General features: G+C 64.8%; 49 protein-coding genes and 1 riboswitch (1 of these 50 running past the window's edge). Of the genes, 32 read left to right on the top strand and 17 right to left on the bottom strand.

All coding sequences use genetic code 11. The annotated features are described in order from the left end of the window. The first annotated feature begins 98 nt into the window (after positions 1 to 98). The 4 genes from rpsD to F8R15_RS09955 all read left to right on the top strand — a co-directional run bounded on the left by rpsD (position 99) and on the right by F8R15_RS09955 (position 3,726). Positions 99 to 719 (top strand): 30S ribosomal protein S4, encoded by a 621-nt coding sequence (rpsD, locus tag F8R15_RS09970; RefSeq protein WP_078540514.1) that lies wholly within the window; start codon positions 99 to 101, stop codon positions 717 to 719. A 363-nt stretch (positions 720 to 1,082) separates the two neighbouring features. Next, positions 1,083 to 2,183 (top strand): histidinol-phosphate transaminase, encoded by a 1,101-nt coding sequence (gene hisC, locus F8R15_RS09965; RefSeq protein ID WP_078520975.1) that lies wholly within the window; start codon positions 1,083 to 1,085, stop codon positions 2,181 to 2,183. Further along, positions 2,180 to 3,106 carry a prephenate/arogenate dehydrogenase family protein gene (locus F8R15_RS09960; protein WP_078520974.1) on the top strand — a complete coding sequence of 309 codons (927 nt, stop codon included), beginning with the start codon at positions 2,180 to 2,182 and terminating at the stop codon, positions 3,104 to 3,106. Before hisC ends, F8R15_RS09960 begins: the two co-directional genes overlap by 4 nt. Next, complete coding sequence (locus tag F8R15_RS09955) at positions 3,103 to 3,726, top strand: extensin family protein (protein ID WP_152844461.1); 624 nt, start codon at positions 3,103 to 3,105, stop codon at positions 3,724 to 3,726. Before F8R15_RS09960 ends, F8R15_RS09955 begins: the two co-directional genes overlap by 4 nt. Positions 3,727 to 3,729: 3 nt before the next feature. Here F8R15_RS09955 and F8R15_RS09950 read toward each other — a convergent pair whose 3' ends face one another. Further along, positions 3,730 to 4,785: a DUF2125 domain-containing protein gene (locus F8R15_RS09950; RefSeq protein ID WP_152844460.1), complete on the bottom strand. Its 1,056-nt coding sequence runs from the start codon at positions 4,783 to 4,785 to the stop codon at positions 3,730 to 3,732. A 47-nt stretch (positions 4,786 to 4,832) separates the two neighbouring features. Between F8R15_RS09950 and F8R15_RS09945 the strand changes: the two genes are divergently transcribed. The 3 genes from F8R15_RS09945 (at position 4,833) to F8R15_RS09935 (ending at position 8,032) form a co-directional block, all read left to right on the top strand. Beyond that, the gene (locus F8R15_RS09945) at positions 4,833 to 5,378 is read left to right on the top strand and encodes a gamma-glutamylcyclotransferase (RefSeq protein WP_152844459.1); all 546 of its coding nucleotides are present in this window, start codon (positions 4,833 to 4,835) and stop codon (positions 5,376 to 5,378) included. A 62-nt stretch (positions 5,379 to 5,440) separates the two neighbouring features. Further along, positions 5,441 to 6,637, top strand: a complete 1,197-nt coding sequence (locus F8R15_RS09940) for a biopolymer transporter ExbB (RefSeq protein ID WP_078520972.1) — start codon at positions 5,441 to 5,443, stop codon at positions 6,635 to 6,637. Positions 6,638 to 6,640: 3 nt separating this feature from the next. After that, positions 6,641 to 8,032: a peptidoglycan -binding protein gene (locus F8R15_RS09935; RefSeq protein ID WP_152844458.1), complete on the top strand. Its 1,392-nt coding sequence runs from the start codon at positions 6,641 to 6,643 to the stop codon at positions 8,030 to 8,032. 183 nt (positions 8,033 to 8,215) lie between these two features. Here the strand turns inward: F8R15_RS09935 and F8R15_RS09930 are convergent, their stop codons facing one another. Then, positions 8,216 to 9,592 carry a dipeptidase gene (locus F8R15_RS09930; protein WP_152844457.1) on the bottom strand — a complete coding sequence of 459 codons (1,377 nt, stop codon included), beginning with the start codon at positions 9,590 to 9,592 and terminating at the stop codon, positions 8,216 to 8,218. Positions 9,593 to 9,814: 222 nt separating this feature from the next. Here F8R15_RS09930 and hemA point away from each other — a divergent pair, with 222 nt between their 5' ends. The 4 genes from hemA (at position 9,815) to F8R15_RS09910 (ending at position 14,484) form a co-directional block, all read left to right on the top strand. Beyond that, a complete protein-coding gene (gene hemA / locus F8R15_RS09925) occupies positions 9,815 to 11,044 on the top strand; it encodes a 5-aminolevulinate synthase (protein ID WP_152844456.1) in 1,230 nt (409 codons plus the stop codon). 108 nt (positions 11,045 to 11,152) lie between these two features. After that, positions 11,153 to 12,424: a helix-turn-helix domain-containing protein gene (locus F8R15_RS09920; RefSeq protein WP_152844455.1), complete on the top strand. Its 1,272-nt coding sequence runs from the start codon at positions 11,153 to 11,155 to the stop codon at positions 12,422 to 12,424. 84 nt (positions 12,425 to 12,508) lie between these two features. Beyond that, complete coding sequence (ispG, locus tag F8R15_RS09915) at positions 12,509 to 13,630, top strand: flavodoxin-dependent (E)-4-hydroxy-3-methylbut-2-enyl-diphosphate synthase (protein ID WP_134332810.1); 1,122 nt, start codon at positions 12,509 to 12,511, stop codon at positions 13,628 to 13,630. A gap of 155 nt (positions 13,631 to 13,785) precedes the next feature. Beyond that, positions 13,786 to 14,484: a DUF1236 domain-containing protein gene (locus tag F8R15_RS09910; RefSeq protein ID WP_152844454.1), complete on the top strand. Its 699-nt coding sequence runs from the start codon at positions 13,786 to 13,788 to the stop codon at positions 14,482 to 14,484. A 190-nt stretch (positions 14,485 to 14,674) separates the two neighbouring features. Here the strand turns inward: F8R15_RS09910 and F8R15_RS09905 are convergent, their stop codons facing one another. The 3 genes from F8R15_RS09905 to F8R15_RS09895 all read right to left on the bottom strand — a co-directional run bounded on the left by F8R15_RS09905 (position 14,675) and on the right by F8R15_RS09895 (position 17,682). After that, on the bottom strand, positions 14,675 to 16,420 hold the full coding sequence (locus F8R15_RS09905) for a methyl-accepting chemotaxis protein (RefSeq protein ID WP_172976200.1): 1,746 nt from the start codon (positions 16,418 to 16,420) through the stop codon (positions 14,675 to 14,677). 10 nt (positions 16,421 to 16,430) lie between these two features. Then, positions 16,431 to 16,727 (bottom strand): hypothetical protein, encoded by a 297-nt coding sequence (locus tag F8R15_RS09900; RefSeq protein WP_078540530.1) that lies wholly within the window; start codon positions 16,725 to 16,727, stop codon positions 16,431 to 16,433. A gap of 184 nt (positions 16,728 to 16,911) precedes the next feature. After that, positions 16,912 to 17,682, bottom strand: coding sequence for a DsbA family protein (locus F8R15_RS09895; protein ID WP_152844452.1), 771 nt, complete (start codon positions 17,680 to 17,682; stop codon positions 16,912 to 16,914). 203 nt (positions 17,683 to 17,885) lie between these two features. On the opposite strand from F8R15_RS09895, the gene F8R15_RS09890 reads away from it, so the two are divergent. The 3 genes from F8R15_RS09890 to F8R15_RS09880 all read left to right on the top strand — a co-directional run bounded on the left by F8R15_RS09890 (position 17,886) and on the right by F8R15_RS09880 (position 23,199). Next, complete coding sequence (locus tag F8R15_RS09890) at positions 17,886 to 19,025, top strand: pyridoxal phosphate-dependent aminotransferase (RefSeq protein WP_075775082.1); 1,140 nt, start codon at positions 17,886 to 17,888, stop codon at positions 19,023 to 19,025. Positions 19,026 to 19,249: 224 nt separating this feature from the next. Continuing rightward, positions 19,250 to 20,464, top strand: a complete 1,215-nt coding sequence (locus tag F8R15_RS09885; RefSeq protein ID WP_253732507.1) for an N-acetylmuramoyl-L-alanine amidase — start codon at positions 19,250 to 19,252, stop codon at positions 20,462 to 20,464. Positions 20,465 to 20,631: 167 nt separating this feature from the next. Beyond that, positions 20,632 to 23,199, top strand: coding sequence for a penicillin-binding protein 1A (locus tag F8R15_RS09880; RefSeq protein WP_078601227.1), 2,568 nt, complete (start codon positions 20,632 to 20,634; stop codon positions 23,197 to 23,199). Positions 23,200 to 23,351: 152 nt separating this feature from the next. Here F8R15_RS09880 and F8R15_RS09875 read toward each other — a convergent pair whose 3' ends face one another. The 3 genes from F8R15_RS09875 to pyrC all read right to left on the bottom strand — a co-directional run bounded on the left by F8R15_RS09875 (position 23,352) and on the right by pyrC (position 26,916). Continuing rightward, positions 23,352 to 24,851, bottom strand: coding sequence for a replicative DNA helicase (locus F8R15_RS09875; RefSeq protein ID WP_078540536.1), 1,500 nt, complete (start codon positions 24,849 to 24,851; stop codon positions 23,352 to 23,354). Between the two features lie 235 nt (positions 24,852 to 25,086). Then, the gene (locus F8R15_RS09870) at positions 25,087 to 25,764 is read right to left on the bottom strand and encodes an orotate phosphoribosyltransferase (RefSeq protein WP_078550681.1); all 678 of its coding nucleotides are present in this window, start codon (positions 25,762 to 25,764) and stop codon (positions 25,087 to 25,089) included. A 108-nt stretch (positions 25,765 to 25,872) separates the two neighbouring features. Then, positions 25,873 to 26,916 carry a dihydroorotase gene (gene pyrC / locus F8R15_RS09865; RefSeq protein WP_152844450.1) on the bottom strand — a complete coding sequence of 348 codons (1,044 nt, stop codon included), beginning with the start codon at positions 26,914 to 26,916 and terminating at the stop codon, positions 25,873 to 25,875. 173 nt (positions 26,917 to 27,089) lie between these two features. Here pyrC and F8R15_RS09860 point away from each other — a divergent pair, with 173 nt between their 5' ends. Continuing rightward, entirely contained in the window at positions 27,090 to 27,302 is a 213-nt protein-coding gene (locus F8R15_RS09860) for a DUF1127 domain-containing protein (protein WP_078540538.1), read from the top strand. 93 nt (positions 27,303 to 27,395) lie between these two features. On the opposite strand, the gene F8R15_RS09855 is transcribed toward F8R15_RS09860, so the two are convergent. The 5 genes from F8R15_RS09855 to infC all read right to left on the bottom strand — a co-directional run bounded on the left by F8R15_RS09855 (position 27,396) and on the right by infC (position 33,847). Further along, positions 27,396 to 28,334: a phosphoadenosine phosphosulfate reductase gene (locus F8R15_RS09855; RefSeq protein WP_152844449.1), complete on the bottom strand. Its 939-nt coding sequence runs from the start codon at positions 28,332 to 28,334 to the stop codon at positions 27,396 to 27,398. 176 nt (positions 28,335 to 28,510) lie between these two features. Continuing rightward, complete coding sequence (locus F8R15_RS09850) at positions 28,511 to 29,554, bottom strand: glycosyltransferase family 2 protein (protein ID WP_152844448.1); 1,044 nt, start codon at positions 29,552 to 29,554, stop codon at positions 28,511 to 28,513. A gap of 44 nt (positions 29,555 to 29,598) precedes the next feature. Beyond that, entirely contained in the window at positions 29,599 to 30,264 is a 666-nt protein-coding gene (locus F8R15_RS09845) for an SDR family oxidoreductase (RefSeq protein WP_152844447.1), read from the bottom strand. A 65-nt stretch (positions 30,265 to 30,329) separates the two neighbouring features. Further along, the gene (locus F8R15_RS09840; protein WP_152844446.1) at positions 30,330 to 32,645 is read right to left on the bottom strand and encodes a glycosyltransferase family 2 protein; all 2,316 of its coding nucleotides are present in this window, start codon (positions 32,643 to 32,645) and stop codon (positions 30,330 to 30,332) included. A 659-nt stretch (positions 32,646 to 33,304) separates the two neighbouring features. After that, positions 33,305 to 33,847 carry a translation initiation factor IF-3 gene (gene infC, locus F8R15_RS09835; protein ID WP_078540547.1) on the bottom strand — a complete coding sequence of 181 codons (543 nt, stop codon included), beginning with the start codon at positions 33,845 to 33,847 and terminating at the stop codon, positions 33,305 to 33,307. Positions 33,848 to 34,081: 234 nt separating this feature from the next. Between infC and F8R15_RS09830 the strand changes: the two genes are divergently transcribed. The 4 genes from F8R15_RS09830 (at position 34,082) to F8R15_RS09815 (ending at position 38,644) form a co-directional block, all read left to right on the top strand. Beyond that, entirely contained in the window at positions 34,082 to 35,065 is a 984-nt protein-coding gene (locus tag F8R15_RS09830; RefSeq protein ID WP_172976188.1) for a hypothetical protein, read from the top strand. A gap of 136 nt (positions 35,066 to 35,201) precedes the next feature. After that, entirely contained in the window at positions 35,202 to 35,882 is a 681-nt protein-coding gene (locus tag F8R15_RS09825; protein WP_152844444.1) for an FAD-binding oxidoreductase, read from the top strand. 144 nt (positions 35,883 to 36,026) lie between these two features. Then, a complete protein-coding gene (gene ctaA, locus F8R15_RS09820; protein WP_152844443.1) occupies positions 36,027 to 37,181 on the top strand; it encodes a heme A synthase in 1,155 nt (384 codons plus the stop codon). Next, on the top strand, positions 37,178 to 38,644 hold the full coding sequence (locus F8R15_RS09815) for a carboxypeptidase M32 (RefSeq protein ID WP_152844442.1): 1,467 nt from the start codon (positions 37,178 to 37,180) through the stop codon (positions 38,642 to 38,644). The genes ctaA and F8R15_RS09815 overlap by 4 nt, the downstream gene beginning before the upstream one ends. An 84-nt stretch (positions 38,645 to 38,728) precedes the next feature. On the opposite strand, the gene F8R15_RS09810 is transcribed toward F8R15_RS09815, so the two are convergent. Further along, complete coding sequence (locus F8R15_RS09810; protein ID WP_078570894.1) at positions 38,729 to 40,582, bottom strand: ABC-F family ATP-binding cassette domain-containing protein; 1,854 nt, start codon at positions 40,580 to 40,582, stop codon at positions 38,729 to 38,731. Positions 40,583 to 40,856: 274 nt separating this feature from the next. Here F8R15_RS09810 and ndk point away from each other — a divergent pair, with 274 nt between their 5' ends. Then, positions 40,857 to 41,279, top strand: coding sequence for a nucleoside-diphosphate kinase (gene ndk, locus F8R15_RS09805; RefSeq protein WP_078520946.1), 423 nt, complete (start codon positions 40,857 to 40,859; stop codon positions 41,277 to 41,279). 1 nt (position 41,280) lies between these two features. Here the strand turns inward: ndk and F8R15_RS09800 are convergent, their stop codons facing one another. Then, complete coding sequence (locus F8R15_RS09800; protein WP_078549956.1) at positions 41,281 to 41,640, bottom strand: TfoX/Sxy family DNA transformation protein; 360 nt, start codon at positions 41,638 to 41,640, stop codon at positions 41,281 to 41,283. A 556-nt stretch (positions 41,641 to 42,196) separates the two neighbouring features. Next, on the bottom strand, positions 42,197 to 42,676 hold the full coding sequence (locus F8R15_RS09795) for an Rrf2 family transcriptional regulator (RefSeq protein ID WP_078520944.1): 480 nt from the start codon (positions 42,674 to 42,676) through the stop codon (positions 42,197 to 42,199). A 324-nt stretch (positions 42,677 to 43,000) separates the two neighbouring features. On the opposite strand from F8R15_RS09795, the gene F8R15_RS09790 reads away from it, so the two are divergent. The 10 genes from F8R15_RS09790 (at position 43,001) to F8R15_RS09745 (ending at position 54,064) form a co-directional block, all read left to right on the top strand. Next, positions 43,001 to 44,011 (top strand): SLAC1 anion channel family protein, encoded by a 1,011-nt coding sequence (locus F8R15_RS09790; protein ID WP_152844441.1) that lies wholly within the window; start codon positions 43,001 to 43,003, stop codon positions 44,009 to 44,011. A gap of 256 nt (positions 44,012 to 44,267) precedes the next feature. Beyond that, the gene (gene speB / locus F8R15_RS09785) at positions 44,268 to 45,239 is read left to right on the top strand and encodes an agmatinase (protein ID WP_152844440.1); all 972 of its coding nucleotides are present in this window, start codon (positions 44,268 to 44,270) and stop codon (positions 45,237 to 45,239) included. Continuing rightward, complete coding sequence (locus tag F8R15_RS09780; protein ID WP_152844439.1) at positions 45,236 to 45,661, top strand: DUF1499 domain-containing protein; 426 nt, start codon at positions 45,236 to 45,238, stop codon at positions 45,659 to 45,661. Before speB ends, F8R15_RS09780 begins: the two co-directional genes overlap by 4 nt. Before the next feature lie 114 nt (positions 45,662 to 45,775). Then, complete coding sequence (locus tag F8R15_RS09775) at positions 45,776 to 46,822, top strand: DUF475 domain-containing protein (RefSeq protein ID WP_152844438.1); 1,047 nt, start codon at positions 45,776 to 45,778, stop codon at positions 46,820 to 46,822. A gap of 29 nt (positions 46,823 to 46,851) precedes the next feature. Beyond that, a riboswitch (cobalamin riboswitch) is annotated at positions 46,852 to 47,046 on the top strand. Positions 47,047 to 47,182: 136 nt separating this feature from the next. Continuing rightward, on the top strand, positions 47,183 to 49,006 hold the full coding sequence (locus F8R15_RS09770) for a TonB-dependent siderophore receptor (RefSeq protein WP_152844437.1): 1,824 nt from the start codon (positions 47,183 to 47,185) through the stop codon (positions 49,004 to 49,006). 103 nt (positions 49,007 to 49,109) lie between these two features. Next, the gene (locus F8R15_RS09765) at positions 49,110 to 49,859 is read left to right on the top strand and encodes an ABC transporter substrate-binding protein (protein ID WP_172976199.1); all 750 of its coding nucleotides are present in this window, start codon (positions 49,110 to 49,112) and stop codon (positions 49,857 to 49,859) included. Beyond that, complete coding sequence (locus F8R15_RS09760; protein WP_152844435.1) at positions 49,856 to 50,839, top strand: iron ABC transporter permease; 984 nt, start codon at positions 49,856 to 49,858, stop codon at positions 50,837 to 50,839. Before F8R15_RS09765 ends, F8R15_RS09760 begins: the two co-directional genes overlap by 4 nt. Next, positions 50,839 to 51,585, top strand: a complete 747-nt coding sequence (locus F8R15_RS09755) for an ABC transporter ATP-binding protein (protein ID WP_078549973.1) — start codon at positions 50,839 to 50,841, stop codon at positions 51,583 to 51,585. The genes F8R15_RS09760 and F8R15_RS09755 overlap by 1 nt, the downstream gene beginning before the upstream one ends. Beyond that, positions 51,585 to 52,376: a cobalamin-binding protein gene (locus F8R15_RS09750; RefSeq protein WP_152844434.1), complete on the top strand. Its 792-nt coding sequence runs from the start codon at positions 51,585 to 51,587 to the stop codon at positions 52,374 to 52,376. Before F8R15_RS09755 ends, F8R15_RS09750 begins: the two co-directional genes overlap by 1 nt. 77 nt (positions 52,377 to 52,453) lie before the next feature. Next, positions 52,454 to 54,064 (top strand): FMN-binding glutamate synthase family protein, encoded by a 1,611-nt coding sequence (locus F8R15_RS09745; protein ID WP_078540564.1) that lies wholly within the window; start codon positions 52,454 to 52,456, stop codon positions 54,062 to 54,064. Between the two features lie 277 nt (positions 54,065 to 54,341). On the opposite strand, the gene F8R15_RS09740 is transcribed toward F8R15_RS09745, so the two are convergent. Continuing rightward, entirely contained in the window at positions 54,342 to 55,232 is an 891-nt protein-coding gene (locus tag F8R15_RS09740; RefSeq protein ID WP_253732506.1) for a serine hydrolase, read from the bottom strand. 154 nt (positions 55,233 to 55,386) lie between these two features. On the opposite strand from F8R15_RS09740, the gene F8R15_RS09735 reads away from it, so the two are divergent. Both F8R15_RS09735 and F8R15_RS09730 read left to right on the top strand, forming a co-directional pair. After that, positions 55,387 to 55,902, top strand: coding sequence for a YeeE/YedE thiosulfate transporter family protein (locus F8R15_RS09735; RefSeq protein WP_078540566.1), 516 nt, complete (start codon positions 55,387 to 55,389; stop codon positions 55,900 to 55,902). Beyond that, a protein-coding gene (locus F8R15_RS09730) for a DUF6691 family protein (RefSeq protein WP_152844432.1) crosses the window boundary here: on the top strand, positions 55,899 to 56,368 show its 5' portion. The gene runs 181 nt beyond the window's last position; the window shows 470 of its 651 coding nt (coding positions 1–470); its start codon is at positions 55,899 to 55,901; its stop codon lies off the right edge, out of view. The genes F8R15_RS09735 and F8R15_RS09730 overlap by 4 nt, the downstream gene beginning before the upstream one ends.

Raw genomic sequence — 56,368 nt, 5'->3', positions numbered from 1 at the left:
TGGTGTTGGTGGACCTCGCAAGAGGAAACCTGTCGCCGGTCGCCGCGAGGCCCGGAGGAGGACAACGCCCTTCGAAACTATAATGAAGGAGATCAGCCGTGACCAAACGCACGTCTGCCAAGTACAAAATCGACCGCCGCATGGGCGAGAACATCTGGGGCCGCGCCAAGTCGCCCGTCAACCGTCGTGAATACGGCCCCGGCCAGCACGGTCAGCGCCGCAAGGGCAAACTGTCCGACTTCGGTATCCAGCTCCGCGCCAAGCAGAAGCTGAAGGGCCATTACGGCGACCTGACCGAGAAGCAGTTCCGCCGCATCTACGCCGAAGCCGAGCGTGTGAAGGGCGACACCGGTGAAAACCTGATCGGTCTGCTCGAGCGCCGCCTCGACGCGCTGGTCTACCGCGCCAAGTTCGTTCCGACCGTCTTCGCTGCGCGCCAGTTCGTGAACCACGGCCACGTGCTCGTGAACGGCAAGAAAGTGAACATCCCCTCCTACCGCCTGAAAGAAGGCGACGTGGTGGAAGTCCGCGAGAAGTCCAAGCAGATGGCTCTGGTTCTCGAAGCCGTTCAGTCGCCCGAGCGCGACGTTCCGGATTACCTCGAAGTCGACCACAACAAACTGACCGCGAAATTCGTGCGCACCCCGGCTCTGTCCGACGTGCCCTTCGCGGTTCAGATGGAACCGAACCTCGTGGTCGAATTCTACGCGAAGAACTGATCTCTCAGTCTTCGCCGATCATTCGGAAAGGCCGTGCCCCCGGGGCGCGGCCTTTTTCTTTTGGGCGATGGGGCGGCGCGATACGAGCCGAGGGCAGGGCCTGACCGCCGGGTGGGCGCGCCCCGTTTCGTGGTCTTCGCTTTATCTCGCGAAATCCGGACAACCTCGATCCGCGCGCTGACGCCACCAAAGCGCCCGCCCGAGGGGGCGGTCGGGCGCTGCCCGGGCCGCTGCGCGGCTGATCCGGGCGGGGATTGCCTCTCACCCGTTGCATCCCTGCCGCGTCTGCTATGCGGGTGATCTTCTCACTAGCCCTGTCGCGCCATGGCGGATAGAACTCGGGCCACGATTCAGGAGTGCACAATGACCACGCATATTCGCCCCCAGCCCGGTATTATGGACATCGAGCTCTATCAGGGCGGCGCCTCCCATGTGGCGGGGCGCACCGATGCCGTCAAACTCAGCTCGAACGAGAACCCGTTCGGCCCCTCTGACAAGGCCAAGGACGCGTTCGCGAAATGCGCCCATTCGATGCATCGCTACCCCCCGACCGACCACGCCAAGCTGCGCACGGCGATCGGCGAGGTGCATAAGCTCGACCCCGACCGGATCATCTGCGGCGTGGGCTCGGACGAGATCATCCACTTCCTGTGCCAGGCCTATGTCGGCGCGCGCGACGAGGTGGTGTTCACCGAGCACGGCTTCCTGATGTATCGCATCTCGACCATGGCCGCGGGCGGCACGCCGATCGAGGTCAAGGAGCGCGACCGCACGACCGATGTCGATGCGATCCTGAGCGCCTGCACCAAGAAGACCAAGCTCGTCTTCCTCGCCAATCCGAACAACCCGACTGGCACGATGATCCAGCTGGCGGAGCTGGAGCGGCTGGCGGCGGGGCTGCCGAAAGGCGCGCTGCTGGTGATCGACGCGGCCTATGCGGAATATGTCGAAGGCTATGACGGCGGGGCGGAGCTGGCGACGCGCCTGCCCAATGTCTTCATGACGCGGACCTTCTCGAAGATCTACGGTCTCGGCGGGCTGCGCGTCGGCTGGGGCTACGGCTCGCGCGAAGTGATCGACGTGCTCAACCGCATCCGTGGGCCGTTCAACCTCTCGACCGCGCAGCAGGAGACTGCAGAGGCCGCCGTGCGCGATCAGGACTGGGTCAACAAATGCCGCGATGACAACACGCGCCTGCGCGCGTGGCTGGCCGAAGCGCTGGCGGAAAAGGGCGTTCCGTCAGATACTTCCACGGCGAACTTCATCCTCGCGCGTCTCGCCTCCGAGCAGGAGGCTGCCGATTGCGATACCTACCTGAAATCCGAAGGGATCATCGTGCGCCGGGTCGCGGGCTATAACCTGCCCAACTGCCTGCGCATCACGGTGGGCGACGAACCGTCGTGCCGTCGCGTGGCGCATCTGATCGGCGTCTTCAAGGCAGGCGGGATCGAGGTGCCCAGATGAGCCAGCTCTACCAGCGGGTCGCGCTGATCGGGCTCGGCCTGATCGCCTCGTCGATGGCCCACGCGATGCGCGAGAAGGGCCTGGCGGGCGAGATCGTCGGTCATGCGCGCTCCGCCGAGACGCGCGACACCGCGCTGGAGATCGGGCTGGTCGATGCCGTCTATGAGACCGCTGCCGAGGCCGTCGCGGGCGCGGATCTGGTGGTGCTCTGCGTGCCGGTCGGCGCGATGGCGAAGATCGCCGAAGAGATCGCGCCGCATCTGGCCCCCGGGGCTACGATCACCGATGTCGGCTCAGTCAAGCGCGCGGTGATCGACGCGGTCGGCCCGCATGTGCCCGAAGGCGTGCATTTCATCCCCGGCCACCCGCTGGCAGGGACGGAGCAGTCCGGCCCGCGCTCGGGCTTTGCGACGCTTTTCGCCAATCGCTGGTGGCTGTTTACGCCGATCGAGGGCACGGACCCCGAGGCGCTGACCCGGCTGAAGTCGCTGGTCGAGGCGATGGGCGCGAATACCGACGAGATGGCGCCCGATCACCATGATCTCGTGCTCTCGGTCGTGTCGCATACACCGCACCTGATTGCCTATACGATGGTCGGTGTGGCGGATCACCTTCGTCGTGTAACCCACGAAGAAGTCATCAAATATTCCGCTACGGGTTTCCGTGATTTCACCCGGATCGCGGCCTCGGACCCGACGATGTGGCGTGACGTCTTCCTGACCAACAAGGAAGCCACGCTCGATATCCTTGGCCGCTTCACCGAAGAGCTGTTCATGTTGCAGCGCGCGATCCGCATGGGCGATGGCGACATGCTGCACGACTACTTCACGCGCACCCGCGCGATCCGCCGCGGCATCATCGAGGCCGGGCAGGATACGGATGCGCCCGATTTCGGGCGCGGTGCGCCGAAGAAAGACGCATGAGCGCCATCGGTCGTAACAAGGCGGTCGCGCTGATTGCCTTGGCAGCGGTGGTCGCGCTTGGGTCCTGCGGGCGCGGCGACGACAGGCGCTCGGCGCGCTATTCCTCGTCGGGTGAGCTTTGCGGCATTGCTGGGTTGGAAGGCGCGCATATCGCGCCGATCGACGGGCCGGGGCGCTGCGGCATCGCCGGTCCGGTTCAGATCACCTCCGTCTCCGGTATCCGTCTGACCTCGCCGGTTCGGGTGAATTGCTCGGCGGCAAAGTCCTTTAAGCGCTGGGTCGATCGCGGGATCAAACCGGCGGTGGGACGGCGCGGCGGCGGGATCGAGGCGATCCGCATCGCAGCCTCCTATTCCTGCCGGAGCCGCAATTCGCAGCCCGGCGCGAAGCTGTCCGAGCATGCCAAGGGCAACGCGATCGACGTCTCGGGCGTGGTCCTGCGCAACGGCAAGACGCTGACCGTGCTGAAGGATTGGCGCAAGGGCCGCGTGATCAAGAAGATGCACAAATCGGCCTGCGGTCCGTTCGGCACCGTGCTCGGCCCGAGATCGGATCGCTTCCATCAGGACCACATCCATGTCGATGTGGCCCGCTATCGAAATGGCACTTACTGTCGTTAACCTTTATTGACGCTGGGCGATCAGTTGCGGTGCGGGGCCGAGCGGCACCGGGCCGAGGTTCATCTGCCCGTCCTTGAAGACAAGCGGCACTTCCAGCGCGCCGTCGGGGTTCTTCGCGGCCAACATTGCGCCGATCCCGGTCACGAGCTTCTCCTGGTCCTTGCCGATCAGCCCCATGCTCTGCGCGATGCCGACCCAATTGCGCCACGTGGCGGAGCGGATCGTCAGTGTGCCGTCGGGATAGCCCGAGGGATCGACGGTCAGGTTGCCCTCGACCGAGACATCGTTGCCGCCCCAGCTCAGCGACAGATCCGTAACCGAGAACGTCATCAGCCCCGGCAGACCCGCTTCCAGCGCGCTTTGGTCGATCGGCTCGCGCGTGCCCATGAGCGCGTCGAAATGGATGCGTGCGATGGTGTCGGGCAGCTTGCCCTTCGGGTCGACCCGCTCGAGCAGATCGGCGGGGAGTTTCAGCGACTTCGCCTCCGCGCCCAGCCGATAGGCGGCGGCGGGCATCACCAGATCGGCGGCTTGCGCCGAGCCGCCAAGCGCGCCCTGTGCCTTGTCCTTGCGCTCGATGGCGAGGCGCAGCTGATCGGCCGAAAGCGCGGGGGACGTTTCGCCCGTGGGCGTCAGCACCGGAGCGGAGATCACGGCGATCGCCCGCTCCAGCGGCAGCGCGGTTGAATAGCCCACCGTCAGCGAGGCGCGCATGTCCTCTTGCGTCAGCTTGTAGCTTTGATCGCCCAGTTGCAGTGACTGGCCTGAGGGCAGGTAGGCGATCACTTTGTTGGGTTCGTATCCGAGTGCGAAGAGTTGCGCGAAGGGCGCGCTCCAGTGCCACAGGCCGCCCTGATCCTTCAGTTCGGGCTTGTCGAAGGTCAGATCGAAGCGCGAGGGGAAGCCCGCCAGAGAGACCGATTGCGCATCGCCCCAGCCTTCCTGCCGGGCCTGCGCGAGCATGTCGCGAGCTCCGTTTTCGATCTTATGCGCGCCGTAAAACCAGTAGCCGCAATAGGCCAGCGTCGCGACCAGCACCAGAATGATCAGTTTGCGCATCTTCGCCTCTTTGCAAATCGGTTGAACCCCATGTAAGCCGTGTTCTCATGCAGGACCAGTGCGACGACAACAGGATCTGGGTCTTCGGCTACGGCTCGCTGATCTGGAACCCCGGCTTCGATTTTGACGAGCGGATGCTCGCCCGTGCGCCGGGTTGGGAGCGCAGCTTTTGCCTGCGCTCACTGGTGCACCGTGGCACGCCCGAAGCGCCGGGGCTGGTGCTGGCGCTCGACGAGGGGCAGGGCGCCTGCGCGGGGCTCGCCTTCGCGGTGAAGCCCGGACAGGAAGACGAGGTCATGGCCTATCTGCGCGAGCGCGAGCTGGTCACCTCGGCCTATCTGGAACGCGAGATCGACGTCGATCTGAATGACGGGCGGCGCGTGCGCGCGGTCACCTATGTGATCGACCGCCATCACGATCAGTATTGCGGCGGGCTTTCCGATGACGAGCAGGCGCGGATCATCGCCAGCGCCACCGGCGGGCGCGGTCCGAACCGCGATTATCTGTTCAATACTGCCCAGCATCTGCACGAATTGGGCATCCCCGATCCCCATCTTGATGCATTGGTGGCACGGCTGCACGACTTGTCGTGATAGCCCTTGGCGAAGGGCTGCACCCTCGCTAGGCTCTGCGCAAACAGGCAAGAGGGGCAATAATGGAAGAGCCGATCCGGCTGGAGCCGCAATTCTCACAACCCGTGCGTCAGGTGATCCTGATGCTTCTGGTGCTCGGCTTGGTCGCTACAGGTGGCTATTTCGCCTATTCGCGCATCTTCCCGATTTTCCTCGCCAATCCCTGGCTGAACGGGGTAATCCTCGCGGTCTTCGTCTTCGGCATCCTCGCCTGTTTCTGGCAGGTTGTGCAGCTGGTGAAGGCGGTGAACTGGATCGAAAGCTTCGCCGCTGACCGTCCCGGTCGTCCGCAGGTGCGCCCGCCGTCGATGCTTGCGCCGCTTGCGTCCCTTCTGGGCTCGCGCGAGGCGCGCCGCGCGGTGTCGTCGTCCTCGGGGCGCTCGATCCTCGAATCCGTCGCGACCCGGATCGACGAGGCGCGCGACATCACCCGCTATATCGCGGGGCTGCTGATCTTTCTTGGCCTTCTCGGGACGTTTTACGGCCTCGCCACCACCGTGCCTGCGGTGGTCGAGACGATCCGCGCACTGGCGCCCAAGGAAGGCGAGAGCGCGATCGGCGTGTTCGACAATCTGATGACGGGTCTGGAGGCGCAGCTGGGCGGCATGGGCACGGCGTTCTCCTCGTCGCTTCTGGGTCTTGCGGGCTCGCTGGTGGTGGGCTTGTTGGAGCTGTTCGCAAGTCACGGTCAGAACCGGTTCTACCGTGAGCTGGAGGAATGGATTTCCTCGATCACGCGGCTCTCTTTTACCGCGCTCGAAGGTGGCGATGGTGAAGGCTCGATGGTGGCGGGCGTCCTAGATCACATGTCCGAACAGATGGACCAGATCCAGACGCTGTTCGTGCGCTCCGATGCCGGTCGCGTGCAGACCGAGGCGCGGATCGCGCATCTGTCGAACGCCATTCACGACCTGTCGGAACGGCTCTCGGCAGAGATGGATGCGCGTCACCGCCAGCAAGGCGCGCTGCAGCAGATGGCCGAGGGGCAGGAGCGGCTGATCGGCGCGCTCGATCACCTCGCGCAACGCACGGCTGAAGGCGCTCCCGAGGCGGAGGCGCTGATGGAGACACGGATGCGGCTGCGCTCGATCGACCAGCAGATGATGCGGATGCTCGAGGAAGTCAGCGCCGGGCGTCAGGAAAGCATGGCCGAGCTGCGCCACGATTTCGCGGGGCTGACGCGCGCGATCCTCGGCTACAAACCGCATCGCGAGGATTAATTCATGGCTCTGGCACGGCGCGGTGGCAATCGGTTCTCGACCAATATCTGGCCGGGTTTCGTAGATGCGATGACGGCGCTTCTTCTGGTCCTGATGTTCGTGCTGTCGATCTTCATGATCGTGCAATCGGTGCTGCGTGACACGCTGAGCACCAAGGAAGGCGAGCTGATTCAGCTGAACGAACAGGTGTCGAACCTCGCCAAGGCGCTGTCGCTGCAACAGACGAAGACGCAGCAACTGACCGGCGAGTTGGAGAATGCGAAGGACAAAGCCGATCAGCAGGACTCGCTGATCTCGACGCTCACCTCGCAGCTCGATGACCGCAAAGCCGCGCTGGCCGATGCCAAGCAGAAGATCACCGAATTCGAGGCTCGCGTCGCGCAATTGGTGGGCGAGCGCAACGCCGCCCAACAGGATGCGAGCGCCAAGGCCGACGAAATCCGGCTAAGCAAGGAAACCATCGCCGATCTGCGCGACAAGCTGACGAAATCGGGCGATGAGGTCGCGGCGATGACGCTGCAATTGGAAGAGGCGCGCAAGCAGGCCGAGGACACGCTGACCAAGCTCGCCGCCGCGCAGACCGCGAAGGACGATCTGGAAAAGCAGCTCGGCAAGCAGCTGTCCGAGGCCGAGAAGCAGGCGGCGCTGAAAGCTACCGCGCAGAAGGCGTTGGCGGATCAGCAGGCGATCTCGGAAGGCGCGCAGAAGAAAGTGGCGCTGCTCAATCAGCAGGTCGCGGCGTTGCGCAGTCAACTCGCGCAACTACAAAACGTGCTCGATGAGGCGCAGCAGAAGGATGCCGCGGCCAAGGTGCAGCTCGACAATCTCGGCCAGCAGCTGAATGCGGCGCTCGCCCGTGCGGCGTCTGAGGAGAAGAAGCGCGCGGACCTGCAGGAGAAGATGCGCAAGGAGGCCGAGGCCAAGGCGAAGGATTTGGAGAACTACCGCTCTGAATTCTTCGGCAAGCTTTCGCAGCTTCTGAAGGGCAAGCAGGGCGTGAAGATCGAAGGCGACCGCTTCGTGTTCTCCTCAGAGGTGCTGTTCGCGCCCGCTTCCGCGACATTGTCTGATGCGGGCCGCGCGCAGATCAAGCAGGTGACCTCGCTGCTCGACCAACTGCGTGGGGAAATCCCGGGCGACATCCCGTGGATCATCCGCGTCGACGGCCATACCGACGACACGCCGCTGTCGGGGCAGGGCGAATTCAAGGATAACTGGGAGCTGAGTCAGGCCCGCGCGCTTTCGGTGGTGAAATACATGGTCGAGAGCCTCGGCTTCCCGCCGCAACGCCTCGCCGCCGCCGGCTTCGCGCAGTTCGACCCGGTGAACACCGCCGACACGCCCGAAGCGCGCGCTCAGAACCGCCGGATCGAGTTGAAGCTGACCGAGCGCTAAGGCGCCGGTCAGCTGAGCTCCGTCCGCCAGTCGAGAAATGCGCCGAGCCGCCGCTCGGCACTGCCCTGCAAGCTGCGGAATGACTGCACCCCGATGACAAATGAAAAGGCTGCCGGGCCAAGCTCCGGCAGCCTTCTGCGTTAATCGCGTCTGCCGAGGGCCGCGAAGCCCCCGGCCGCGTGCTTATTTCGCGATCCGGTCGAGGATGCGCGCCCAGGAGCGGATGCCCTTGTGGAAGCTTTTCACGTCGTATTTCTCGTTCGGCGAGTGGATCGCGTCGTCATCGTTGGCGAAGCCGATCAGCATCGCGTCCATGCCGAGGATCGACTTGAAGTAATAGCCGATCGGGATGGAGCCGCCCATGCCGACGATCACTGCCTCACGGTTCCATTCGTCGCTCAGCGCCTGACGCGCGGCTTCGAATTCGGGACGCGACGTGTCCATCACGGAGGCCGGCGCGCCATCGAGATCGCCGTCCCAGGTGATGCGCGCATCGACGGGCAGGCGTGCCTCGACATGGGCGCGGAGCGCCTTGCGGACGTGGGCGGGGTCCATGTCGCCCACGAGACGGCAGGTGATCTTGCAATGCGCCTCGGCCGGGATCACGGTCTTCGAGCCCGCGCCTTGGTAGCCGCCCCAGAGACCGTTGATCTCCAGCGTCGGGCGTGCCCATTGCTGCTCCAGCGCCGAATAGCCTTCCTCGCCATGCGGCACGGTCATGCCCGCGTGCTGAAGGTATTCCTTCTCGTCGAAGCCGCAGGTCTTCCACGCCTCCAACTGCTCGGCCGGAACTTCGTGGACGCCCTCGTAGAAGCCTTCGACCGCGACGCGACCCTGATCGTCATGGAAGCTCGCGATGATCTTGGAAATCTCGCGCATCGGGTTCAGGGCGGGGCCGCCGTAATGGCCCGAATGCAGGTCGATGCGCGGGCCGTGGAGGGTGAATTCCTCTTTCAGCATCCCGCGCAAGGAGCCTGCGATCGAGGGCACGCCGGGCGAGACCATCGAGGTGTCGCAGATCAGCGCCAGATCTGAGGTCAGTTCTTCGCGATTGTTCTCGAGGAAGGGCACCAGCGAGGGCGAGCCCGATTCTTCCTCGCCTTCAAGAAAGATCACAAGATTGCCAGGAAGCTCGCCGTTCACGGCCTTATAGGCGCGGCAGGCCTCGATGAAGGTCATCAGCTGACCCTTGTCGTCGGACGCGCCGCGACCGCGGATGACGCGACCGTTCTCGGTGTCCTCGATCTGCGGCTCGAAGGGGGGCGTATTCCACAGCTCCAGCGGGTCCACCGGCTGCACGTCATAGTGGCCGTAGAACAGCAGGCGCGGGCCCTCGCCCTTGGAATGCGCAACCACCATCGGGTGGCCCGTGGTCGGACGCAGTTCGGCGTCGAAGCCCAGCGATTTCAATTCCTTGACGAGCCATTCCGCAGCTTCGTGGGTCTCTTCGCGATAGGCCGGATCGGTCGAGATCGAGCGGATTTTCAGCAGCTCGAAAAGACGGTCCATCGCGGCGTCAAGGCCGCTATCGATTTCGGTGAGAACCTCGTTCAGTGCCATGCTGGCCTCCTTTATTTTGGCCTCAGCCTAGGGCTGCGCGCGGGACTGTCCAGAGGGGGTGACGCAAGGGCGCGACAAATTGCGAAAACTGAATGTTTGCTTTTCATGACTATTTGCGACATTTTTGCGCTTCAGGGAGAGGAATTTGACATTTATCAATGTCGCGCTTTGTGGTGCCCGGTAGGGCAGACCCAGCGAACAGTCATGCAAGGGAAGCACGAGATGGATTACGACCGCGCACTCGATCAGGCGATTGACAAGCTGCACGAGGAAGGCCGCTATCGCGTCTTCATCGATATCGAGCGCGAGAAGGGTAATTTCCCCCACGCCGTCTGGACCAAGCCGGACGGGTCGAAGCAGGACATCACCATCTGGTGCGGCAACGATTATCTGGGCATGGGTCAGCATCCGGTTGTGCTGGCCGCGATGCACGAGGCGCTGGACGCCACCGGCGCAGGCTCGGGCGGCACGCGCAACATCTCGGGCACGACGGTCTATCACAAGCGGCTGGAGCACGAGATCGCCGATCTGCACGGGAAAGAGGCCGCGCTGGTCTTCTCCTCGGCCTATATCGCGAATGACGCGACGCTGAGCACGCTGCCCAAGCTGTTCCCCGGCCTCATCATCTATTCCGACGAGCTGAACCACGCCTCGATGATCGAAGGCATCCGCCGCAATGGCGGCGCCAAGCGCATCTTCCGCCACAATGACGTGGCCCATCTGCGCGAATTGCTGGCCGCTGACGATCCGGCTGCGCCGAAGCTGATCGCTTTCGAGTCGGTCTATTCGATGGATGGCGATTTCGGCCCGATCTCCGAGATCTGCGATCTGGCCGAGGAATTCGGCGCGATGACCTATCTCGACGAAGTGCACGCAGTCGGCATGTATGGCCCGCGCGGCGCCGGTATCGCCGAGAAGCTGTGCGAGATGGACCGGATCGACATCTTCAACGGCACGCTGGGCAAGGCCTTCGGCGTGTTCGGCGGCTATATCGCGGCTTCGGCCAAGATGGTGGACGCGGTGCGCTCCTATGCGCCGGGCTTCATCTTCACCACCTCGATCCCGCCGGCGGTTGCGGCTGGCGCTGCCGCGTCGATCGCCTTCCTGAAAGGCGAGGGCGGTCAGGAGCTGCGCGACAAGCAGCAGCTGCACGCGAAGATTCTCAAGATGCGCCTGAAGGGCATGGGCATGCCGATCATCGACCACGGTTCGCATATCGTGCCCGTGATCATCGGAGATCCCAAACATACCAAGGCCTTGTCGGACATGCTGCTCGACGAGTTCGGGGTCTATGTCCAGCCGATCAACTTCCCGACCGTGCCGCGCGGCACCGAGCGTCTGCGCTTCACGCCCTCGCCGGTGCACGACACCGGTATGATTGACGGTCTGGTCAAGGGCATGGACGCGCTTTGGGCGCGCTGTGAGCTAAATCGCGCCGAAGCCAGCGCGTAAGCCACATAGGCGCGTGCGCGGCTCGCTTGCTTGTGATAAGCCATTGTTAATCGAAGGGGCTATTGGCTCCGAATCGACGCAGGCGGGAAAACGGCAGGGACAGGCAGCATGATCGGGCGAAGGGCTAAACCTTCGACGGGGGACGAAGTCAAACCTAAAGGGTTCGACGATTTCGAACTTCGTCTTGGCGATGTGATGCGCGGCGAGCGGGCGACGCTCGCCAAATCACTCCTTGATGTCCAGCGTGAACTCCGGATCAAAGCAGCCTATATCGCCGCTATCGAAGCCTGCGACGTGGAGGCTTTCGATACGCCCTCCTTCATCGCGGGCTATGTGCGTTCCTACGCGCGCTATCTCGGCCTCGACCCGGAATGGTCGTTCCAGCGCTTCTGCAACGAGGCTGGCTATTCGCCCGCCCACGGCATGTCCGAGGCCGCCTCCGGCCCGAAACCGCAGCGCGACCCGAAGGATATGGCCGAGGCGCTCGCCAATCCCGCGTTCATTCCGCGCAAGGAATCGCTCTGGACCAAGATCGAGCCGCGCGCCGTCGGTGCGCTTTTCGTTCTGGCGCTGATCGGCGGCGGTATCGGCTATGGCGGCTGGACCGTTCTGCAGGAAGTGCAGCGCGTGCAGCTGACGCCCGTGGATCAGGCCCCCGGTGTGATGGCCGATCTCGACCCGCTCGACTCGGTCAAGGACGGGCCCGAGATGGCGCAGGCCGACGACACGCTGCCCGAGGTCAACCAACCCGAGCGCTCCGCGCGCATCTACCGTCCGGCGGCCCTCGACGCGCCGGTTCTGGTCTCGCGCGACGGGCCCATCGCTTCGATCGACCCCAATGCGACCGGCGCGCTGGCCGGGCAGGGCGTGGGCGCGGCCGCACCGGGCCTGACGCCCAATCTCATCGGTCTGGCGCAGTCCAACACGTCCCCGAACACGCCGCAGGGCACGCAGCTCGCCTCGGCGGCGGGGCCCGAGAACAATATCCAATCCGCGGTCGCCAAGGCGCTGGGAGCGGATCAGCCCGATGTCGTCGTGCTGGCTGTGCGCCCGTCCTGGGTGCGGATCAAATCCGCCGATGGTGCGACGCTGTTCGAGAAGGTCATGGATGCGGGCGAGCGTTACGTGCTGCCCAAGCTCGAAGAGCCGCCGACGATGCGCACGGGTGAATCCGGCGCGATCTATTTCGCGGTCAACGGCGTGACGCATGGCCCGGTCGGCAAGCGCGGTCAGGTCACGAAGAACATCAAGCTGTCTTCGGCCGCTCTGGACGAGGACTATCCGGTCGCCAATCTCGCGCAGGACAAGGACCTCGCGAAGATGATCGCCGTGGCCGATGCGGGCGATGCCGCCGCGCCGGCCCAAGACGACCAGCAATAAACCGCAGATCACGATCCGCCCCGGCCCGTTGCACCGCAGCGGGCCTTGGCGTATCAGGAGCCGAGGTCTCGAAGGAGCGTTTGCATGTCTCTCAACCCGGTCCGCCCGTGGCGCAATATCTACCGCCGCAAGTCTCGCCAGATCATGGTCGGCAATGTCCCCGTCGGGGGTGATGCGCCGATCTCGGTGCAGACGATGACCAATACCGACAGCTCGGACGTGCGCGCGACGCTCGATCAGGTGATCCGCGCGGCCGATGTCGGCGCGGATATCGTGCGCGTCTCGACCCCGGACGAGTCCAGCACCCGCGCCCTGCGCGAGATTTGCCGCGAGAGCCCGGTGCCGATCGTGGCGGATATCCATTTCCACTACAAACGCGCGATCGAGGCGGCGGAGGCGGGGGCGGCTTGCCTGCGCATCAACCCCGGCAATATCGGCGATGAGAAGCGCGTGGCCGAGGTCGTGCGCGCCGCTAAGGATCACGGTTGTTCGATCCGGATCGGCGTGAACGCGGGCTCGCTCGAGCGGCACCTGCTGGAGAAATACGGCGAGCCGTGCCCCGAGGCGATGGTCGAGAGCGCGATGGACCATATCCGCATTCTCGAGGATCACGATTTCCGCGAATACAAGATTTCGGTGAAGGCGTCGGACGTGTTCCTCGCCGCCGCTGCCTATCAGGGCATCGCCGAGGCGACCGACGCGCCGATCCACCTTGGTATCACCGAGGCAGGGGGGCTGACCTCCGGCACGGTGAAATCCGCGATCGGTCTGGGCAACCTCCTGTGGATGGGCATTGGCGACACGCTGCGCGTCTCGCTCTCGGCCGATCCGGTCGAAGAGGTGAAGGTCGGTTTCGAGATCCTGAAATCGCTCGGGCTTCGGACCCGCGGCGTGCAGATCATCTCCTGTCCATCCTGCGCGCGTCAGGGCTTCGACGTGATTGCGACCGTGGCGGAGCTGGAAGAACGGCTCGAACACATCAAGACGCCCATCTCGCTGTCGATCATCGGCTGCGTCGTGAACGGTCCCGGCGAGGCGCTGATGACCGATATCGGCTTTACCGGCGGTGGTGCCGGATCGGGCATGGTTTACATGGCCGGCAAGCAGGATCACAAGCAGTCCAACGCGGATATGATCGACCATATAGTTGAATTGGTTGAGAAAAAATCGGCTGAGATCGAAGCGGAGAAAGCCGCCGCCGAATAAGCGGAAAAGTGCCGCAGCGCCCCCGAAATCGGCCCATATCACGCTGCCGTGATAGGGTTCCGGGGGAACGAATTGGCGCCCCTCCACATTTCCCTCCCCACAACGGAGAGAGGCCGTCCCTCGTGGCGGTCAGGGTAATGAAGGAGGTAATTCCAATGACCCGCAAGTTCGCAACTATCCTCGCTGCTGCCGCCAGCACCACCATGATCGCCGGTACCGCTTTTGCCGAGACCAGCCCGCCGCTGATGGCCACCGCCCAAGGTGAGTTCGATATCCATGCCGGGATCGAGGCCTCGTCGAAAACGATCGCGACGGTCTCCGACGGCACCATCGTTCCGGTGGAAGGCTGTCTGCCTGATGGCACGATTTGTCAGGTGACTTTCGATGGTATGAATGGCTATGCGCCCGCAGGTCAGCTGGGTGTGATGGTCGACGGCCAGATGGCGCTTTTGTCGACCGGCCCGCAATCGGTCACCGTGAACCAGATCCAGGTCCCGGGCGACAACGCTAGCAAGGATGGTCAGGGTGCCGCGGCCCTGACCGGTGCTGCTGCTGGTGGCGCAGCCGGTGCGGCCGTGGGTGGTCCCGTGGGCGCCGTGCTCGGCGCGCTGATCGGTTCCGCCGGTGTCGGCGCTGCGGCCAAGCCCGAACCCACCACGATCACCTGGGTCGAGAAGCATCCCGTCGCGCCGGTCTATCTCGACGGGGAAGTCGCGACCGGCAAGGTCATTCCGGACATGGTGACGCTGACGCCGGTGCCGGACAGCACCTATGCCTATGGCAACATCAACGACAACACGGTCTTCGTGAACCCTGATAGCCGTACGATCGTCTACGTCGTGCCCGCCTCGTAAGGCTCGATGACAAATACCACCAAGAAAGCCGGCGCCTCACCGCGCCGGCTTTTTTATCGCGGCAAACATTTTGCACGCAGTCCTATCCGGTTCGCAGCCCAACGCGATCGACTTGCCGCGTCGCGGGCCTCGGCGAGCGGCATGGCCCTCGCCGCGGTCGAGCGCTCCGGCTATTGAGCCGGGGTAGTCGTCAGCTCGCCCGCGGAAGCGCTTCTCGGTCCTCCATCACAGCGGGGGAGGTCGAGAATTGCGTCACGGCTTCGCGGAGCGCCTCGGCGAGGTCATCGAGCATTTTGCTTGCAGCGGTGGTTTCTTCAAACATCGCGACATTCTGGCGGGTGGCGTGGTCGAGCTGTTCGACCGAGCCGTTGATCGCCGCGAGGGTGCGGGATTGCTCCTCGGAGGAGCGCGCCATCTGGGCGACGCGCTGCGAAATCTCTTCGACCGATTTCACGATGCCTTCGAGCGAGGCGACGGTCTTGCTGACGAGTTCGACGCCGGTGCTGACCTGTTGGCCCGAGGCTTCGATCAGTGCGGTGATCTCTTTTGCGGAGGCGGAGGAGCGCTGCGCGAGGTCGCGCACTTCAGAGGCGACGACGGCGAAGCCGCGACCGGCCTCACCTGCGCGGGCGGCTTCCACACCGGCGTTGAGCGCAAGGAGGTTGGTCTGGAAGGCGATATCGTCGATCACCGAGGTGATGCGCTCGATCTGTTTCGAACTGGTTTCGATTTCGTTCATCGCGCGGATCGACTCGCTGACCACCGCGGCACTTTCCTTGGCGACGGTTTCCGCATTGCTGGCGGCACTCGCGGCCTCGGCTGCCATTTTCGCGCCCGATTGCACCGAGGAGGTCAATTCGTTGAGCGAGGCGGCTGCGTCGGCAAGGGTGCCCGATTGCTTCTCGGCCCGGGTCGAGAGGGAGGCGGAGGCGGCGCTGATCTCGCCGATCTGTTGGCGGATGTCGACGCTGTGGCCGGTAACGAGGGCGATGGCGCCTTCGAGTTGTTCAATCGCCGTGTTGAAATTGAGGGCGAGCCCCGCGTAATCCGCATCCACCTCGCCAAGCCGGGCCTTGAGGTCCTTGCGCGAGAGTTGCTGCAGCGCGATTTCGAGTGCTTCGACGACGCGAGTCTGGCGCGCTGTGGTTTCGGCACGTTCCTGGGCGAGATCTTCTTCGGCCAAGCGGGCGAGGCGGGTCGCTTCTTCGACCTCGCGCGCGTTGCGTTCCGCATCGACGCGCAGCGCCTCTGCCTTTTGGGCGGCCTCGCTCGCGGCGTCCTGCATCTGCTGGGCGCGCGTGGTCTCTCCCTCCGCTTGGCGACGGGCTTCGTCGGCTTGGGCGGTGGCGTCGATCGCCTCTGCCATACGCTCTTCCATCGAGCTTTCCATGCGGCGGCGGTTGAGCACGGCATAGACGAGCACCGCCGTTTCGATGGCGACGGTCGCGCCGTGGAAAAGCGAGCGCGAGACATTTTCCCAGATATCCGCGCTGGGATAGATCAGGCTGGGCATAAGGACGGAGAGCGCGAGGTGGTGCACCACGATGGTCGCCGCGGCGAAAAAGATCGCGCGGTTGTCGACCAGCACGATCAAAACCGCCATCAGCGCGAAAAACGAAAGGTGCGCATCGATTTGCCACGGATGCCCGGAGAGCGCGGCGGTGAGGGCCACGGCTTGACCGATCACCCCTTGCGCGAGGATGGTGTTGCCGCGCCGCCGGTCGCGCATCCGCCACCCGAGTAGAGCGGCGGAGGCGAAGACCGAGGCGGTCACGCTGGCCACGAGGAAAGCCGTGCCCACCAGATAGGCGGTTGCCGTGACGATGGCGGCCATGGCGACTGTCCCGAAGGCCAGCAATTTCCGCACCTGGCGCATATGCGCGTCTTTTTGTGGCGCTTGCACAGTGGTCGGCCCAGCGGTGTTCCCGTCAGTCATCAGAGGTCCCTCAAATCTCGGCCGCCCCGCAGAGCCAGGCCATTTTCTTGGCGTCGAGAACGACCCATGCGCCGGCCGCCCGCAGCCGGGCGAGCGTGCCCGGCGCATCTGCTGCCGCGAATTCCCCCAAGGGCGCGCGCACCGGCCCCACGGGGTGCGCCCCTGCGGCGGCGATCACCTGATCGGCGGCGCGCCAGGGCGGGACCACGACGAGGTAAAGCCCCGGTCGGTCCTCTGGCAGCATGCCGAGGGCGGCGATCGGCGCGCAGAGCACCGAGAGGGTCATAAGCAGCAATTCGAGTCGCATCACAGTCCTTTTCGAGGGCAGGCTACGCCCGATCCATTAACGGCCCCCTAAGACGTGAAAACTTTGGACTCTCACGGTAAACGACATGAAAACGCCGCCCGGATCGCGATGGACACGGACGGCGCTTGTAATCTTGCAATTCTCAATCCGAAGAAGGCCTTGTGCGGCGTTCTTCAGGTGCGGATCACTCGGCGTTGCGCTCTTCGGCGACCATTTTCGCCATTGCTGCTTCCGGCGCGTAGCCGCGCAGCAGCTGCCCGCCGATCACGAAGGCCGGGGTGCCCGAAATCGCCATGCGCTGTGCCAGCTGGTAGTTCTGACGCAGCACCTCGGTCACCTTGTCATCGTTCATCTGCTTGAGGATCGGAGCGGGATCGAGGCCCTGATCCTTGGCGATCTGGCTCAGGCTTTCGACGGTGAGATTGCCACGCGCCTTCATCAGTGTGTCGTGCATCTTCGCATAGGCGTCGTCGCCGTCGATTTGCTTCGTCGCGACCGCGAAGCGCGCCGCCAGTTCCGATTGCTGGCCGAGGATCGGGAACTCCTTGACGATGAAGCGGATATTGCCGTCTTTCGAGATCAGGTCCGAGACCTCGTCATAGGCTTTTTTGCAGTAGGTGCATTTGTAATCCATGAACTCGACGACGGTGATGTCGCCATCGGGATTGCCGCCGACCCAGCTGTAACCGTCCTCGAAGATATCCTTCGCATTGGTCTTGATCAGCTGCTTGTCGTTATCGGCTTGCTGGGCTTGCTGCTTGGCTTCCAGCTCGTTGATCGCCTCGACCAGAACCTGCGGATTGGCCATCAGATACTCGCGCACGGCGTCGCCGAAGGCGGATTTCTGGCTGTCGGACATATTGGCGAAGTCGAAATTCTGCGCGGCTGCCGGGGTGAGCGGGGCGGCCGTGGCGAGCGCGGCGAAGGCGGTCGCGGCCAGAAGCGTGCGGAGCATGGGCGTATCCTTTGGATCGGGTCCTGTTGGTTCGCAAGCAACCTGACCGCTCGGGCGCGCGGGATCAAGAGGGCGTTAGCGCGCAGGACGCGGCTTCATCGCGAGGCGCGCGGCGGCAGATGTGTGCAGTGACGCCGCATTGACGCTCGGGTGGCTTCGGCCTAACCCCTTGGGCGAAATCTCAAGCGGCAAGGAGAAGGCGGATGCGGCAGTCGAAACGCGGGCAGGTGGAACCGTTCATCGCGATGGATGTGCTGCGCATGGCGGCAGAGGCGGAGGCTGCGGGCCGCGACATCGTGCATATGGAAGTGGGCCAGCCGGGTACCTCCGCGCCGAAAGCCGCCAAGCGCCGTCTGGCCGAGGCGCTGGAGAGCCAGCCGATGGGCTACACGGTGGCGCTGGGGCTGCCCTATCTGCGCGAGGGGATCGCGAAGCTCTACAAGCGTTGGTACGACATCGATCTGGATCCCGCGCGCGTGGTCATCACGTCGGGCTCGTCCGGGGCGTTCCAACTGGCCTTCACGGCGCTGTTCGATGTGGGCGACAAGGTGGGGCTGGGCGAGCCGGGTTATCCGAGCTACCGCCAGATCCTCAAGGCGCTTTCGATCGAGCCGGTGGGCATTCCGACTGAGGCGCAGAACCGCTACCAGCCGACGCCCGAGGAAATCCCGGACGATCTGGCCGGGCTGATCGTGGCTTCGCCGGGCAACCCGTCGGGCACGATGCTGGGCAAGCCGGAGCTGCAGGCGCTGATCGAGCATTGTCAGGCCCGCGACATCGCCTTCATCTCGGACGAGATCTATCATGGGCTGCAATATGAGGGCCGTGCGGTCTCGGCGCTGGAGATCAGCGACGACGTCTTCGTGATCAACTCCTTCTCGAAATACTTCTCGATGACGGGCTGGCGCGTGGGCTGGATGGTGGTGCCGGAAAGCCATCTGCGCACGGTCGAACGCCTCGCCCAGCATATGTTCATCTGCGCCCCCCATGCGAGCCAGGTTGCGGCCTTGGGCGCGCTGGAGAGCCTCGACGAGATGGCCGAGAACGTCGCGCGCTACGGGCAGAGCCGGCAGATGCTGCTCGAAGAGCTGCCGAAGATGGGCTTCACCCGGATCGCGCCGCCTGACGGGGCGTTCTACCTCTATGCTGACGTGTCGGAGCTAACTGAGGATAGCGCCGCTTTCGCCGCGGAAATCCTCGAGAGCGTCGGGGTGGCGGTCACGCCGGGGATGGATTTCGACCCCCATCGCGGCGCGCAGACGATCCGTTTTTCCTATGCGCAAAGCCCCGAGCGAGTCGCCGAGGGGATCAAGCGGCTGCGGAGCTTCATGGAGAACCGCTGAGGTCGCGATGAGGGACGCGCCCGATCCTTGGGTGGGCGCGTCGCACCTTCGGTGGCTGGGCGGTTTATCTCGTAAGCCCGTAAGTCGGTCGTGCTTGAGGTGACATCGCCACGCGCCGCTGGGGCTGGTCGCCTCGAGCCAAAGGGGCCCATTCGCCCTTTGCTCCGCGCGACCCCGGCCGCTATAGTGCCCGCAAAACGAAAGCGCATAAAAACGGGGCGCGTATGATCGGGCGGTTCATTCTACTTCTCGCGATGTCTCTCGCGCTGGCTCTGCCTGCGCGGGCGCAGGACCTGTCTGCCCTGGCGCAATATGCGCCCGAGCGCAGCCAGATCGCGCAAAACGGCGATAAGGTCGCGATCACGCTCGGGATCAGTCAGCCCGTGCCGTATCGCGCCTTTCTGCTGGCCGATCCCTACCGGCTCGTCATCGATTTCCGCGAGGTGAATTTCGGGGCCAACCCACCCGAAAATCTGCTCAAGGGCAGCGATGCGATCAAAGGGCTGCGCTGGGGCAAGTTTCGGCCCGGCTGGTCGCGGCTGGTGGCCGAGCTTGCCCATCCGATGCGCCTCGTCACCTCGGAGGAACGCACCAAGGGCGACCCCGAGATCGCGCTGACGCTGGCGCAGGTGCCGGCGGCGAAGTTCACCCCGCGCAAGGGGGCCGCCGATTCCGCGCTGTGGGATCTGCCGCAACCCGCGCCGACCGTCGCGCCGCATCGCCGTCAGGATGGGTCGCGGCCGCTGAAAGTGGTGCTCGATCCCGGCCATGGCGGCATCGATCCGGGGGCGGAGGATGGTGGCGCGCATGAGGCCGATATTGTGCTGGGCTTCGCACGGCAGCTGCGCGATGCGATGCGTCGGGCGGGGATGGAGGTGGTGATGACCCGCGATCAGGACGTGTTCGTGCCGCTCGAAACCCGCGTGACCGTGGCGCGGGCGTCGGGCGCGGATATCTTCATCTCGCTTCATGCCGATTCCATCGCCGAGGGAAAGGCGACGGGCTCCACCATCTATCGGCTCGCCGATCACGCCGAAACCGAGGCGACCCGCAAGCTCGTGCAGCGCCACGACCGCGACGATATCCTTGCAGGGGTCGATCTGAAGGGGCAGGGCGATGCGATCACCCATATCCTCGTCGATCTGGCACGGCGCGATACGCAGCCGCGCTCGGTCCGGCTGTCGCAGGTGCTGGCGGGCGCGATCAAGGGCGCGGGGCTGCATATGCACAAACGCCCGGTGCAGGGCGCGAATTTCTCGGTGCTGAAATCGCCCGATATCCCTTCGGTTCTCGTGGAGCTGGGCTTCCTATCGTCTCCCGCCGATCGCGCGCGGCTCAAGGATCCCGATTGGCGCGCACGAATGGCCGAGGCGATCACGAAGGGCGTCGAGACATGGGCGCAGGGCGATGCGGCGGAAGCGAAGCTTTTGCGCCAATAATCGCGTTTTGTTCCCGGTCTGACGCGCGGTCATCCGCCCATTGAGCGGGATTGTGACCATCCGGAGTCTTCTCGGAAGCGTGAGCGCACATTACTTTGACCGTCACGAAGGCGCGATGTATAGGCTGGCGCGATGGGGTGATCTGCCCCGAGGCAAGGGGTGTATCTGTGATCCGTTTCATTCTCGGCTCGATCGGCGGCGTGTTTTCCTGGGTTGTGACCGGGCTGTTCTTTGCCGCGCTCACCATCGGGGCGATCTTCTGGATCTATTCGCGCGATCTGCCGAGCTATGACCAGCTTGCGCAATACCGCCCGAAGACCATTTCGCGCATCTATAACGGCGACGGTCGTCTGATCGACGAATTCGCCGAGCAGCGCCGCCTCTTCGTGCCGATCCGCGACATTCCCGACCGGGTAAAGGGCGCGTTCGTCTCGGCCGAAGACAAGAATTTCTACATCCACCCCGGTTTCGACCCGCGCGGGATCGCCGCGGCGATGTTTACGGCCGTGAAGTCGGGCGGGCGCGACGTGCGCGGCGCCTCGACGATCACCCAGCAGGTGACGAAGAACCTGCTTCTCTCTGCAGACCGCTCGGTGGAGCGCAAGATCAAGGAACTGATCCTGTCCTCGCGCATCGAGCATGTACTGAGCAAGGACCGTATTCTCGAGCTCTATCTCAACGAGATCTATCTCGGCCAGAACTCCTATGGGGTCGCTGCTGCCGCGCAGACCTATTTCAACAAGCCGCTCGCCGATCTGACGGTGGGCGAGGCCGCCTATCTCGCGGCACTGCCGAAGAAGCCCGCCGATCTGCATCCCGTGCGCGACTACAAGACCGCGGTGGAGCGCCGCAACTACGTGCTGCGCCGGATGTACGAGGATGGCCGGATCGACAAGGCGACGATGGAGGCGGAGCAGAACAAGCCGCTGAAATCTGTTCAGAACGGCGATTACGCGCCGTTCCGCGCGCAGCTTCCGCCGCGGGATTACTTCACCGACGAAATCCGCCGCCAGCTTTCGAAAAGCTTCGGCGAAGAGGAATTCTTCGGCGGCGGCCTGACGATCCGCGCGACCGTGAACCCCGATCTGCAGTCCCATGCGACGAAGGCGCTGCAACATGCGCTGGAGAAATACGACCGCGAGCAGGGCGTCTGGCGCGGCACCGGGGCGAAGATCGCCGAGGACAAGCTGGGCAAGGAAGCCGATTGGCGCGCCGCGCTCTCCGATGTCTCGACCGCGAAAGCCCCGCGCGACATCGACGGCTGGCACCCGGCCGTGGTGCTGGGCTTCGAGGGCGGCTCGGCTCGCATCGGCATCGAAGGCATCGAGGAAGACAAAGACGGCCACTGGATCCCGCCCGAGGATGTGACCTGGGCGCGCAAGCTGAAGGATGACGGCAAGCTCGGTCCGCGCGCGAAACAGGCGCAGGACCTGCTGGAGACCGGCGACGTCGTCGAGGTCCGCGCGATGACGAAGGATAGCGACGGCTCCTTCATCCGCTGGACGCTGCGCCAGGTGCCGAAGGTCGAAGGCGCCTTCATGGCGATGGACGTGAATACCGGCCGCGTGCTGGCGATGCAGGGCGGCTTCTCGTATCAGTCCTCGGTCTATAACCGCGCCACGCAGGCGATGCGCCAGCCGGGCTCGAACTTCAAACCCTTCGTCTATGCGGCGGCGCTGGATTCCGGCTTCTCGCCCGAGACGATCGTGGTCGACGCGCCGATCGAGATCAACACGCCCCAAGGCATGTGGCGCCCGAAGAACGCGTCGAACAAATATTACGGCCCGACGCCGATGCGCACCGGGCTCGAGCATTCGCGGAACCTGATGACGATCCGGATCGCACAGGAAATCGGCATGGAGACGGTCGCGGCCTATGCCGAGAAATTCGGCGTCTACGACCATATGCGTCAGTTCCTCGCCAATGCGCTCGGCGCGCAGGAAACGACGATGTTCCGCCTGATCTCGGCCTATGCGATGTTCGCCAATGGCGGCGAGCGGGTGGAGCCGACGCTGGTCGACCGCGTGCAGGACCGCTATGGCCGCACGATCTACCGCCACGATCAGCGCAGCTGCGCCAATTGCGAGGATCCGAACCTGCCCGAGGGGCAGGGGCCGAAGATCGTCAGCCACCGCGACCAGATCATCGACCCGATCACCGCCTATCAGATGATCTCGCTGATGGAGGGCGTGGTGAAGCGCGGCTCCGGCTATGGCGTCGATCTGCCTGTTCCGATCGCGGGCAAGACCGGCACCACCAACGACGCGAAGGACGTGTGGTTCACCGGCTTCAGCTCGAACATCGTGGCCTCGTGCTACATGGGCTACGACAACCCGCGCTCGCTGGGCCGTCACGCCTATGGCGGCACGCTTTGTGTGCCCGTGTTCAACGAGTTCATGCGCGAGGCGATCAAGGAATTCGGCGGCTCGAAGTTCAAGGTTCCGCCGGGCGGCACCTGGGCGAAGTTCAACCGCTATACCGGCGAGCGTCTGTCGGACTCCGCCACCGGCGAATTCGTGCAGGCTGAATATCTGCGCCCCGGTCAGGACATGTCGGGCCTCGGCTCGCTGGTCGTTGATGGCGGCTTCGCGATGGGCTCGAACCTGCCGCTGTTTGCGCAGGGCGAGCGTGACGATGCGGGCTCCACCACGGTCACCACCTCGACCGGCCAGCAGAAAGTCATTCCGAAGAAGAAGGCCGATTTCGGCTCGCTCTCGGCAGGCGGCCTCTACTGAGCGCGCCGCGCGTCACAACCGACAGACACTAAAAAAGGGGGGCGCGAGCCCCCCTTTTTCCGTTTCTGCTCGATTATACGTGCCAGAGCTCTGGCGGTTCGGGCTTGCCCAAATATCCCTTAAGGGGCGGGGGCCGCGCCCCCAAGCCCTGCTCAGAACCCTTCGTTGCCGTCGCCCTGCCACGGCTTGGCCAGATCCGAAAAGCGCGTGAACTGGCTCTCGAAGGCCAATTCCACCGTGCCGATCGGCCCGTGACGCTGCTTGCCCAGGATCACCTCGGCCTTGCCATGCACGCGCTCGGCCTTCTGCATCCATTCGGCGAATTTCGGATCGTCTTCCGGTGGCTTGAGACGCTCGTGATAATATTCGTCGCGATAGACGAACATCACCACGTCGGCATCCTGTTCGATCGAGCCCGATTCCCGAAGGTCGGAGAGCTGCGGGCGCTTGTCCTCGCGGCTTTCCACCGTCCGCGACAGCTGCGACAGCGCGACCACGGGGATGTTCAATTCCTTCGCGATGGCCTTCAGACCCATCGAGATCTCGCCGATCTCCTGCACGCGGTTATCGCCGCGACCCGAGCCGCGCAGCAGCTGCAGGTAGTCAACGATCACCACGTCGAGCCCATGTGTCCGCTTGAGACGACGGCACCGCGCGGCGACCTGACCGATCGGCAGGGCGGGCGTGTCGTCGATATAGAGCGGGCATTTTTCCAGCGCCTTCGCGGCTTCGACGAAGCGGCGGAATTCGCTTTCGGTCATGTCGCCACGACGGATGCGCTCCGAGGGCACTTCCGACGCTTCCGAGAGAATACGCGCGGCCAGCTGTTCGGCGCTCATCTCGAGCGAGAAGAACCCGACCACGCCGCCTTCGATCGCGCCCTCGACCCCGTCATGGCGCATGCCCTTCTTGTAAGCTTTGCCGATATTGAAGGCGATGTTGGTCGCAAGCGAAGTTTTCCCCATCGAGGGACGCCCTGCGAGGATCAGCAAATCCGACGGGTGGAAGCCGCCGAGCTTCTTGTCGAGATCGACAAGCCCGGTCGAGACGCCGGCGAGCCCCCCGTCGCGCTGATAGGCGGCGTTGGCCGATTGCACGGCCTCGGTCACCGCCGACAGGAACGAGGTCCAGCCCTTCTGCGCCTGACCTTCTTCGGCGAGCGTGTAGAGCCGCTGCTCGGCGGAGGCGATCTGCTCTTTCGGGTCGTCGTCGATCTGCGGCTTGCCCGCGCGCGACGAGATGTCCTGACCCAGCTCGATCAGTCCACGGCGCACCGCCATCTCGTAGATCATCAGCGCATAGTCGCGCGCCGCATAGGCCGAGATCGCCGCCCCCGCCAGACGCGCCAGATAGGCTGGCCCGCCCAGTTCCTGAAGGCCCGCGTCGTCTTCGAGATAGGCTTTCAGCGTCACCGGCGAAGCGAGCGCGTTCTTCTGGATCTTCGCCGCCGCGACTTCGTAGATGCGCTGGTGCACCGGCTCGTAGAAATGCTCCGGTTTGATGACGGAGGCGATCCGGTCGAAGATGTCGTTATTGGTGAGGATCGCGCCCAGAAGCTGCTGTTCCGCTTCGATATTATGGGGCAGTGCGGTGCCCTCTGCGGGCAAATTTCCGGGCTGTCCCTCATCGGGTCGTTGTGCCTGATCGTTCATGTACCTGCCTCGGTGTCCCCGTCCCTCTGCGCGGTCTTCTAGCCGCAGTCGGGGGAAAAGGGAATCTGGATAAGATTGGGGAAAACCCCGCTGTTTCAGCGGAGTTTTCGGAATTTATGGTGTTTGCCCGTAGGGAGCCTACCACATCTCGCGATTATTTTCGAAGCGCGAGATTCGGAGCTAAAACGCTCCCCAGAGCATCCACAGGATCATCCACAGGAATCTCCGGGCTGTTTCAGCCCTTGCGCGCGTCCTGCCACGGGCGCGGATCGCTCAGGAAGGCCTCGACCTCGTCGAGCGTTTCCTTCGAGAAGCTGCCCTGTGCGCGCGCCTCGGCCAGCACGTCCCACCAGGTGCACAGGTGATGCAGCTCGACGCCATGCTCGCGCAGGTTCGGCACGGTCTCGGGGAAGATCCCGTAGTAGAAGATCACCGCTGTATGGCCGCAGCTCGCGCCGGTGTCGCGGATCGCGTCGACGAAGCTCAGCTTCGAGCCGCCATCGGTGGTCAGATCCTCGACCAGCAGCACGCGCTGGCCTTCGGTCATCGCGCCCTCGATGCGGGCGTTGCGCCCGTAACCTTTGGGCTTCTTGCGCACATAGGTCATCGGCAGGGCCAGACGCTCGGCCACCATCGCGGCGAAGGGAATGCCCGCCGTCTCGCCGCCCGCGATATTGTCGAAGGCCTCGAAGCCCGCCTCGCGCATCACGGTGACGGCGAGGAAATCCATCAGGGTCGAGCGGATGCGCGGGAAGGAAATCAGCTTGCGGCAATCGATATAGGTCGGCGAGGGCAGGCCGGAGGCGAGCGTGAAGGGCTCGTCGGCGTTGAAATGCACCGCTTCGATTTCCAGAAGCATCCGCGCGGTCAGGCGGGCGATTTCTTCTTTGCTGGGGAAGGAGCTGGGGATCATCATCTCGTCCTTATCAAGGCTGGTTTCGGCTTGGTCTAAATATCCCCCGCGGAGCGTCCGTCGGCTGGCCCGGGAGCCTCCGGCGGGGATATTTCGAGCAGTTGGAAATCAGCGTTTTACATGCCAATGGACCGGGAAACCCGGATCGAAGAGGGTGACGGGGCCCGCGCCGGTCTCGATCTTGGCGGGCCAAGTGTTGGGCTGGTCGGTCTTCTCGAGCGTCAGCGTGCCCTCGTTGACCGGCAGGCGGTAGAAGGCGGGGCCGTTGCGCGAGGCAAACCCTTCGAGCTTGTCGAGCGCGCCCTCGGCTTCGAACACATGCGCCAGAAGCGGCATTGTATGGGTCGCGGTGAAGCAGCCCGCGCAGCCGCAGGCGGTTTCCTTTGCGGCGTCCACATGCGGCGCAGAGTCGGTGCCGAGGAAGAAATGCGTGTTGCCGCCCGAGGTCGCGGCCTCGACCAGCGCCAACCGATGCGTTTCGCGCTTGGCCACCGGCAGGCAGTAGTAATGCGGTTTGATGCCGCCCACGAGGATATGGTTGCGGTTGATGATCAGGTGATGGGTGGTGATCGTCCCGCCCATATCGTCTCCCTGTGCGGCGACGTAATCCACGCCGTCTTTCGTGGTGATATGTTCCATCACCACGCGCAGGCCGGGGGTCTTGCGCCGGATCGGGTCCAGAACGGTCTCGATGAAGACGGCCTCGCGGTCGAAGATGTCGACCTCGGGGCGGGTCACTTCGCCATGCACGCAAAGCGGCAGGCCGATCTCGGCCATCGTCTCCAGCACGCCGCGCACCTTGTCGAAATCGCGCACGCCCGAGTCCGAGTTCGTCGTGGCGCCGGCAGGATAGAGCTTCACCGCCTTGACCAGACCGGAGGCTGCGGCCTGCGCCACATCCTGCGGATCGGTCTTCTCGGTCAGGTAGAGCGTCATCAGCGGCTCGAAATCGCTCCCTTCCGGCAGCGCCTTCAGGATGCGCTCGCGATAGGCGGCGGCATCGTCACCGCGCACCACGGGGGGCACGAGGTTCGGCATGATGATCGCGCGGGCAAAATCGCGGGCGGTTTCGGGGGCGACACCTTCCAGCATCGCGCCATCGCGCAGATGCAGGTGCCAGTCATCGGGGCGGGGCAGGGTGATCGTGCTCATGAAAAAAGTCCTTAGCCCGAGGCTGCGTGCAAATCCAGAGGGAGTGCGCATGCCGCGCTGCAGCAATTGCATGGCGGGGATGCGGAGATGGCGGTACCACTGGCAGCAAGGCTGACCTAAATTCAGTGCCAAGGGAGAAAACGACCTGAACGCTGAACCTCAGGAGGTTTCCAATGGCATTCGTTACCACCGCCCATGGCGAACAATCGATCTTTGCCCGTATGGGCCACGCAATCACGCAAGGCCTCGTCGCCTATATGGAGCGCCAGTCGCGCCAAGAGCAGATCCGTGCGCTCGACGCGAAAAGCGACGCCGAGCTGGCCGATATGGGTCTGACCCGCGACGGCATCGTGCGCCACGTGTTCCGCGACCGCTTCTACATCTGATCGCGGTCCGGGGCGCCCAAACGCCTCGCATTGAAAAAGGGCGTGCCCCAGCCGGGGCGCGCCCTTTTTACGTTTCAGTCTCTTTATCGGGGCTCAGGCCGCGCCAGCCCGTTCTTGTGGCTCCGGCAACTCGACCCCCTGCTCGGCGAGCTTCTGAGCGAGCGCCTCATAGCGGTTGCGGAATTTCGGACGGTTCTGGCTGGTCCCGACCGCGCGGCACAGGATCGCCTCCAGCACCGGGCGGCGCGCTCGGCGCAGGTGGTCGACCAGCCGGATCACGTAGCGTTTCGAGAGCCGCCGGGCGCGGAAGAAGGTCCAGAACAGGGACGGGGTCAGCTTGCCCGCGCCCGCAGCGATCAGAACCTCGTCGAGAATATCCATATCGAGCAGCCCCGCCGCCGGGTCCGGGCCGACATGCCGGCACGGCATCAGCGTCACGCAAGGCCGCGCGAACAGCGCTGCGTGCATCGCGTCGAGCCGCTCGAACGGGTCATAGAAGACGAAGCCCCGCTCTACGCCGTCGAGCATTTCAGGCGCGAAGCCGTAGCGGTCGGTAAAGGACATGCGGCGGGTCTGCGGGAAACGGTCATCCCAGCCCGCGAGTGTCGGGTCGAGCGTCGCCTGCGGGGCGAGCGCGATCACCGTGGCGCCGGGCGCCGCGACCGAGAAGGCCGCCGCCGCGTAGCCGCCGGGGCCCGCGCCGTAGAACACCACACGGTCGAAATCTTCGAAGAAGGCCTCGTCGACGAGACGGTCGAAATAGGCATAGATGGCGGGATCGCGAAACCAGCTCTCGTCCGAAGCGATCACGCTGAGTGCGGACCAGCCCTCATCGCGGGCGATCTTGTAGCCGAAGGGCAGGGCTTCTTCGCGATCGGCCTCGATCTGTGCGCGGGTCTCGAAGCTGACGATCAGGACGGGCGAGTCGTCGTGGAACAGCACTTCATGATCGGCGCCGAGCGGCTCGTAATAGCCGGTCTGGTCCGCGATCTTTTCCAGCCGTGCACGCCAGTCCGTGTCTGCCTTGTTCACCTTCGCCTCTTTTCAGCTTTCGTGCGCGCGTCGCTTGCTGCGGGCGCGGGCGGGACACCGCCAGTTCTGCTCAACCAACGTATCACCGCAAGAAAGGGGCACAAATAGGAGCCAAGCGAGGAATCTGTCGCCACATTTCTTAATGGGCAACAATTGGCCTAGTTGGCTGCGTTTGTTCACGGGTTCTCGGTAATTGCCGCTTTTGCGAGGCGGACCATGAGTTTAGCAGCCTGCGGTGAGAGCGGGCGGCTTGGCGGACAGAGAAGAAGCCTGCCAAAAAGCGCGCGATACGGCTCCTCGCGCAGAAGCGCGCGGGCCTTCGCTTTGCGCCACATAACCGCCTTATTGTGCAGGTCGGGCAGGTCAGAATCGGCGGTCAGCTCGGCGAGGCGCGCCTGCGTGCCCGCATCGTGGCGACGGATCGAATCGTCCTCCACGTCCGAGAAATTCCGCTCCACCCAGTAGGACATGTCGAAGGCCCCGGCCTGTCGGTTCGACCGGCCACGGTCGCATTTCACGAGGTAGCCCTCCATCGACCCCAGCGGATAATGGTTGAGCTGCACAAGATCGTAAGGCGCGCTGCCGGGCGGGGTGAACAGCTTCTGGCGCTGATACTGCGGTGGCAGTTTGCGCCCCGATCCGTCGACCCAGAGCGTGCCCGCCAGCTTGTCGTCCTGTGGCGCGCGGGGGCGGTGGACGCCGAGCTTGGCATAGGCGCCGGTATTGGCAAACAGCGTCTTGAACATCGACGCGCGCCACGGCCAGAGCATGTCCGGCGGCGCGCAGCGGGGGAACTGTTGCGTGACGGGGCGATCCTCGAAGCCGACCACGCGGCAATTGCCGAACAGCCGCCATGTCATCGCGAAAGCGGTCGCCTGCGGGACGGCCTCGATCAGCGCGCCAAGCGTGCCGTCGCCGGTTTTTATGGTGACGAACTCGTCAACGTCGATCACCGCGATCCAGTCGGCCTGAGCCACCAGCGGATGCGCATCGGCCTGTTTCAGCGCCGCCCACTGCGGGCCTTGCTTCCACGGGCCGGGATTGGGCACATGGGTCAGCCAGCCGATCTCCTGCAGCCGATCCAGCATCGCATCGGTGCCGTCGTCGCAGTCATTGGAAAAGACGAGGAAATCCGTGAAGCCGATGGCGCGGTGATGGGCCAGCCATTCCAGCAGAAACGGGCCTTCATTCTTGACGGATGTGATCGCGAGCGCACGCATTTCGCCACTGTAGTGAGGCCGCGCGCGCCCGCAAGTGTCTGGGATCACACGGCGACGTGGCGCGGCAGGGCGGCCACGCTTGCCGCGATTTCCTCGGTGCCGTCGGTCAGCTCCAGAATTTCGTGGCTGATCTCGGGTGCGTCGATCAGGGCCGCCAGCACAGCCGCGACATGGCCACGCGCGACCGAGCCGTAATCGAGCGCATGGGCCAGCGCCACGCGCCCGTCGCCGTCCTCATCCATCAAGGTGCCGGGGCGCAGGATGACATAGTCGAGCCCGCTCGCGACCACGGCGGCATCGGCCGTCTTCTTCGCCAGCATGTAATGCTCGAACCCCGGCTTGATCTCCTTGCCGCGCCCGGCATCGGGGAAGACCGAAACGAGGTAAAGCCGAGGCACGCTCATCCGGTTCATCGCGGCGATCACGTCGAGCGGCGCCTCGCCGTCGATCCGGGTGGTGCGCTCGAGGCCGGAGCCCGCAGCCCCCGCCGAGAAGACAACCGCGTCATGGCCCTCGAACATCGGTTCGAAATCGCCTGCGGTCAGTTCCATCAGGTCGCCTTGCACGGGCGTCGCGCCCATCGCGCGGAGGCTGTCGGCCTGCTCGGGTTTGCGATGCAGCGCGGTGACCTCGTGTCCTGCCTCGATCAGAAGCGGGACCAGCCGATGCCCGACGCCGCCTGTCGCGCCGATGACGAAAATGCGTGCCATGTTCTCGTATCCTTTCCTTTGCTTGGAGAGCTAGGTCAGGACGCGCAGGGGTAAAGGCGCCGCGCTTAGTGCGTGGCCTCGTCGGGGGCGTCGACGGTGAAGAAGAAGTCGTGGGGCAGATCGCGGGCGTGCAGGTCGTCGGGGATCACATGCGGGCCGGTGTTGAACACGGCCGAGCCGAAGACATGCAGCATCCGCGAGAGCGCCTCGAACCGCTCTGAGGTCAGGGTCTCGTAGAACTCGCGCTGATCGGGGCGCGCCATCAGCTCCTCGATCTTGGCGCGGTGGCAGGCGGCAGCGTGATTGTGGGCCGCGGCGATCTCGGGATCGGCCATCATGCGGTCGAACTCGGCGCGGGCGGCGGGCAGCATCCGCTGGATCGAGCGATCCTCGACCGCGTTATGGTTCATCCGGAACCAGTAGTTCAGCCCCTGATCGCGATCGACATGGTTCACCCGGCCGCGGTCGCGCTTCACGAGGAAGCTCTCGGCCGAGCGCACCGCGTAATGGTTAAGCTGCACCCAGTCATAGCCATAGGTGTCGAGCGTCGAGCGCCAGCCATTGCGGAACATCTCGCGCGGCATCGGCTGACCCGAACCGTTGAGCCAGTTCACCTGATCCCAGAGATCCGGGTTCAGCCCCTTGGGCCGGTGGACGCCCAGTTTCTTGTAGAGCGCGATATTGCGAAACAGTGTCTTGAAGCCCCAGGCCTGATGCGGTTTGCGCACGATCTCGGGGGCGCAGCGGGTGAATTGCCCGGTGATGAAGCTGTCCTCGAATGCGTGGACATCCGCATTGCCGAAGAGCCGCCAGGTGAGCGCGATCATGTTCGCCTCGCCCATCGCCTCGTAGAGCGATTTCAGCGTGCCGTCGCCGATCTTCACATTGATGAACTCGTCCACATCCATGCAAATCGACCAGCCCGCCTTGGTGATCACCGGCTCATTTTCCGCCGCCGCCAGCGCCGCGTGCTGCGGCTTCATGTCGACCATGGTGCGGAACGGGTTCTCGCGGTGTTGGACGTAGCCCTTGGCCTGCAGCAGATCGAGCATCGTATCGGTGCCGTCGGTGCAGTCGTTCGTATAGACGAGGAAATCATCCACCCCGATCGCGCGGTGATAGGCGATCCATTCGAGGATGAAGGGGCCTTCGTTCTTCATCGTGGTGACGATGGCGGTGCGACCTGCCTCGACCGCCTGCGCGGGCGCGTCCTTCACCTTGGAGACCGGCGGGCGCACGGGCTTGAACCCCCAAATGTCGCGCGACAGGTGCAGCAGGCGTTCATCCTCGACCAGCGAGGTCTTGGGCGCGAGTTCCGCAGGCGAGGTGCCCGGCACCCGCAGCGCCATCGCGCGCCAGAAGCCGTAGGTCAGCCCCGGATCGGGGCGGCAATAGCTGACCCGCAGCAGGCGCCATGTATTCTCCAGCCCGGCCTTTTGCGGCGCGCAGCCCCAGCGCGCGATACCGCGCCGGGCGTCGAACTGGCGACAGATATGGTCGGGGAAGCGCGCGGGCTGATCGTTGCGCACGCGCCAAGGGTAGATGCGGCGGCCCACCAGAAGGATCACGCCGTTCTCGGCAGCCTGCGTGGCCTCGAAAGCCGACGGCTGGCCCGGCTCGCGCGCGGCCAGCAGATCGGTCACGTCGAGCACCAGCACCGAGGCCGCCTTCGCAAAGAAGCGCCATTTCGCGATCTCGAAGATCAGTGCCTGACCCAGAGGGCTGCGCTGCGGATCGGGGGCAGGCGGCTCCATCCGGTCCTTGCCGGGTGCGTCGGGCGCGAGGAAGACATGGTTTTCCGGCCCCTGATCGAGCTTGCCCAGCGGCAGCGGGCTTTCCAAGATCGCGACCGGCAGGTCCAGCTCGCGCAGCGCCATGCCGGCCTCCAGTGCATCGGCGAAACTCTCACCGGTGCCTGCGGGGCTGTCCACGGGCGCGCGGTTCACGATCACCGCGCCGGTCGCGCCGTGATGGTCGTGATGCCAGCTCAGCCAATCGAGCACCGTCTCGACGCTTTCCTCCAGCCGCAGCCCGAACAGGCAGTTGCGGCCTTCGAACATCTCCCAATCGGGGCTAGCCGGGGTGATCTCGCGGAGGCTTGGCCCGTCTGGCCCGGACATCGCGGCCTGAATCGGGCCCGGCTCAGTCGGCTCGTAGATTGCCATCACCGCGCCCGCGACATTGCGGCCCTCGGCCAGATGCGCGGCCCCGGCAACGGCATCGAAGCTGAGATCCTCGGCCTGAGACGGCGCGGCGAAGAAGGCGCGCAGATGGTGACGGGGCCCGAGATCGGTCTCCTCGGTCCAGCCCACCGCGTCGAGCAGCGCGGGCTTGCCCGTTTGCGCCTGCATCCTGCGCCGGATCACTCGTTGCTTGCCCATATCGATCTCGAAACTGCCTCTCGTTCCAACTAGCACGCAGGGGGTGACGCGATAAAGAGCGCGCAATCGCCGCCGACCCGATTCCGGGCCGCACCTGTCCGGGTCACGATTTCGCCTCCGAACGGGGCGATTTCGCGCGGTGGGAATGGCGAAACCGGGGCAATTGCGGAGGCGCGCGCGCAAGACCGGATGGGACGGAAAGAAAAAGGCACTGAAGGTTCGGTCGGGGCGACTCGCTCGCGTGATCGCGCCGTGTGCTTTGAGAGCCCGAAAAGACAGGTCAGAAGGCGGGGCGTCAGGCTTCTGGTAAGGTTTTCCTCACACGCGGCTCACCGACCCTGCCAGAAACGTGACCATTGGAACAGTTTGTCGCAGTTCAAACCGGATGAATTTTGACCTAAGTCAAGTTCAGCACACGGATACTCCCATATCACAAGTGCATCGGGTTCTTGATCTCCCTGACGCGGCCCAAACCGCACAGAACCCGACCAGAGGAACAGACGTTCTCCCTCGTCTTTTCCCCAAAATGCGCCGCGGGTCTCCCTCCCGCGGCGCTTTAATTTTTCCTCCCCTCGAAATGCACGAGCCACCCGCGACGGGCCATGAAAAAACCCTCCCGATGAGGGGAGGGTTCAAACCATCTCGCGATGCTCGGGCGGTTATTTCGCCGGCGCGATCATCATCACCATCTGGCGGCCTTCGAGCTTGGGCATGTTCTCGACCTTGCCCAACTCGCCCACATCGGTGCGGACGCGGTTGAGAAGCTCGAGACCCAGATCCTGGTGCGCCATTTCGCGACCGCGGAAGCGCAGGGTGACCTTCACCTTGTCGCCGTTCTCGAGGAACTTCACCACGTTGCGCATCTTGACGTCATAGTCGTGCACATCGGTGCCCGGGCGGAATTTGACTTCCTTGATTTCGATCGTCTTCTGCTTCTTGCGGGCTTCGGCTTCGCGCTTTTGCTGTTCGTATTTGAACTTGCCGAAATCCATGATCTTGCAGACGGGCGGATTGGCGTTGGGCGAGATCTCGACGAGATCGAGCCCGGCCTCTTCGGCCATGGTCATCGCTTCGCGCGGGGTAACCACGCCGACATTCTCGCCTTCCGCGCCAATGAGTCGAATCTCGTTCGCGCGGATACGGCCGTTCACTCGGGGGCCGGTGTCACGGGTCGGCGGGGCGTTATGGGGTCTGCGGGCTATGGTGGGAATCCTTCTGTAGCCATTGAGTAATTTCGGGCGGAAAAGATAGTCCCGAGTGCCGCCGTATTCAACCGCAAAGGCACGGGAACCGGGCAGGGAGGAAACGCGTTGTGTCCTGCCGGGCAGGGCAAAGGCGTTTGCGGCGCGATTGCGGTCCGTGTGCGTGGCTGTGCCCAGTGGTCGAGCCGGGGTGAATAGCGCCCGCAGAGAGAGACAATCAAGGGAAAAAGCGTGATGAACAAGATTGTGGCAGCGGCGATCGTGGTGTTGGCGGTGGCCGCCGGATTGATCATCCTCAATACCGATATCACAGACTCGCCCGACGCAACCGATACGACGACAAACGCAGCGGCTGGCACTGAGACCGGCGACAAGAGCATGGCGGACAAGGCCAGCGATGCGGTGAAGTCTGCGGGCGAGTCGGTGAAAGCCGCCGCCGACAAGGCGAGCCAGGCGGCGTCCGACGCGGCCGATAGCGTGAAGGAAAAGGCCTCGGGCGCGATGGATGCGGGCTCGAACGCGGCGGCGGATGCCGCCGATGCGGCGAAAGAGGCTGCGCAGAGCGGGGCCGAGCAGGCGCAAAGCGCCGCCTCCGACGCCGCCCAACGCGCTGCCGACACCGTCTCGAAAGCGACCGAAACCGCGCAGCAGGCGGCGAGCGACGCGAGCGATGCGGCCAAGGACGCCGCCTCCGCTGCAAGCAAGGCCGCGACAGCCACGATGGATTCCTCAAGCGATACGGCCAGCGCGGCTGCCACCGATGCCGCGAAGGCTGCAACGACGGCGGCGGAAGCGGCCGCGAAAGCTGCGAATGCGGCTGCCTCGGCGGCCAGCGGCGCGCAAGAGGAGGCGACCGATAGCGCGGTCGAAGGCGCGAGCACGGCGGCGAAAGCGGCAGCCGATGCCGCCAGCCAAGCCGCCAATGCCGCAGCCGACGCCGCAGCCGCTGCGACCAATGCCGCACAGTCGGCGGCCCCCGCAGGCACTGCGAGCGGTGGCGACACCCAGAAGCCGGTGCCGGCGCAGGGCGTGATGAGCGCGGCGAAGGCGCTGACCGTGGAAGGGTTCGACGCGGACCGGGTGATGGATATCGTCGACACGTCCGAGCTGCCCGAAGCGACGAAGGCGCAATTGCGCACTGCGGTGCAGAGCGCACGCGACAATCCGCAACTTGTCGAAGGTGTGGTCGATCAGATCCGTGCGGCGCTGGGCTTCTGAGCCAAGCCGCCAACTGCCAGAACGCCAAGGGCCGCGCGACATTCCCTCGCGCGGCCCTTTTCTTTGCGATCCGCCCGGTCGGGTGGGAACGTCTGCGCAAAGCCTCGCGTTCGCTCTTCAACGAAAGGAGCCCTCCATGAGCACCCGTCTCGAATTGCAGAGCATTTCTCCCGTCACCCATGACACGCATCACCTCGTCTTCCCGCGCCCCGAAGGGTTCGACTTCGCGCCCGGTCAGGCGGTCGATCTGAACCTAACTCGCGAAGGCTGGACCGACGAGCAGCGCCCCTTCACCTTCACCAACCCGGTAGATGGCGACACGCTTGAATTCGTCATCAAGAGCTATCCCGACCATGATGGCGTCACCGAGCAGATCGCGACGCTCACGCCCGGCGAGACTGTCGAGGTCTCCGACCCGTGGGGCGCGATCAAGGATGAAGGCCCTGGCACTTTCATCGCAGGCGGGGCAGGGGTGACGCCCTTTATCTCGATCCTGCGCGCGCGTCTGGCCCGCGAAGGGACGCTCGAAGGCTGCCGCCTGATCTTCTCGAACAAGACGGAAGCCGACATCATCCTGCGCGACGAGTTCGAGGCGATGAAGGGGCTGGACACAGTCTGGACCGTCACAGACCAGAGCGATCCCGGCAAGGGCGTCGTTTCGATGCATGTCGATCGCGGCTTCCTCGCGCCCTTCGTCGAGAAGGAGAGCGGCAAGTTCTACATCTGCGGTCCCGACAAGATGGTCGACGAGATCGAGGCCACGCTGAAAGACCTCGGCGTGACGGAAGACCGCATCATCCGCGAGGATTTCGACTGAGGTTGTCCGATCACGTCTAAGTGGCCTGTGACCGCGCGCCCTGCGCCTTCCCGCCCCCTTGCCCCCGGTGAGGGGGCGGCCTAGTTTGCCCTCGCGCAAATTTTTGCCGAGAACAGGCGACAGACAAGCCGGGGGTCCGCACGCATGAGCGAGAAACGCAGCATCTTCGAGGAAGTTGGATCGGAGGGCACCACCACGCGGGCCGAACCCAAGGGCGGCATGATCGACGCAAAGCCGCGTGGTGCGCGCCGGGCGATCCGGATGTGGCTGTTCGTGCTGTTCACGCTGGTCGTGGCGATGATCGCCGTGGGCGGGGCCACGCGCCTCACCGATAGCGGGCTGTCGATCACGCGCTGGGATCCGATCTCGGGGGCGATCCCGCCGATGAGCGATGCGGATTGGCAGGCGGAATTCACCCATTACAAAGCCAGCCCGCAGTTCAAATACATGAACCCCGACATGACCGTGTCCCAGTTCAAGGGCATCTTCTGGTGGGAATGGGGGCATCGCCAGCTGGGCCGCCTGATCGGCATGGTCTGGTTCATCGGCTTCATCGGCTTCTGGCTGACGAAGAAGATCCCGACCGGGTGGACGGGTCGACTGTTCAGCCTCGGGATATTGGGCGGTCTGCAAGGCGCGATCGGCTGGTGGATGGTGTCTTCGGGCCTCGTGGGGCGGATGACGTCAGTCGCGTCCTACAGGCTGGCCACGCACCTAGGCCTCGCCTTCATCATCCTCGGCCTGATCGCCTGGTTCGCCCTACAGCTTTCGCGCCCGGAATCGGCGCTTCTGCAGGCCCGCCGCCTGGCCGAGCCGCGCCTGACCCGGATCGGCTCGGTGCTGATCGGGCTCGTGTTCGTGCAGATCATCCTCGGTGCGCTGACCGCGGGGATCGACGCAGGGCTCGCTTTCCCAACATGGCCCTCGATGAACGGGCAGTTCCTGCCCTCCGAGAGCTTCGATTACACGCCGATCTGGCGCAACTTCTTCGAGAACCCGGCGCTGGTGCAATTCCTGCACCGCATGGTCGGCTATCTCGTCTTCGCCTCCGGCCTTTACGCCGCATGGCGCGCGCGCAGCTCGGCCCATCCGCGCACCAAGGAGGCCTTCGCGCTGATGGCGGCGATGATCTTCTTCCAGATGGTGCTGGGCATCACCACCGCGCTTGAACTGGTGAACTACTGGTGGCTGGGCCTCATCCACCAATTCGGTGCTATCATCACTTGGGTCCTCGTGATCCGCGCGCGTCACATGGCGCGCTTCCCCCTTGTTCGTTCCATCCGGGAGGGCCGCGTATGAGCGCCTATCAGGACCTGCTCGCGCATCAGCGCGAAACCGAAGCGCTGGGCAATATCGCCGGGCTGCTAAGCTGGGACCAGGAGGTGATGATGCCGCGCGGCGCCGCCGATCAGCGCGCCGAGGAATCCGCCGCGCTGGAATCGGTGCTGCATGCGCGCCGCACCGATCCGCGCATCGAGGACTGGCTGGCCCGCGCCGAGGCCGACGATGCCGTCAGCGCGCGTGTCCTCGATCTGGTGGGGCGCAGTTACAACCGCGCGACCCGCATCCCGGCGCGCCTTGCGACCGAGATGGCGCGTCTGACCTCGCTATCCCAAGGCATCTGGGCCGAGGCCCGCGCCAATGAGGATGCCTCCGCCTTCCTGCCGACGCTGGAAGAGGTCGTGCGCCTCAAGCGCGAAGAGGCGGAATGCCTGTCCGAGGGCAATCTCTACGATGCGCTGCTCGACGACTATGAGCCGGGCGCGACGTCGAAGGAAATCGCCACCGTCTTCGACCGGATGCGCGGCCCGCTGGTGGAGCTGCGCGACCGGGTGCTGGGCTCGGAGGTCTCGCCGCAGCCCTTCGACAAGGTCTTCCCCGAGAACGCGCAACTGCGGCTCGCGCGCAAATGCGCCTCCGCCTTTGGTTATGACTGGACGCGCGGGCGGCTCGATATGTCGGTGCACCCGTTCTCCTCGGGCGGCGGCGACGATGCGCGCATCACGACGCGGATTTCCGAGGCCGAACCCTTCGGCAATATCTACTCGACGATCCACGAGGTCGGCCACGCCACTTACGAGCAGGCGATCAACCCGGCCTATCGTTTCACGCCGCTGGGCCATGGCGTCTCGATGGGCGTGCATGAGAGCCAGAGCCGGATCTACGAGAACCAGCTGGGCCGTTCGGCCCCGTTCACCGGCTGGCTGCATCAGCGCATGACCGATGCTTTCGGCGATCTCGGCATGGATACGGAGGCCTTCCACGCGCTGGTCAACCGCGTCGATATGGGTTTCATTCGCACGGAATCGGACGAGCTGAACTACAATCTGCACATCATGCTGCGCTTCGATCTGGAGCGCGATCTGATCTCGGGCAAGCTGGAGGTCGCGGATCTCGAAGAGGCATGGAATGCCCGTTTCGAGCAGGATTTCGGTGTGAAGGTCACCAAGCCCAGCCAAGGCTTCCTGCAGGATGTGCATTGGTCGGTGGGGCTGTTCGGTTACTTCCCGACCTATGCGCTGGGCAATGTCTATGCGGGCTGTCTGGACGAGGCGATGCGCGCGGTCACGCCCGGCATCGACGCGGCACTCGCCGAGGGCGATGCCAGCCCCGCGAAGCAATGGCTCGACGAGAACCTGCGGGTGTTCGGTGGACTGCGCACACCCCGCGAGACCATCCAACATGCCTGCGGTTTCGAGCCGATCGAAACGCCGCTGCTGGCTTATCTCTCGCGGAAATTCGAGGGCATCTACAAGCTGTGAGCCGCAGCGCTTGCTGAGAGGGCAGGCGCCTCCGGCGGGGATATTTGGATCGAGAAGAAGGGGCGCACCGCCCCTTCATCGATCTCAGTCCTGCTCGGCGGTCTCGAGTTTCTCCAGCGCCGCCATCCAGAGCGCCTCGGCCTTCTCCATCGCCTTGGTTGCCTCGGTGTGCTTGGCCTGCCAGATCGCGAGATCTCGGGCTTTTTCAGGCTCGTAGAGCGTGGGATCGGCGAGTTTCGCGTCGAGCTTCTCGAGCATGTCGCTCAGCTTCTCGACCCGGGCCTCGCAGTCGCGGACCTCGCGCTTCATCGTGGTCATTGCACAGCGCGACGGTTTCGCGGCTTTCGGTGCGGCCGACTTCGCGGGCTTGTCCTCGGGCGGCGGTGCCAGCAACTCCGCGCGGTAGCTTTCCAGATCGCCCTGATAGGGCGCCACCGCGCCGCCCTTGACCAGCCAGAGCCGGTCGGCCACCAGCCCCAGCAGATGCATGTCGTGGCTGACAAGGATCACCGCGCCGGAATATTCGGTGAGCGCGGTGACCAGCGCCTCGCGGCTCTCGATGTCGAGGTGGTTGGTCGGCTCGTCGAGGATCAAGAGATGCGGCGCATCGAGCGTCGCCAGCAACAGCGACAGCCGCGCCTTCTGCCCGCCCGAGAGCTTGCCTACCGCCGTCTCCGCCTGATCCGCGCCGAGGCCGAAGCCCGCAAGCCGCGCGCGCAGCTTGGCGGGATGCTCGTCGGGGCGCTCGCGCTTGAGATGGGTGAGCGGCGTCTCTTTCAGGTCCAGCTCGTCGACCTGATGCTGCGCGAAATAGCCGATCCGCAGCTTGGACGAGCGCGTGATCTTGCCGTCCATCACCTGAAGTTTGTCCGCCAAGAGCTTGGAAAGGGTGGATTTCCCCTCACCGTTCCGGCCCAGCAGCGCGATCCGGTCGTCCTGATCGATGCGCAGGTTGAGCTGCTTGAGGATCGCGGGCCCGCCATAGCCCACGGCGGCACCTTCCATCGCGATGATCGGCGGCGAGAGCTGTTCCGGCGCGGGGAAGGTGAAAACCTGTTTCGCCGCTTCTTCCGGGGCGGTGATCGGCTCCATCTTCTCGAGCATCTTGACGCGCGCCTGCGCCTGCTTGGCCTTGGTGGCCTGCGCGCGGAAGCGATCCACGAAGCCTTGCAGATGGGCGCGGCGGGCCTCCTGCTTCTTGGCTTGGGCTGCCTGTGCTTCGCGGCGCAGCCGGCGGGTGCGCGCAAACGTGTCGTAACCGCCTTGATAAAGCGTGAGTTGCCGATCCTCGAGATGCAGGATCGAGCCCACCGCGCGGTTGAGCAGATCGCGGTCGTGGGAGATCACGATCACCGTATGCGGGTAGCGCATCAGATAGCTTTCCAGCCAGAGCGCGCCTTCGAGGTCGAGATAGTTCGTCGGTTCGTCCAGAAGCAGCAGATCGGGCTGCGCGAACAGCACGCCCGCCAGCGCCACGCGCATCCGCCAGCCGCCGGAGAAATCCGAGCAGGGGCGCTTTTGCGCCTCCATGTCAAAGCCGAGGCCCTTCAGGATGGCGCTCGCTCGCGCCTCGCCGGACCACGCGTCGATATCGACCAGCCGCGTCTGCACCTCGGCGATGCGATGCGCGTCGGTCGCCGTCTCGGCCTCGGCCAGAAGGCTCGCACGTTCCTCATCGGCGGCCAGCACCGTATCGAGCAGCGAGGTCGAAGAGGACGGCACTTCCTGCGCCACGCCGCCGACCCGGGCGCGCGAGGGCAGGCCGATCTCGCCGCCATCCAGCGTCAGCTCGCCCCGGATCAGCCGGAACAGTGTCGTCTTGCCCGCGCCGTTGGGGCCGACGAGGCCGACCTTGTGGCCTTCGGGAATGGTGGCGGAGGCGTTCGCAAAGAGCGGACGGCCTTCGATCGAAAAGGAGATATCGGAGATGCGCAACATGGGGCCTGACTTGGCGCAGGGGCGGGCAACAGTCAATCGCTGCTGCGCGCCGCGGCCCCTTCGGCTTGGCAAAAATATCCCCGCCGGAGGCATCGGCGGGCGCAAACCCGCGCAACGACCTGCCGATCGGCCTTGACCAAACGGTCACAAACCCAATCTAGAGTCGCCGCAGCCCCGCCCATGAGGGCTTTTCAAGGCTTCCCCTGCATGGTAGCAGGCGCGGCAGATATTTCGGACCGGATACCGGCCACGAACCACAAGGAAAGGGTCACACATGGCCATCGAACGCACGCTGAGCATCATCAAACCCGACGCGACCAAGCGCAACCTCACCGGCAAGATCAACGCCAAGTTCGAGGAAGCAGGTCTGCGCATCGTCGCGCAGAAGCGCATCCAGCTGACCATGGATCAGGCCGGCAAGTTCTACGAAGTCCACAAAGAGCGCCCCTTCTACGGCGAACTGTGCGAGTTCATGGCGTCCGAGCCGGTCGTCGTTCAGGTGCTCGAGGGTGAAGGCGCGATCGCCAAGAACCGCGAAGTGATGGGCGCGACCAACCCGGCGGAAGCCGACGAGGGCACCATCCGCAAGGAATACGCGCTCTCCGTGGGTGAGAACTCGGTGCACGGCTCCGACGCTCCGGAAACCGCTGCGGAAGAAATCTCGTTCTTCTTCTCGGGTCTCGAGATCGTCGGCTGATCTAGCGTTTCGCGATCAGACCAATTTCCGAGAGGGCCGCGTCCAGCCGGGCGCGGCCCTTCTCTTTTGCGGAAGGCGCGGCGCTGTCGCTCGCCGCGATCCGCGCCTTAAGTGCATCGAATTTCTTGCGGAATTCGGCCTTCTCGGCGCCGCGGCAGTCGTTCCACGGGCGCCCTTGCAGCGCCATGTGCAGCGCGTAGTAGCCGATGAAATGGGCGGGGTTCCCCACCTCGATCCAGGCGGCATAGGCGGCGTCCGCGCCGATCTCGCGCAGCTCCTCGGCCGAGGTGATCCCGGCGCGGATAAAGCCCTCGGCGGTGGCGGGGCCGATCCCCTTGATGGAAGTGAGAGAAGTGCTCATCGTGCCGGACTGTCCTTCGGGGCGCGCGGTATCAGTGTCGCGCGGGCTGGCGTCGGGACAGTTTGAGGCTGGACTTCGCGCCACGCAAGAGCGGCGCGAAGAGAGATCGAATGGGAGGCGGCGCGAAAACCGGCGATGAATGAAGATGCCGGTTGCGGGGCCTGCCTGCGCCGCTATCATAGCGACGCGAGAAAGGGCGTCAGATGGACGCCCAGTCGTCGAATACGGTGCCGTTCTGTTGGGTCGTATTGCCCGTTTGGCCTTGTTGCTGGCCAGGACGGTTCGTGCCGCCTTGCTGTTGCTGGCCTGATTGAGTGCCCGATTGCTGTTGCATGACCTAAGCCTTGTGATGAGTCGCGTTTAGCGGGGTCTTCCCGTTGGTGCGACAAGTAGACACAGGCTCTCGCCGGGAAAAGGGGTGGTCAAGCGAAACTGAATTTTGATCTCTTTGCCGTGAGCGGGTGTCATGAAACTGTGACGTTGCCGCCACGAAAACGCTGCTGCGCACGGCAATGCGTCAGAAATATGGACCTACCGGAGCGTCATGTCGCGGCGGTTATTCCGCGGCGCGTGCGGTTGCGCAGATCGACAGCGGCTGCAGGCCGGGCAGGCTGAGCATCGCCTCCAGCGCGGTGTTGTTGTCGACCAGATCGGCGAGCGTCTTACGGTCCAGCGTCCCGTAGAAGGCTTCGAGCGCATCGGTCAGCGCATCGCGGAACAGGCAGGCATCGCGCAGCGGGCAGGTGTTGGTCTCGGTATCGAAACATTCCGCGAAGGGCAGGGCGGCCTCGAAGGCGCGCAGCACTTTGCCCACGCCGATCTCTTCGGGCGGGCGGGCAAGCTGCATCCCACCAGCGCGACCGCGCAGGGTGGTGATGAAATTCTCGCGTGCGAGCGTGTTGATGACCTGCGCGAGATGGTTCTCGGACGCGTTACAGGCTTCTGCGATCTCGTGTTTGCGCACGGTGCGATGCGGATTGACCGCGCAGAACATCAGCACGCGCATCGCGAGATTGGTTCGTGTGGTCAGACGCATCGCAACTCCTCCAGCTCACGAAGCGGTCATATAGGTAAGTTTACCTCGCAGGTTTGACCTATGTCACGTTCCTTGAAAATTTTCGTCACAGAGCGGGTCTGGCGCAAGCGGGGATCCGCCAGAGGCAATATGCGCGGGACGTAGATGCGCGCTGCGCCCGGCGCGGCGAATGCGTCCATTTGTCAGACTCCTCACACACGGATGCGTGAGTAGATGAGAGGTGTGATCCCGCCGCGTGGGTTGGTCCGGCGCGGCGCGGGTGATCTGATCCGTCGCGTTGTGGGCCGTTCGGCCCCGCGCGGCGATGGCCACCGGGAGGGCAAGATGAGCATTCAAGCTGAGGCACCCGCCGCGCATAGCCGGCTCGAGCATTTTCCGATCACCTTCTATGCGACGACGATGGGGCTCGGGGGCTTCACGCTGGCGCTGCGTGCGGCAGCCAAGCCGCTCGGGCTCGGGCCGTTGCCCTATCAGGTGATGTTCGCGCTAACCGCGACCGTGTTCGTGCTGATCTCTGCCTTCTATCTCGCCAAGGCCGTGCGGCACCCGCAAGCTGTGAGCGCGGAATGGCATCACCCGATCCGGCTGGCCTTCTTCCCGACCGTCGCGATCTCGCTGTTGCTGCTGGCGACCGGGGCGCTGACGGTCTCGACCTCGCTTGCGCTCCTGCTGTGGCTGGCGGGTACGACTCTGCAGGGGATCATGACACTCGCGGTCGTGACCAACTGGATCGGGACGCGCAGTTTCAAACACGGGCAGCTGAACCCGGCATGGTTCATCCCGGCGGTGGGCAATGTGATCGTGCCGGTGGCGGGCGCGCAGCTCGGCTTTATCGAGATTAGCTGGTTGTTCTTCTCGGCCGGGATGCTGTTTTGGCTCGTGCTGCTGACGCTGGTCTTCAACCGGCTGATCTTCCACGATCCCTTGCCGAGCAAGCTGCAGCCGACGCTGGTGATCCTGATCGCGCCGCCCGCGGTGGCCTTCATCGCGTGGCTGCGTCTGACTGGCGAGCAGATCGTGCCCGGGGCAACGGTCGGACATGGCGTTGATCCCTTCGCGCATATCCTGCTGTCGCTGGCCTATGTCTTTGCCGCGCTTGTTGCGGTGCAGCTGCCGCGCATCCTGCGGCTGCCCTTCGCGATGAGTTTCTGGGCGCTGAGCTTCCCCATCGCGGCGCTGACCATCGCGACCTTCCTGCATGCCGAATACGCCCATTCCGAGCCGCATTTGCGCATGGCGGTGGCGTTTCTCGCGATCCTTGCCGTGGTGATCGTCGGCCTCGTCTGGCGCACGGGGCTTGCGATCCTGCGCGGAGAGATTTGCCAGCCGGAGTGAGGGGGCCGCTTTCCAGGTCTGAGATCGCCCCGGGGCGACCAGCCCCGGGCCGCGCCCGACCTCCCCCCGGGAGGGCGCCGTGGCGATGACTTCGCGGGCATGACCGACCTGCGGGCTTGCGAGATAAAGCGCCATGCCACAGAGCGCGCTCAGCGCCCACCCGAGGTCGGGTGCGTCCCTCTCCACATAGATGCACGGCAGCTTGACCTCTCGCGAGGGCTGGCGCAGATTTCGCGGGCGAAAAGGAGGGGCGATCATGGCTCTGGAAGATGCGAAAACGCAAGTGGATCAGGCTTTTACGCGGGCAGAGGCACGTGGCCTGAGCTTCGAGAATACCTTCGGCGGGGCCACCAGCTTCCTGCGGCGGCGCTATACGAAGGACCTCGCGGGCGCGCAGATTGCCGTGACCGGCATCCCCTTCGATCAGGCGGTGACGAACCGCCCCGGCACGCGCTTCGGGCCGCGGGCGATCCGCGAAGCCTCGACGCTGCAGGCGTTCGACGCCCCCTATGGCTGGGGCTACGACCCGTTCTCTGAACTCGCCATCGTTGATTACGGTGACATGCCCTTCGACTATGCCAATGTGCCGGAAGTGCCGGGCCGGATCGAGGCGCATCTGGGCGCGATCTTCGGGGCGGGCGTCGTTCCGATCACGCTGGGCGGCGATCACTTCATCACCCTGCCGATCCTGCGTGCGGCCGCTGCCGCCCATGGGGAGATCGCGCTCGTTCAGTTCGATGCCCATTCCGACACCTGGGCCGATGACGACATGGACAGGATCGACCACGGCACGTTCCTCTACAAGGCGATCAAGTCGGGCGTCGTGAAGGCCGAGAACACCGTCTCGGTCGGCATCCGCACCGACAATCCCGATACGCTGGGCGTGACGATCGTGGACGCGCCTTCGGTGCATCGCGAGGGCGTCGAGGCCACGCTGGAACGCATCCGCACAGTGGTGGGCGACAGGCCCTGCTACATCACCTTCGATATCGACGGGCTGGACCCTGCCTTCGCGCCGGGCACCGGCACGCCGGTCTGGGGCGGTCTGGCCAGCTGGCAGGCGGCAGAGCTGTTGCGCGGGCTCAAGGGCATCAACCTGATCGGCGGCGATGTGGTCGAGGTCTCTCCGCCCTATGATCCGACCGGCGTGACGGCCATCGCGGGCGCGCATGTCGCGACCGAGCTGATCGCGCTGGCCGGTTGGGGGCTGCGGGAGGGCGCGGCATGAACCGGGCTGTGACGATCCTCGCTCTCGGACTGGCCGCGGTTGCCGTGGCCGATGGCTGGGTGCGCTTCGCCCCGATCGATCCTGCGCGCTACAAGGTCGAGGGTCTGGCGAAAGCGCCCGGCGATCACCCCGAGACGGGCGGGTTTCAGGCGGCCCGCGAGGTCTCCGATCCGCTGGTGCAGATGGCCGCGCTCGACAAGATCATCCGCGCGACCGCGCGCACGAAGCAGGTGGCCGGCAGCGTCGATGAGGGGCATGTGGCCTATGTCACCCGCTCCGCCTTCTTCGGCTTTCCCGACGTCACCACGCTTTGGGTCGAGGGCAACACGCTGCAAATGCGCGGCCATCTCGTCTACGGCAAATCCGACCTCGGCGTGAACAAGGCCCGGATCATGGGCTGGCTCGACGAGGCGGGGCTGTAGGGGGGGCTGATCCGAGGCGCGCCCGCCGGGCCACAGCGATCAACTCTGACGGCGCGCTCCCTTGCGAAGAGAGGGGGCGAAGCCTAAGTGAGGCTCCATGCAGCCGGAGCCAGCATGACCACCATGTACCGTTATTTCTCCTGGGCCATCGCCGTCACTATTGCGGGGCTGGTCGGGTCGTTCGCGCTGGGATTTGCCCAGACCGGCGGGCTGGGCGGCGCGGTCTCTTTCCTGATGATCACGGCGGTGCTCGCCGTGCTGGAAATCTCGCTGAGCTTCGACAACGCGATCGTCAACGCCAACAAGCTGCACCAGATGACGCCGAAATGGCAGCGTCGCTTCCTGACCTGGGGTATTCTGATCGCGGTCTTCGGGATGCGTATCCTGTTCCCTCTGCTGATCGTCGTGGTCGCCGCCGGCATCGGACCATGGGAGGCGGTGCAACTGGCCGCGAAACATCCGGCTGAATATGCCGAGATCATCGAGGACGCGCATCTGTCGATCGCGGGCTTCGGCGGGGCCTTCCTGATGATGGTCGCGCTGACCTATTTCATCGACGAGGGCAAAGAGGTCGACTGGATTCGCGCGTTGGAGCGCCGGTTGCGCGCGCTCGCCTCGATCCGCGGGCTCGAGATCGGCCTCGTGCTGCTCGTCATTCTGGCCTTTACCTGGATCTTGCCCGAAGGGCGTGAGGACGAGTTCATGTTCGCATCGATCTGCGGGCTTGCGACCTTCCTCGGGGTCGAAGTGCTCAGCCACGTGCTTGACCGGACGAATCTCGCCGCCGAGACGGCCAAAGCGGGCCTCGGCGCGTTCCTCTATCTCGAAGTGCTCGACGCGTCCTTCAGCTTCGACGGGGTGATCGGGGCTTTCGCGCTGACCCAGAACCTGTTCCTGATCGCGATCGGTCTGGGGATCGGCGCGATGTATGTGCGCTCGATGACCCTGATGCTGGTGGAGCGCAACACGCTGAGCGAATTCCGCTATCTCGAGAACGGCGCCTTCTGGTCGATCCTGATCCTCTCGGTCGTCATGTTCGCGCAGACGCTGGTGGAAGTGCCCGAGGTGATTACCGGGCTGATCGGGGCGGGGCTGATCGGGCTCGCGCTCCTGTCCTCGATCCGCTTCAACAAGCGCAGCAGAGCTGCCGTCGAGAGTTGAAATTTTCTTGACAGGCTGCGGCGCGCGCGGCACAGCAGGGGCACTTCGGTTCCGCCTTGGCGGATGAAAAGGGAACCCGGTGCGATGCGTGCATTCATTCCGGGGCTGCCCCCGCAACTGTGAGCGGCGAGTGACGGCTGACTGAGCCACTGGGGAGACCCGGGAAGGCCAGCCGAAACCAAGACCCGCGAGCCAGGAGACCTGCCGAGGCGCTCATCCTTTCTGCCTGTGCGGGGCGCGCAGCGGAGGCGGTCTTCCGTCAGTGGTGACATTCTCACCGTCGGCGGAAATTCCAAATTTCCAAAGACTTGCAATACGAAGTTCACGCGACCGTAGAGTCGCGATACGAGGGAATTGGATATGATCCGCACCCGTTTGACCGTGGGCCTGATGCTCACCACCGCGCTGGCAGCCCCCGCGCTTGCGCAAGACAGCCAACCTTACCAACTCGATGAGATCGTGATCTATCACGGCGCGCTCGAGCCGCAATCGTCGGACAAGACCGCGCAGGCGGTCACCGTGCTGTCGCGGAACGAGTTGGAGCGTTCGGGCCAGACCCGCCTTGCCAATCTGATCGCGCAATCGCCGGGCGTCGGCATCCTGTCGCGCGGGCCGATGGGCGCGCAGACCGGCTTCACCATTCGCGGCGTGTCGCAGAACTACGTGAAGGTCATGGTGGATGGCATCGACGTCTCCGATCCGTCCGCGCCGCAGGTGCTGCCCGATCTGGGCCGGTTCAACACGTTCAACTACGACCGGGTCGAGATCATGCGCGGCTCGCAATCGGCGGTCTATGGTGGGCAGGCGGTCGCCGGTGTGATCAACCTCGACACGCCGCGCCCGACCGAGGATGGCGTGAGCCAGAGCGTCAAGTTCGAGCTCGGCTCCTACCGCACCGCGAATGCGGCCTATAACTTCGGTTGGAAGAAGGGCGACGACGAGCTCGCGATCCAGCTGTCGAAAGTCTACACCGCAGGCTTCTCGGCCGCCGACAAGAAGAACGGCAATACCGAGAAAGACGGCTACCGCGCCGACCGCGTGAGCCTGCGCGCGCAGAAGCGCATCTCCGACAATCTGCTGATCGGCTTCAACGGGTTTGCCCAGAACGACCGGGGCGAGTTCGATAACGGCTTCAGCTCGCCGCCCACGGACAGCAACGAATACACCATCCACAAGGAGCGCGGCGGGCGTCTCTTCGCGAAATTTGCGACCGGTCCGCTCGATCACGAGCTCGGTCTGACCTATTACACGACCTCGCGCTGGTATCCGGTCTATGACTATGGCTACGAGGGCAAACGCCGCAAACTCGACTGGAAAGCCTCGACCGATCTCGGGCCGGGCCGCGTGACCTTCGGGGCTGATCGCACGCTGGAAACCTATACCGGCACCTATGTGGCGGGCCACGTTCTGACTGCGGTTACGGGCGTCTTCGGCGAATATGCCTTCTCGCCGATGGACGGCGTGAACGTGACCGCCTCGGCGCGCCACGACGATCACTCGGATTTCGGCGGCAACACCACGGGCCGTCTGGGCGTTACCTGGCAGGCCGATGCCGCGACGCTCTACCGTGCCTCGGTCGGCAACGGGTTCCGTGCGCCGTCGGGCTACGAGCTTTATGACGGCTATGCGGGCAATCCCGATCTCAAGCCCGAGAAATCGCTGAGCTACGATCTGGGCGTCGAGCGCGATTTCGGCGCGCATAAGCTGACCGCGACGCTGTTCCATATCGAGGTGGACGACCTGATCGACTACAGCAACACGACCTACAGCTATTACCAGACCTCGGGCACCGCCAAGCGGCAGGGTCTGGAGCTGGGCCTGAAAGGGCCGATCTCCAGCACGGTCAATTACAGCCTCGGCTATACCTATCTGGACTCGAAGAACCCCGACGGTCTCTCTGCCGGCTCGACGTGGAACTCGGCCTTCGGGCGGCATACGCTGACCGCCGGGATCGACGCGCAGGTGACCGACAAGATCACGCTCGCCGCCGATATGCGCGTGGTCACCGATCGTCAGAGCCAGCCCGATTACGGCCTGCTGAACGCGCAAATGACCTACGATCTGGGCAATGACAAAGAGGCCTATCTGCGCATCGAGAACCTGACCGATACCGATTACCAGCTCTGGCCGGGCTACGGCACCTCGGGTCGCGCCGCCTATGTGGGGCTGCGTGCGCGGTTCTGATCTGAAAGGGGCGGTTTGCGCCGCCCTTTTCGCCGCCTTGGCGGCGACCTCCTCCGCATGGGCGGAGGAACCTGCGCAAGACGTGCCGCAGCGAGTCGTGTCCATGAACCTCTGCACGGATCAGTTGGCGCTGGCGCTGGCCGATCCGTCGCAAATCGTCTCGGTCAGCCATTTCGCGACCGATCCGTCGATGTCTGTGCATTGGAAGCAGGCTGAAGAGCTGCCCGTAAACTACGGTCGCGCAGAGGAAATTTCTATTCTGCATCCCGATCTCGTTCTGGCCGATACATGGTCGAATCCGGACACTATCCGCATGTTGCGCACGCTCGGGATCCGGGTCGAGCAACTGCCGCCCGGCACCTCGCTGCCCGAGATCCGGGGCCGGATCGAAACGATGGGCAAGCTGCTCGGCCATCCTGATCGCGCGGCGAAGATGCTCGCAGATTTCGATGCGCGGCTGGCGGCGATCAAGACGCCCGCGCCGGGGCTGAAAGCTGCGATCATCGGGCCCTCGGGCTATGGCTACGGGCCGCGGACCCTTGAAGGGCAAATCCTTGAAATGGCAGGGTTTCAGAATGTCGTCAGCGGGCCGGGGCTCGACTGGGGCGGGCGGTTGCCGTTGGAAGATCTGGTGATGGATCGCCCCGATCTGGTCGTCGTCGGCGGCTCGCAAGGCGGCACCGGCACGAGCCGCGCGCAGGAGGTGCTGGCGCACCCGGTGCTACGCGATCTGCCGGTCGTGCGGGGCCTGCGCGATGCAAGCTGGACCTGTGGCGCGCCCGCGATGCTCAATGCGGTGGAGACGCTGGCGACGCTCGGTCGTAGAATAGAGAAAGAGAAGATAACGCAATGAGTTATCGCACGATCCTCATCCTTCTCTCCATCCTCTGCGCGGTGCTGTTCGCAGCCTCGCTGCTGATCGGGCCGTCGGGTATCTCGCCGCTTCACGGCCTCTCTGCGCTGATCTCGGGCGATGGCGCGGCGGGCCTTGTGATGCGCGAGCTGCGCCTGCCGCGCGCGATCCTCGGGATCGGCGTCGGCGCCGCACTGGGGCTGTCGGGCGCCGCGATGCAAGGCTTCCTGCGTAACCCGCTGGCCGAACCGGGGCTGATCGGCACCTCTGCGGGGGCGGCGCTCGGCGCTGTGATTGCGATCCAGACCGGGCTCTACGCGCTCTTCGCTCTGGCTCTGCCGCTGGCCGCACTGGCCGGAGCGGGCGTGGCCGTCGCGCTTATACTGATCCTTGCAGGACGCGAGGGCCGGGCGCTGGTGCTGATCCTTGCGGGGATCGCGGTCTCGGCGCTGGCGGCGGCGGCGACCGCGCTGGTGCTGAACCTTGCGCCATCGCCCTATGCCGCGGCCGAGATCGTGTTCTGGATGATGGGCTCGCTCGCCGATCGCTCGATGACACATGTCGCGCTGGCACTGCCGTTCCTGATCGTCGGCGCGCTGATCCTGCTGCGCGCCGGTCCCGGACTGGACGCGCTGAGCCTCGGGGAGGATGCTGCAGCTTCGATGGGTATCTCCTTGAAAAAACTCAGGCTTCAGATTGTCTTCGGCACGGCGCTGATGGTCGGTGCGGCCACGGCTGTCGCGGGCGCGATCGGCTTCGTCGGCCTTGTCGTGCCGCATCTGCTGCGCAAATCCGTGGGCGCGCGGCCCTCGCGGTTGCTGCCGGCTTCCGCGCTTGGCGGGGCGGCGATGCTGACGCTGGCCGATATCGCGACGCGGGTGATCGCGCCAGAGCGCGACCTGAAGCTGGGTGTGCTGACCGCGCTGGTCGGCGCGCCGTTTTTCCTGTCGATGATCCGCAAAATGGGGCGCGAGGGCTGATGCTGGAGCTGGAAAACCTCACCGTTCTGCGCGGCGAATGTCCGGTGGTCGATCGCGTCTCGGCGCAGGTCGGGCCGGGCGAGGTGATCGGGCTGATCGGGCCCAATGGCGCGGGCAAGACCTCGCTGTTGCGGGGCGCGATGGGGCTGCTGGCGCATCGCGGGGACAGTTCGCTGTCGGCGCTCGACCCGATGGCACGGGCGCGGGCGGCGGCGTGGCTGCCGCAGGCGCGCGAGATCGCCTGGGGGCTGTCGGTCGCCGATCTCGTCGCGCTGGGGCGGCTGCCGCATGGCCGCGATCAGGCGACGCGCGGGGCGGCTGCGGTGGAGGAAGCGCTGCGCCGGATGGGGCTCGACAACTATCGCGACCGTGCCGCCACGCAACTCTCGGGCGGCGAGCAGGCGCGGGTGCTGATCGCGCGGGCGCTTGCGCAGGAAAGCCCGCTGATCCTCGCCGACGAGCCGATCGCAGGCCTCGATCCGGCGGCGCAGATCGCGACGATGCAGGTCTTCACCGCCCATGCGCAGGCGGGCGGCGCGGTGGTCACTTCGCTGCATGATCTCGGGCTGGCGGCGCGCCATTGCACCCGGCTCTGGGTGATGGATCGCGGGCGGCTGGTCGCGGACGGTGCACCCGGAGAGGTTCTGACCGAGACGCTTCTTGCGCAGGTCTTCCACATCCGCGCGCACTTCAAGAACACGCCGGAAGGTCCCGTTTTTCAACCGCTTTCCACCTTGGGGGTCTGATGGCATTTCCGGCCGAGCGCATCGTCTGCCTGACCGAGGAGACGGTCGAGACGCTCTACCTTCTGGGTGAGGACGCGCGCATCGTCGGCGTGTCGGGCTACGCGGTGCGGCCAAAACGGGTGCGTCAGGAAAAGCCGCGCGTCTCGGCTTTCATCTCCGCCGATCTGCCGAAGATCCTCGCGCTGGAGCCGGACCTCGTTCTGACCTTCTCGGACCTTCAGGCCGATATCGTCGCGGGGCTGGTGCGCGAGGGCGTCGCCGTGCACGCGTTCAACCAACGCTCGGTCGCGGGCATCCTCGACATGATCTGCACGGTGGGCGCGCTGGTGGGCTGCACCGAGCGGGCGGAGCTGCTCGCTGCGGGCTACGAGACGCGTCTGGCGGAGATCGCCGCGAAGCCGCGCCCCAACCGTCCGCGCGTCTGGTTCGAGGAATGGGACGAGCCGCTGATCTCTGCCGTGGGCTGGGTGTCGGAGCTGATCGAGATCGCAGGGGGGCGCGATATCTTCGCCGATCTGGCAAGAGAGGGCAAAGCCAAGGATCGCATTGTCACTCCCGAACAAGTGATCAACGCCGCGCCCGAGGTCATCGTGGGGTCGTGGTGCGGCAAGAAATTCCGCCCCGAGAAAGTTTCCGCAAGGCCAGGCTGGCAGGACGTTCCGGCTGTTGCGCGAAACCGGCTGCACGAGGTCAAATCCACCCTGATCCTGCAGCCCGGGCCTGCAGCGCTGACCGATGGGCTCGACGCGCTGGAGGCCGCGATCTGGTCCGATCCGGGGTTGCGGGCGTAATAGTTCTTAGACATAGAGCCCTCGCGCGCTAGAGTGTCCGCGCAGGAACAGAGGCTACTTACCCCGCGGGAGGGGGCATGTTCACGCGTTTTGTACGGTTTTCACCACTCGTCTTGTCAGCTCTGCTGACGCTCGCCGCAGTTTCCGGTTTGATCCTTACCGATTGGTTTCTGGTCATCGCGATCCTCTTCGGTTTCCTGACGCTTGTCGGGATCCACGATCTGATCCAGACCAAGCACGCGATCACCCGGAACTATCCGATCCTCGGCCATCTGCGGTTCTTCTTCGAAGAGATCCGCCCCGAGATCCGCCAATATCTGATCGAGGGGGACGACGAGGACATTCCGTTCTCCCGCGCGACCCGCACGATCGTCTATCAGCGCGCCAAGGATATCGAGGACGCCAAGCCCTTCGGCACCCGTATCCGCGTCTCGGAATCGGGCTATCAGTGGATCACCCATTCGGTGAAGCCGCGCCATATCGAGGATAGCGATTTCCGCGTCGAGATCGGCGGGGAGGCGTGCAAGCAGCCCTACAAAGCGTCGATCTACAATATCTCGGCCATGTCCTTCGGGGCGCTGTCGGCCAATGCGATCATGGCGCTCAACAAGGGCGCGAAGATGGGCGGGTTCGCGCATGACACGGGCGAGGGCGGGATTTCGCGCTATCACCGTGAGGGCGGCGATCTGATCTATGAGGTCGGCTCGGGCTATTTCGGCTGCCGCAACCACGATGGCAGCTTCAATCCCGAGAAATTCGCCAAACGCGCGCAGGACCCTCAGGTCAAGATGATCGAGCTGAAGCTGAGCCAGGGCGCGAAACCGGGCCATGGCGGCATGCTGCCCGCGGCCAAGATCACCCCCGAGATCGCCGAGGCGCGCGACATCCCGATGGATCGCGACTGCATCTCGCCCGCCTCGCACTCGGCCTTCTCGACCCCGCTGGAGATGATGGAATTCATCGGCCAGCTGCGCGAGCTGTCGGGCGGCAAGCCGGTGGGCTTCAAGCTGTGTGTCGGTCACCGCCGCGAATTCATGTGCATCGTCAAGGCGATGCTGGAGACCGGCATCACCCCCGATTTCATCGTGGTCGATGGCAAGGAGGGCGGCACCGGGGCCGCACCTCTGGAATTCGCGAACCACATGGGCTTCCCGCTCGTGGAAGGTCTCAGCTTCGTGCACAACACGCTGCGCGGGGCGGGGCTGCGCGATCAGGTGAAGATCGGGGCCTCGGGCAAGGTCGTGACCGCCTTCCATATCGCCAAGGTTCTGGCGATTGGGGCGGATTGGGCGAACTCGGCGCGCGGCTTCATGTTCTCGATCGGCTGCATTCAGGCGCAGTCGTGCCACACGAATAAATGCCCGACCGGGGTGACCACGCAGGACCCAATCCGACAGCGCGCGCTGGTGGTGCCCGAAAAGTCGACCCGCGTCGCCAATTTCCACCGCAACACGATGAAGGCGCTGGCCGAGATGACGGGGGCCGCGGGCCTCACCCATCCGGGGCAGTTCCTGCCGCATCACCTGCTGGTGCGCGACCGCGAGCGCGATTTCAAAGTGGGCGACGAGATCTATCACTACATGCCCGAAGGGTTCCTCCTGCGCGAGGATGACGACCGCTTCGGCTATCTCAAGCGCTGGAAGCGTGCCCGCGCCGAGGCGTTCGAGCCCTTCGACAGCGGCGTGTGAGGTCGGATTTCACGGTATCTTTAGAGAGGCGGCGACGGAGGTTGCCGCCTTTCTTTTTGGCGACGTTTCTTGCTTGCGATGAGGGGAGCGCCCGAGGCGTCAAAACGCGTCTGAAACCGTGCCTTCGCCCGGGCGGCCCTCCCGGGCCGCGCCCGACCCTCCCCCCGGGAGGGCGCATCGCAACGGCGTCGCGCGAACGCAGGTTCGGGAGAGGTGGATTGATAAACGGAAATCCACCTAGGGAGCGCATGCGCCCACCCAGGGTCGGGCGCAGCCCTCACCGCCCTGCCACGAGCTCGGAGACGGTCTGTTCCGCCGGTCCCTCGAAGGGGCCATGCGTGAAGGCGGCAGCGGTGCGGCCGGTCTCGGGGCAGTGATAGACGGCGTTGGAGCTGAACGGCCCCGCGCCGGAATGGCCGAAGACGCGGGTGTCGCCCCAGTCGCCGCACATCAGCCCCAGCCCGTACCCATGCCGCGTCCAGGGGCGGTCGGGCAGCGCGCCTCCCAAGTCGCGGCAGGCGGTCATGCGGGCGAATGCGGCTTTGGGCAGCAGCCCGCCCAGCCCGTGCAACAGCCGCGCGGCATCGCCCGCCGTGCCGATCAGCGTGCGGTGATAGACCCAGCCGGGGTGGTAGTCGCGCGCCTCGGGCCAGTGAAGCGCCGCGAAATCAGTGGGCGTTTCCGCGAGCTGGACACTCTCCAGCCCCAGCGGCTCTGCGATCCGCTCCTGCACCAGTTCCGCGAGGCTCCGGCCTGCGGCGCCTTCGATCACCTCGCGGGCGAGCATGTAGCCGAGGTTGGAATAGCGCCACCCTTCGCCGGGCGGAAATTGCGCGGGCTGCGCGAGCGTCCGGGCCACGAGCAGATCGCGCGGCCACGGCGTGCGCCCCGCTGCGACATCCGCGTGATAGGCGGGCAGGGTGCCGTAATCGGGCAGGCCCGCGCTGTGCTCCAGAAGCTGCGCCAGCGTGCCCCCCGCAACCAGCTCCGGCAGATCGAGCTGCGCGTCCAGATCGAGCCGTTTCTCAGACTCGAGCGTCAACGCCAGCGCCGCGATCACGGGCTTGGTGAAGCTCCAATAGGGGAAGAGCAACGCACCTGCCTGCGCCGTTTGGCAGCGACCGTCGCGGTCAATCGTCGCGGTGAAGGCGGTGGTGGAGTTGGTCAAAGGTTTGTCTTTATATGATTTTTCAGATGGATCGGGCAGGGCGTTTTCCAATGATATGTCATTTGCCGCATCGCGGCGCTGAAAAAAGTTGAAACGGCTTTGGCGTTTTGTATCATCACCTATGAATATGATCATGGGAGGAAGGGAGGCTTTCATGAGAGACGCACCCAAAGCATTTTGGTCACCGCTCGCCGCCGGCACCGCGCTCGGTCTGGCTCTGCTGTTGACCTTCGTCGTGACCGGGCACGGGCTCGGCGCATCCGGCTTCGTGACCCGCTTCGCGGCACAGGCCAATGACTGGGTCGCCCCGCAGGCGACCGCCGACAATTCCTATTTCGGGCCTTTCATGGCGGCGGGTAGCCCGCTTCTGAGCTGGATCACTTGGGAAGTGGTCGGCGTCCTGATCGGGGCGTGGCTCGGCGCGAAAGGCGCGGGCCGGATTTCGGTCAAGGTAGAGCGCGGCCCGCGCACCACGAGCGGCAATCGCCTCGTCTACGCGCTGCTGGGCGGCGCGCTGGTGGGCTTCGGTGCGCGTCTGGCGCGCGGCTGCACCTCGGGTCTGGGCCTGTCGGGTAGTGCTACGCTCGCCGTGGCGGGCTTCGTCTTCCTGATCGGCTTCTTCGCGGCGGGCTTCGCCGTCTCCATGATGATGCGGAGGATCTGGCAATGAGCATCCCTCTTTACGATAGCGGCATTGCTTCGGGCCTCCTGTCGGGCATTCTCTTCGGCTATGCGCTGGAGGCGGCGGGCTTCGGCTCTCCGCGCAAGCTGACGGGGCAGTTCACCCTGCGCGACTTCTCGGTCTTCAAGGTGATGTTCACCGCCGTGATCGTCTGCGCCGTGGGGCTTTACGTGCTGCGGACGATGGGCTGGATGGGCCCCGCTGCGGTCTTTGTCCCGACGCTCTTCTTCTGGGCGATCCTGCTGGGCGGCGTCTTCATCGGCGCGGGCTTTGCCGTGGGCGGCTATTGCCCGGGCACCTCGGTCGTCGGCGTGGCTTCGGGCCGGATCGACGCGGTGGTCTTCGCGATCGGCATGGTGCTCGGCACCTCGGTCTTCGCCTGGGTCTTCGACCCGATCAAGGATTTCTACCTCGCGGGTCAGGGGCCGACGGCACAGACGCTGCCGCAGCTCTT

This window comes from Thioclava sp. JE_KL1 (assembly GCF_009296265.1).
Classification (GTDB): domain Bacteria; phylum Pseudomonadota; class Alphaproteobacteria; order Rhodobacterales; family Rhodobacteraceae; genus Thioclava.
This window is presented reverse-complemented; position numbering and strand designations above follow the sequence as displayed.

Excerpts from the sequence above, each read along its gene's own strand:
- hisC (WP_078520975.1), top strand. The coding sequence starts at position 1,083 with ATGACCACGCATATTCGCCCCCAGCCCGGTATTATGGACATCGAGCTC.
- F8R15_RS09960 (WP_078520974.1), top strand. The coding sequence starts at position 2,180 with ATGAGCCAGCTCTACCAGCGGGTCGCGCTGATCGGGCTCGGCCTGATC.
- F8R15_RS09955 (WP_152844461.1), top strand. The coding sequence starts at position 3,103 with ATGAGCGCCATCGGTCGTAACAAGGCGGTCGCGCTGATTGCCTTGGCA.
- F8R15_RS09950 (WP_152844460.1), bottom strand. The coding sequence starts at position 4,785 with ATGCGCAAACTGATCATTCTGGTGCTGGTCGCGACGCTGGCCTATTGC.
- F8R15_RS09945 (WP_152844459.1), top strand. The coding sequence starts at position 4,833 with ATGCAGGACCAGTGCGACGACAACAGGATCTGGGTCTTCGGCTACGGC.
- F8R15_RS09940 (WP_078520972.1), top strand. The coding sequence starts at position 5,441 with ATGGAAGAGCCGATCCGGCTGGAGCCGCAATTCTCACAACCCGTGCGT.
- F8R15_RS09935 (WP_152844458.1), top strand. The coding sequence starts at position 6,641 with ATGGCTCTGGCACGGCGCGGTGGCAATCGGTTCTCGACCAATATCTGG.
- F8R15_RS09930 (WP_152844457.1), bottom strand. The coding sequence starts at position 9,592 with ATGGCACTGAACGAGGTTCTCACCGAAATCGATAGCGGCCTTGACGCC.
- hemA (WP_152844456.1), top strand. The coding sequence starts at position 9,815 with ATGGATTACGACCGCGCACTCGATCAGGCGATTGACAAGCTGCACGAG.
- F8R15_RS09920 (WP_152844455.1), top strand. The coding sequence starts at position 11,153 with ATGATCGGGCGAAGGGCTAAACCTTCGACGGGGGACGAAGTCAAACCT.
- ispG (WP_134332810.1), top strand. The coding sequence starts at position 12,509 with ATGTCTCTCAACCCGGTCCGCCCGTGGCGCAATATCTACCGCCGCAAG.
- F8R15_RS09910 (WP_152844454.1), top strand. The coding sequence starts at position 13,786 with ATGACCCGCAAGTTCGCAACTATCCTCGCTGCTGCCGCCAGCACCACC.
- F8R15_RS09905 (WP_172976200.1), bottom strand. The coding sequence starts at position 16,420 with ATGACTGACGGGAACACCGCTGGGCCGACCACTGTGCAAGCGCCACAA.
- F8R15_RS09900 (WP_078540530.1), bottom strand. The coding sequence starts at position 16,727 with ATGCGACTCGAATTGCTGCTTATGACCCTCTCGGTGCTCTGCGCGCCG.
- F8R15_RS09895 (WP_152844452.1), bottom strand. The coding sequence starts at position 17,682 with ATGCTCCGCACGCTTCTGGCCGCGACCGCCTTCGCCGCGCTCGCCACG.
- F8R15_RS09890 (WP_075775082.1), top strand. The coding sequence starts at position 17,886 with ATGCGGCAGTCGAAACGCGGGCAGGTGGAACCGTTCATCGCGATGGAT.
- F8R15_RS09885 (WP_253732507.1), top strand. The coding sequence starts at position 19,250 with ATGATCGGGCGGTTCATTCTACTTCTCGCGATGTCTCTCGCGCTGGCT.
- F8R15_RS09875 (WP_078540536.1), bottom strand. The coding sequence starts at position 24,851 with ATGAACGATCAGGCACAACGACCCGATGAGGGACAGCCCGGAAATTTG.
- F8R15_RS09870 (WP_078550681.1), bottom strand. The coding sequence starts at position 25,764 with ATGATCCCCAGCTCCTTCCCCAGCAAAGAAGAAATCGCCCGCCTGACC.
- pyrC (WP_152844450.1), bottom strand. The coding sequence starts at position 26,916 with ATGAGCACGATCACCCTGCCCCGCCCCGATGACTGGCACCTGCATCTG.
- F8R15_RS09860 (WP_078540538.1), top strand. The coding sequence starts at position 27,090 with ATGGCATTCGTTACCACCGCCCATGGCGAACAATCGATCTTTGCCCGT.
- F8R15_RS09850 (WP_152844448.1), bottom strand. The coding sequence starts at position 29,554 with ATGCGTGCGCTCGCGATCACATCCGTCAAGAATGAAGGCCCGTTTCTG.
- F8R15_RS09845 (WP_152844447.1), bottom strand. The coding sequence starts at position 30,264 with ATGGCACGCATTTTCGTCATCGGCGCGACAGGCGGCGTCGGGCATCGG.
- F8R15_RS09840 (WP_152844446.1), bottom strand. The coding sequence starts at position 32,645 with ATGGGCAAGCAACGAGTGATCCGGCGCAGGATGCAGGCGCAAACGGGC.
- F8R15_RS09830 (WP_172976188.1), top strand. The coding sequence starts at position 34,082 with ATGAACAAGATTGTGGCAGCGGCGATCGTGGTGTTGGCGGTGGCCGCC.
- F8R15_RS09825 (WP_152844444.1), top strand. The coding sequence starts at position 35,202 with ATGAGCACCCGTCTCGAATTGCAGAGCATTTCTCCCGTCACCCATGAC.
- ctaA (WP_152844443.1), top strand. The coding sequence starts at position 36,027 with ATGAGCGAGAAACGCAGCATCTTCGAGGAAGTTGGATCGGAGGGCACC.
- F8R15_RS09815 (WP_152844442.1), top strand. The coding sequence starts at position 37,178 with ATGAGCGCCTATCAGGACCTGCTCGCGCATCAGCGCGAAACCGAAGCG.
- F8R15_RS09810 (WP_078570894.1), bottom strand. The coding sequence starts at position 40,582 with ATGTTGCGCATCTCCGATATCTCCTTTTCGATCGAAGGCCGTCCGCTC.
- ndk (WP_078520946.1), top strand. The coding sequence starts at position 40,857 with ATGGCCATCGAACGCACGCTGAGCATCATCAAACCCGACGCGACCAAG.
- F8R15_RS09800 (WP_078549956.1), bottom strand. The coding sequence starts at position 41,640 with ATGAGCACTTCTCTCACTTCCATCAAGGGGATCGGCCCCGCCACCGCC.
- F8R15_RS09795 (WP_078520944.1), bottom strand. The coding sequence starts at position 42,676 with ATGCGTCTGACCACACGAACCAATCTCGCGATGCGCGTGCTGATGTTC.
- F8R15_RS09790 (WP_152844441.1), top strand. The coding sequence starts at position 43,001 with ATGAGCATTCAAGCTGAGGCACCCGCCGCGCATAGCCGGCTCGAGCAT.
- speB (WP_152844440.1), top strand. The coding sequence starts at position 44,268 with ATGGCTCTGGAAGATGCGAAAACGCAAGTGGATCAGGCTTTTACGCGG.
- F8R15_RS09780 (WP_152844439.1), top strand. The coding sequence starts at position 45,236 with ATGAACCGGGCTGTGACGATCCTCGCTCTCGGACTGGCCGCGGTTGCC.
- F8R15_RS09775 (WP_152844438.1), top strand. The coding sequence starts at position 45,776 with ATGACCACCATGTACCGTTATTTCTCCTGGGCCATCGCCGTCACTATT.
- F8R15_RS09770 (WP_152844437.1), top strand. The coding sequence starts at position 47,183 with ATGATCCGCACCCGTTTGACCGTGGGCCTGATGCTCACCACCGCGCTG.
- F8R15_RS09765 (WP_172976199.1), top strand. The coding sequence starts at position 49,110 with ATGAACCTCTGCACGGATCAGTTGGCGCTGGCGCTGGCCGATCCGTCG.
- F8R15_RS09760 (WP_152844435.1), top strand. The coding sequence starts at position 49,856 with ATGAGTTATCGCACGATCCTCATCCTTCTCTCCATCCTCTGCGCGGTG.
- F8R15_RS09755 (WP_078549973.1), top strand. The coding sequence starts at position 50,839 with ATGCTGGAGCTGGAAAACCTCACCGTTCTGCGCGGCGAATGTCCGGTG.
- F8R15_RS09750 (WP_152844434.1), top strand. The coding sequence starts at position 51,585 with ATGGCATTTCCGGCCGAGCGCATCGTCTGCCTGACCGAGGAGACGGTC.
- F8R15_RS09745 (WP_078540564.1), top strand. The coding sequence starts at position 52,454 with ATGTTCACGCGTTTTGTACGGTTTTCACCACTCGTCTTGTCAGCTCTG.
- F8R15_RS09735 (WP_078540566.1), top strand. The coding sequence starts at position 55,387 with ATGAGAGACGCACCCAAAGCATTTTGGTCACCGCTCGCCGCCGGCACC.